The organism is Sphingopyxis sp. (genome assembly GCF_036261875.1).
Taxonomy (GTDB): Bacteria; Pseudomonadota; Alphaproteobacteria; order Sphingomonadales; family Sphingomonadaceae; genus Sphingopyxis.
The window spans coordinates 170550-223291 of record NZ_DATAJZ010000022.1 but is presented as its reverse complement, the minus strand read 5'-3'; the positions used below and the strand labels follow the sequence as shown (position 1 = coordinate 223291).

At 66.2% G+C, this 52742-nt stretch carries 46 protein-coding genes and 1 tRNA gene (1 of these 47 only partly in view); 21 read left to right on the top strand and 26 right to left on the bottom strand.

What is annotated here, in order from left to right; all coding sequences use genetic code 11:
• Positions 1–264 precede the first annotated feature (264 nt).
• Genes VHO04_RS10335 through VHO04_RS10320 form a run of 4 tightly spaced genes read right to left on the bottom strand, consistent with a single transcriptional unit; the run spans position 265 to position 6110 of the window.
• Positions 265–1113, bottom strand: a complete 849-nt coding sequence (locus VHO04_RS10335) for a PEP/pyruvate-binding domain-containing protein (RefSeq protein ID WP_329628252.1) — start codon at positions 1111–1113, stop codon at positions 265–267.
• Complete coding sequence (locus VHO04_RS10330; protein ID WP_329628251.1) at positions 1110–2726, bottom strand: PEP-utilizing enzyme; 1617 nt, start codon at positions 2724–2726, stop codon at positions 1110–1112. The genes VHO04_RS10335 and VHO04_RS10330 overlap by 4 nt, the downstream gene beginning before the upstream one ends.
• Positions 2726–3727, bottom strand: a complete 1002-nt coding sequence (locus VHO04_RS10325; protein WP_329628250.1) for a DUF7064 domain-containing protein — start codon at positions 3725–3727, stop codon at positions 2726–2728. Before VHO04_RS10325 ends, VHO04_RS10330 begins: the two co-directional genes overlap by 1 nt.
• A gap of 52 nt (positions 3728–3779) precedes the next feature.
• Positions 3780–6110 (bottom strand): TonB-dependent receptor, encoded by a 2331-nt coding sequence (locus tag VHO04_RS10320; RefSeq protein ID WP_329628249.1) that lies wholly within the window; start codon positions 6108–6110, stop codon positions 3780–3782.
• Positions 6111–6409: 299 nt separating this feature from the next.
• Between VHO04_RS10320 and VHO04_RS10315 the strand changes: the two genes are divergently transcribed.
• Complete coding sequence (locus tag VHO04_RS10315; RefSeq protein WP_329628248.1) at positions 6410–8179, top strand: N-acyl-D-amino-acid deacylase family protein; 1770 nt, start codon at positions 6410–6412, stop codon at positions 8177–8179.
• 68 nt (positions 8180–8247) lie between these two features.
• Here VHO04_RS10315 and VHO04_RS10310 read toward each other — a convergent pair whose 3' ends face one another.
• A complete protein-coding gene (locus tag VHO04_RS10310; RefSeq protein ID WP_329628247.1) occupies positions 8248–9207 on the bottom strand; it encodes an Lrp/AsnC family transcriptional regulator in 960 nt (319 codons plus the stop codon).
• A gap of 294 nt (positions 9208–9501) precedes the next feature.
• The gene (locus tag VHO04_RS10305; protein ID WP_329628246.1) at positions 9502–10539 is read right to left on the bottom strand and encodes a LacI family DNA-binding transcriptional regulator; all 1038 of its coding nucleotides are present in this window, start codon (positions 10537–10539) and stop codon (positions 9502–9504) included.
• A 137-nt stretch (positions 10540–10676) separates the two neighbouring features.
• On the opposite strand from VHO04_RS10305, the gene VHO04_RS10300 reads away from it, so the two are divergent.
• The 8 genes from VHO04_RS10300 to VHO04_RS10265 are packed head-to-tail and all read left to right on the top strand — an operon-like array spanning position 10677 to position 22820.
• Positions 10677–13166, top strand: coding sequence for a TonB-dependent receptor (locus tag VHO04_RS10300; protein WP_329628245.1), 2490 nt, complete (start codon positions 10677–10679; stop codon positions 13164–13166).
• A gap of 7 nt (positions 13167–13173) precedes the next feature.
• Complete coding sequence (locus VHO04_RS10295; RefSeq protein ID WP_329628244.1) at positions 13174–14496, top strand: family 1 glycosylhydrolase; 1323 nt, start codon at positions 13174–13176, stop codon at positions 14494–14496.
• A complete protein-coding gene (locus VHO04_RS10290) occupies positions 14493–15464 on the top strand; it encodes an alpha/beta hydrolase fold domain-containing protein (RefSeq protein ID WP_329628243.1) in 972 nt (323 codons plus the stop codon). Before VHO04_RS10295 ends, VHO04_RS10290 begins: the two co-directional genes overlap by 4 nt.
• Positions 15461–16492 carry an alpha/beta hydrolase gene (locus VHO04_RS10285; protein ID WP_329628242.1) on the top strand — a complete coding sequence of 344 codons (1032 nt, stop codon included), beginning with the start codon at positions 15461–15463 and terminating at the stop codon, positions 16490–16492. Before VHO04_RS10290 ends, VHO04_RS10285 begins: the two co-directional genes overlap by 4 nt.
• On the top strand, positions 16492–17709 hold the full coding sequence (locus VHO04_RS10280) for an MFS transporter (protein WP_329628241.1): 1218 nt from the start codon (positions 16492–16494) through the stop codon (positions 17707–17709). The genes VHO04_RS10285 and VHO04_RS10280 overlap by 1 nt, the downstream gene beginning before the upstream one ends.
• A complete protein-coding gene (treA, locus tag VHO04_RS10275; RefSeq protein WP_329628240.1) occupies positions 17706–19226 on the top strand; it encodes an alpha,alpha-trehalase TreA in 1521 nt (506 codons plus the stop codon). The genes VHO04_RS10280 and treA overlap by 4 nt, the downstream gene beginning before the upstream one ends.
• A complete protein-coding gene (locus VHO04_RS10270) occupies positions 19216–20589 on the top strand; it encodes an alpha/beta hydrolase (RefSeq protein WP_329628239.1) in 1374 nt (457 codons plus the stop codon). The genes treA and VHO04_RS10270 overlap by 11 nt, the downstream gene beginning before the upstream one ends.
• 17 nt (positions 20590–20606) lie before the next feature.
• Positions 20607–22820 (top strand): glycoside hydrolase family 3 N-terminal domain-containing protein, encoded by a 2214-nt coding sequence (locus VHO04_RS10265; protein ID WP_329628238.1) that lies wholly within the window; start codon positions 20607–20609, stop codon positions 22818–22820.
• 8 nt (positions 22821–22828) lie between these two features.
• Here the strand turns inward: VHO04_RS10265 and rodA are convergent, their stop codons facing one another.
• Genes rodA through VHO04_RS10240 form a run of 5 tightly spaced genes read right to left on the bottom strand, consistent with a single transcriptional unit; the run spans position 22829 to position 28339 of the window.
• Positions 22829–23935 carry a rod shape-determining protein RodA gene (gene rodA, locus VHO04_RS10260; RefSeq protein WP_329628237.1) on the bottom strand — a complete coding sequence of 369 codons (1107 nt, stop codon included), beginning with the start codon at positions 23933–23935 and terminating at the stop codon, positions 22829–22831.
• Positions 23932–25839, bottom strand: coding sequence for a penicillin-binding protein 2 (gene mrdA, locus VHO04_RS10255; protein WP_329628236.1), 1908 nt, complete (start codon positions 25837–25839; stop codon positions 23932–23934). Before mrdA ends, rodA begins: the two co-directional genes overlap by 4 nt.
• Before the next feature lie 9 nt (positions 25840–25848).
• Positions 25849–26370, bottom strand: a complete 522-nt coding sequence (gene mreD, locus VHO04_RS10250; RefSeq protein ID WP_329628235.1) for a rod shape-determining protein MreD — start codon at positions 26368–26370, stop codon at positions 25849–25851.
• Positions 26367–27275 carry a rod shape-determining protein MreC gene (gene mreC / locus VHO04_RS10245; RefSeq protein ID WP_329628234.1) on the bottom strand — a complete coding sequence of 303 codons (909 nt, stop codon included), beginning with the start codon at positions 27273–27275 and terminating at the stop codon, positions 26367–26369. Before mreC ends, mreD begins: the two co-directional genes overlap by 4 nt.
• A gap of 17 nt (positions 27276–27292) precedes the next feature.
• On the bottom strand, positions 27293–28339 hold the full coding sequence (locus tag VHO04_RS10240; protein ID WP_054725639.1) for a rod shape-determining protein: 1047 nt from the start codon (positions 28337–28339) through the stop codon (positions 27293–27295).
• Positions 28340–28532: 193 nt separating this feature from the next.
• Between VHO04_RS10240 and mutL the strand changes: the two genes are divergently transcribed.
• Together mutL and VHO04_RS10230 are read left to right on the top strand one after the other, a co-directional pair.
• Positions 28533–30350 (top strand): DNA mismatch repair endonuclease MutL, encoded by a 1818-nt coding sequence (gene mutL / locus VHO04_RS10235; RefSeq protein WP_329628233.1) that lies wholly within the window; start codon positions 28533–28535, stop codon positions 30348–30350.
• 1 nt (position 30351) lies between these two features.
• A complete protein-coding gene (locus tag VHO04_RS10230; protein ID WP_329628232.1) occupies positions 30352–30891 on the top strand; it encodes a hypothetical protein in 540 nt (179 codons plus the stop codon).
• A 100-nt stretch (positions 30892–30991) separates the two neighbouring features.
• Here VHO04_RS10230 and VHO04_RS10225 read toward each other — a convergent pair whose 3' ends face one another.
• From VHO04_RS10225 to VHO04_RS10210, 4 genes are read right to left on the bottom strand one after another with little or no spacing between them, the layout of a single operon-like run.
• On the bottom strand, positions 30992–31450 hold the full coding sequence (locus VHO04_RS10225) for a MaoC family dehydratase (protein ID WP_329628231.1): 459 nt from the start codon (positions 31448–31450) through the stop codon (positions 30992–30994).
• Positions 31451–31491: 41 nt separating this feature from the next.
• On the bottom strand, positions 31492–32688 hold the full coding sequence (locus tag VHO04_RS10220; RefSeq protein WP_329628230.1) for a nucleotide pyrophosphatase/phosphodiesterase family protein: 1197 nt from the start codon (positions 32686–32688) through the stop codon (positions 31492–31494).
• A 42-nt stretch (positions 32689–32730) separates the two neighbouring features.
• Positions 32731–34302, bottom strand: coding sequence for an alkaline phosphatase D family protein (locus tag VHO04_RS10215; protein WP_329628229.1), 1572 nt, complete (start codon positions 34300–34302; stop codon positions 32731–32733).
• Between the two features lie 55 nt (positions 34303–34357).
• Entirely contained in the window at positions 34358–35104 is a 747-nt protein-coding gene (locus tag VHO04_RS10210) for a MauE/DoxX family redox-associated membrane protein (RefSeq protein WP_414713100.1), read from the bottom strand.
• Positions 35105–35135: 31 nt separating this feature from the next.
• Here VHO04_RS10210 and VHO04_RS10205 point away from each other — a divergent pair, with 31 nt between their 5' ends.
• On the top strand, positions 35136–35537 hold the full coding sequence (locus VHO04_RS10205) for a MerR family transcriptional regulator (RefSeq protein WP_329628227.1): 402 nt from the start codon (positions 35136–35138) through the stop codon (positions 35535–35537).
• Positions 35538–35667: 130 nt separating this feature from the next.
• Here VHO04_RS10205 and VHO04_RS10200 read toward each other — a convergent pair whose 3' ends face one another.
• From VHO04_RS10200 to VHO04_RS10155, 10 genes are all read right to left on the bottom strand, one after another.
• Positions 35668–35979: a GIY-YIG nuclease family protein gene (locus VHO04_RS10200; RefSeq protein ID WP_329628226.1), complete on the bottom strand. Its 312-nt coding sequence runs from the start codon at positions 35977–35979 to the stop codon at positions 35668–35670.
• 61 nt (positions 35980–36040) lie between these two features.
• Positions 36041–37138, bottom strand: a complete 1098-nt coding sequence (ychF, locus tag VHO04_RS10195) for a redox-regulated ATPase YchF (RefSeq protein ID WP_329628225.1) — start codon at positions 37136–37138, stop codon at positions 36041–36043.
• Positions 37139–37141: 3 nt separating this feature from the next.
• A complete protein-coding gene (locus VHO04_RS10190) occupies positions 37142–37561 on the bottom strand; it encodes a GNAT family acetyltransferase (protein ID WP_329628224.1) in 420 nt (139 codons plus the stop codon).
• Complete coding sequence (locus VHO04_RS10185) at positions 37558–38079, bottom strand: AAA family ATPase (RefSeq protein WP_329628223.1); 522 nt, start codon at positions 38077–38079, stop codon at positions 37558–37560. Before VHO04_RS10185 ends, VHO04_RS10190 begins: the two co-directional genes overlap by 4 nt.
• 5 nt (positions 38080–38084) lie before the next feature.
• Positions 38085–38654, bottom strand: a complete 570-nt coding sequence (pth, locus tag VHO04_RS10180) for an aminoacyl-tRNA hydrolase (RefSeq protein WP_329628222.1) — start codon at positions 38652–38654, stop codon at positions 38085–38087.
• Between the two features lie 150 nt (positions 38655–38804).
• The gene (locus VHO04_RS10175) at positions 38805–39434 is read right to left on the bottom strand and encodes a 50S ribosomal protein L25/general stress protein Ctc (protein WP_329628221.1); all 630 of its coding nucleotides are present in this window, start codon (positions 39432–39434) and stop codon (positions 38805–38807) included.
• Between the two features lie 324 nt (positions 39435–39758).
• Entirely contained in the window at positions 39759–40589 is an 831-nt protein-coding gene (locus VHO04_RS10170; RefSeq protein WP_329628220.1) for a TraB/GumN family protein, read from the bottom strand.
• A 62-nt stretch (positions 40590–40651) separates the two neighbouring features.
• A complete protein-coding gene (locus VHO04_RS10165) occupies positions 40652–41590 on the bottom strand; it encodes a TraB/GumN family protein (protein ID WP_329628219.1) in 939 nt (312 codons plus the stop codon).
• 62 nt (positions 41591–41652) lie between these two features.
• Complete coding sequence (locus VHO04_RS10160) at positions 41653–42303, bottom strand: hypothetical protein (RefSeq protein WP_329628218.1); 651 nt, start codon at positions 42301–42303, stop codon at positions 41653–41655.
• The gene (locus VHO04_RS10155) at positions 42284–42484 is read right to left on the bottom strand and encodes a helix-turn-helix transcriptional regulator (protein ID WP_329628217.1); all 201 of its coding nucleotides are present in this window, start codon (positions 42482–42484) and stop codon (positions 42284–42286) included. Before VHO04_RS10155 ends, VHO04_RS10160 begins: the two co-directional genes overlap by 20 nt.
• A 256-nt stretch (positions 42485–42740) precedes the next feature.
• On the opposite strand from VHO04_RS10155, the gene VHO04_RS10150 reads away from it, so the two are divergent.
• The 5 genes from VHO04_RS10150 (at position 42741) to VHO04_RS10130 (ending at position 49425) form a co-directional block, all read left to right on the top strand.
• Positions 42741–43622: a glycine--tRNA ligase subunit alpha gene (locus tag VHO04_RS10150; RefSeq protein ID WP_329628256.1), complete on the top strand. Its 882-nt coding sequence runs from the start codon at positions 42741–42743 to the stop codon at positions 43620–43622.
• Entirely contained in the window at positions 43619–45700 is a 2082-nt protein-coding gene (gene glyS, locus VHO04_RS10145; protein ID WP_329628216.1) for a glycine--tRNA ligase subunit beta, read from the top strand. Before VHO04_RS10150 ends, glyS begins: the two co-directional genes overlap by 4 nt.
• Positions 45701–45812: 112 nt before the next feature.
• A complete protein-coding gene (gene ppdK, locus VHO04_RS10140) occupies positions 45813–48470 on the top strand; it encodes a pyruvate, phosphate dikinase (RefSeq protein WP_329628255.1) in 2658 nt (885 codons plus the stop codon).
• A gap of 54 nt (positions 48471–48524) precedes the next feature.
• Positions 48525–48601 (top strand) — tRNA-Arg (locus tag VHO04_RS10135).
• 107 nt (positions 48602–48708) lie between these two features.
• The gene (locus VHO04_RS10130) at positions 48709–49425 is read left to right on the top strand and encodes an RNA polymerase sigma factor (RefSeq protein WP_329628215.1); all 717 of its coding nucleotides are present in this window, start codon (positions 48709–48711) and stop codon (positions 49423–49425) included.
• Here VHO04_RS10130 and folE read toward each other — a convergent pair.
• Positions 49422–50069, bottom strand: coding sequence for a GTP cyclohydrolase I FolE (folE, locus tag VHO04_RS10125; RefSeq protein ID WP_329628214.1), 648 nt, complete (start codon positions 50067–50069; stop codon positions 49422–49424). The genes VHO04_RS10130 and folE overlap by 4 nt on opposite strands.
• Positions 50070–50220: 151 nt before the next feature.
• Here folE and VHO04_RS10120 point away from each other — a divergent pair, with 151 nt between their 5' ends.
• The 4 genes from VHO04_RS10120 to VHO04_RS10105 form a co-directional block, all read left to right on the top strand.
• Positions 50221–50808 (top strand): ferritin-like domain-containing protein, encoded by a 588-nt coding sequence (locus VHO04_RS10120; protein ID WP_329628213.1) that lies wholly within the window; start codon positions 50221–50223, stop codon positions 50806–50808.
• Between the two features lie 3 nt (positions 50809–50811).
• Complete coding sequence (locus VHO04_RS10115) at positions 50812–51186, top strand: c-type cytochrome (protein WP_329628212.1); 375 nt, start codon at positions 50812–50814, stop codon at positions 51184–51186.
• A gap of 195 nt (positions 51187–51381) precedes the next feature.
• Entirely contained in the window at positions 51382–52353 is a 972-nt protein-coding gene (locus VHO04_RS10110; protein WP_329628211.1) for a glucokinase, read from the top strand.
• A gap of 43 nt (positions 52354–52396) precedes the next feature.
• Positions 52397–52742 carry the 5' portion of a gamma-glutamyl-gamma-aminobutyrate hydrolase family protein gene (locus VHO04_RS10105; protein WP_329628210.1) on the top strand. Its footprint extends 395 nt past the window's final position, so the window shows 346 of its 741 coding nt (coding positions 1–346); the start codon lies at positions 52397–52399; its stop codon lies off the right edge, out of view.

Below are 52742 nucleotides of genomic sequence, written 5' to 3'. Positions count from 1 at the left end.
TGGATAAGCTCGTTCATCGTTCGACTCCTCAGGTAAAGGAGTCGAAAGGGTCTGCCTGTGGCCGCGGACGTTCAATCAGCCGCGGCGCTCGCTGGACCGCTCTACATCGCGGCTAGCACCAATCCGCGGAGCGGTTCGTGCTTCGGCCACTGAACCACCAACAAAGATGTTCCCGGGGTTCGCGGGCACATCATTGTTGTAATTCGCTGGAAGTCGCAGTTTGAGCTTCAAATATTGGGCGCGTAGCGCGGGATGGCGTCAAGCTCATCGTACGGCGGACATGCTCGTGATCGGGCGCGACTGGAGGAGCCAGAAACAGCCTTCGGCCTTGGCCCATTCGATATCCTGGCCGTAGCCGAAAACCGTCTCGCAGCGGGTCGCGAGATCGTCGAGCGCCGCGAAATCGCCGCCCGACAATGAAAGCTCCGCGGCGCAATTCGAGTGGATTTCGCGTTCTTCGATCCCGCCGCCTGCCTTTGGATGGAGCGAAAGCCGTTTCACGCCGGGCGTCGAGGAGAGCAGTACCCCGCCTCGGGCGATGCGGTAACTGTCGGGGCTGACCCGGCTTGAGACTACAGCGTCGCCGAGGCCCCATGCGGCTTCCGCGAGGCGCTCATCATCGCCGTTCAGCGGATTGACGGTGAACATTACGCCGGCGACTTCGGGGTCGAGCAGCTTCTGGATGGTCACGGCGACCTTCGGCTCCTCTGATACGCCGCTCGACTGGCGGTAGGTTCTCGCGGCCTCGGTCTCACCCGAGCGCTCGACCCGCACGACCGCTGAAACAAGGGCGTGCGCGCCGGAGACACCGAGGATCGTCAGATGCTGCCCGGCAAAGCTCGCGCCTTCGCCATCCTCGCCGATCGCCGACGACCGCACCGCGAGCAGGCCGGGAGCGGCATCGCCGATGCGCAGCAGTCGCTCGATGGCGCCGCGATGCCCTTTCGTCACCTGTTGCGCAAACTCCCACGAGAGCGCCCAACCGTTCGGAACGGGCAGGCCGGCGCGGATCATTTTGCTGAGATTGCGGCTCTTGGTGCCGAAATCATCAACGGCAAGCTCGTCTTCCAGCGATTGCACGCCGGTTTGCAGGGTCCGTTCGATGTCTGTCATTTCACGCCCTCGAAAATGGCGATCCGGCCGGTCGTTCCGTCGATCTCGATTTGCGCTCCATCCGGAATTCTGCGCGTTCCCCGGCGAGTGTTGACGATCGCCGGGATCCCCAGTTCGCGCGCAATGATCGCACCGTGCGAGAGGGCACCGCCGATGTCGGCGACAATACCGCCGGCAAGCGACATGATCGGCGTCCAGCTTGGGTCGGTGAAGCGGCAAACGAGAATGTCGCCGCGTTTGAAGGTGCCCGCCTCGAACGGACTAAGAACCACGCGTGCGGTGCCGCGGGCTACACCGGCCGAGGCCGGAATGCCTTCTAATTCTTCTCGCATGTCGCCGTCGTCTTCGCCGGATTCCATGCCATGGTCCGTGTCGAGAAAGATGACCTTGGGGTCGCCGGCGAAGCTGTTGGGGAGATCGAAGCTCTGCCGCCATTCGTAAAGCGCCTTGCGGTGCGCTGCGGTCCCGTCGAGATTCGATGCGTTCGCTTGCAGAAGCTCTTCAGTCGTAAGGTGGAAGGCGTCGGTTTCGTCGCGAAGCAATCCTTGCGATGCCAGTTCCCGGCCGATGGCGGCGCCCGCACAGCGCGCGACATCCATTCGTTGGAGCCAGATCGATCGACCGAGTTCGCGTGAATAGGCCAGCTTGTCCGAGAGATTCAGCAGCCAGCGGAGAATCGGGCGTTTCATCGGTGCGACACTCTTCGCAAGTCCGTCGATGAACTCCGCCCGCTGTCCCTGCGCGCGCTCGGCGGCCTCCCTGGGGGATATCGATCCTGCATAGGCGCCTTGCAGCGCATCGAGCATCTCTGGCCGAGCGCGGATCGAGGGCGAAGTCACGTCGCCACCCGATGCGCCGAAATATCCCCATTCCTCGATAACCGCGTCGCGCGAGATTTGCCCGTTCGCATAACTCCATGCCGCCGCTGCGAAGAGCATCTCAGGGAACATATGGCTGCTCGGGAGCTTGAGAAGCAGATTCCGCGGCCCGGCGGACAGCATCTCCGCCGCCATGCCGAAGATGGCCTGCTGACAGAAAGCAGCCGTCCCGTTGATCGAGGCGTCGCGCACCTGCTCCTGAACGATTGTTCCGAGCACCTCGCGGGCGGCCGGTGCGCCTTCGGATGCGATACGCCGGACCCAGTGCTTCCACCATGCCTTGACGGCCTTTGAATGGCGCGGGACGTCCCGGACGCTCCGATAAAGGGCGCCCGGCATACTCCTTGCGACCGCGAAGGAGCGTTTTTCGGCGCGCGCCTGCGGCGTCGTCGGTCGTGCGCCGAGCAGATGCTCCTCAAGCGCGTCACCCGCATCCCCGGGAAGGCGGTCCATGATATCGCGCAGAACATCGACATTCGCGAGAAGCCGGCCGTGACGCATGCCGATGGCCTGGCGGGCGCGGTCTTCGGGGAGGACCATGTCTGCTGCCCTCATCAAGCCCATGCCCCGGAAGCAGGCGCGCATCATCTCATCGCCCCGGCTCAGCTGAACCGACCAGGATAATGTCGGCACCTGGTCGGGATATTGTTCGCCGGCGTTGACTCGCGACCAGCGGATTGCCTTGTCGGCGCAGGGCTGATCGAGATGGTCGGCGATATAGGATGATGACGTCATCAGCGTACCCAGCCGGGATCGAATGGCCGTCGTGAAAGCCCGTCGTCGACATTGGCGAGCAACGTGTGCGAAACTTCCATTTCGCCGCGATGGGCATTGTCGATCATGTTGAAGTCGCAGACTCCGCCGACGAGATCGCCGCAGCGAGGGATCGAGATCGCCTCGATGCCCGCAGGTGACGAACCCGGACCACCGTTCACGAGATGGGTCGAGGTCACGATGCCATCGATGGTCTCGGCCTCGATCCGAAGCGTCTCGCCATTATCCAGCTCGACGACGGTCCAGCCGCCGATGACCGAATAGCCGTCGCTCAGCGTCATGCTCACCGTGTGGAGATCCTTGATCTTCTCCCGCTTGCCTTCGCGAACGAGCCAGCCGAATTTATAGGCGCTGCCGTCGCTCGCGACCGAGTATACGAGTGAATAGCTGAGCGCGGGGCCGAGCGTGCCGGCATGCCAGCGATTGGCGCGGAAGATATTGTGCTTGCGCGGGCCGAAACTGTGATCGCGGTATCCGAAGCCATCGGCTATATCGATCACGCGGTCGCCGATGCGGATGCGTCCTTCGATCCGGCCGCCGCTCTCGGGATGCCCCTGTCCGCCGCGCGAGACGATAGGTGCCTCGGCGCCGATCATCTCCCAGTCCTGCGACGGATGATAGTCGAACATGCGGATGTCGAGTTCGGCGTCCTTGTCGAAGCCCTGAAATCGGACGAAATCGGGGTTGATCGTATAGCGGGTGAAGTCGCCCGACTGGAAGCTGTTGCCGGTCAGGTGATGCGGCTCCCAGTCGACCTTCGCCCGATTGCGGCGGAAGCGGGAGCCGTCGGGGAGCGCCATGCCCCAGTGAACCTGCGAATATCCCTGGTTCACATACGCGCCGGTACGAAGGAAGCCGCAGATATTCGTCTTGGGATCGCGGAACACGAGAACGAAGGATTCCTGCCAATCCACGTCGTCGCTGGGCTGATGCGGATAGTCGACATCGGTATAAAGGGACATGTTTCGGTTTCTCCACTGGCGAGAGGAGGGCGGCCGCCCGGCCGCCCCGTCCCTAGAAGTCTGCAGATAGCTCGAGGCCGTAGGTCCGCGGCGCCGCGTAGGTGCCGAGATGCCCCTGGCCGGGATTTGCCACCACGCCCTGAAGGACTGCCCTGTCGTTCGCATTCTTGACCCATGCGCGCAGCGCCCAACGCTCGTCGGGAGTCCGGTAAGTGAGCGATGCGCCGAAGGTCACATAGCTCGGCTGGATCGCGCCGGGGTCGTTGAACTGGCGGAAAGAGAATTTATCCGTCGCGTAAAGATCGCCGCGGATCGTGAATGTTCCGAACCCGCCGCGCAGGTCGTATTGGGCTCCGGCGTTCAGTGTCCAATCCGGCGCCCGCATGAGCGGCACACCGGCGAGATCCTGAAGCCCCGCACCCGGATCGAGCGGGTCGGTGTCGCTGAGCCTCTTGAACCTGGCGTGCAGTAGCGAACCGCTGACATTCAGCGTGAAGTCCCTTGCCGGGTGAACCAGCAGTTCGGCATCAATGCCGTAAAGCTCGGACTTTGGCGCGTTGCTCGTGAAGAGCGAGGTGAAGATGATCTGCTCGAACTGCAGATTTTTGAAGTCGTAGTAAAAGGCCGAAAGATTGAGGTCGATCGCACCATCGGCGAGCCTGTTCTTGGAGCCGACCTCGAATGCGTTTATCGTCTCGGGCTTGAACGGATTGCCGCACTGCGACGGCGCGAACCCCCCGCTCTTGTAGCCGCGCGAATATTGGCCATAGATGTTGGCGTTGTCGCTGAACTCGTAGCGCGCACCGAAGCGGCCGGTCACGGCCGAGCGATCTTGCTTGGTGAAGCCGCCAGGGGTGGTCGGCGTGCAAAGGAACGCATTCCCGACCGGCGTTACCAGAAAAGCGGTCTGCTTGATGTCCTGATGCTCCATGAGGCCGCGCGCGCCTCCGAACAGGCTGAATGCGCCGGTGACCTTGTAGGTCAGGTCGGCGAATACCGAATAGCTGTTCACGCGCATGTTGCTGAAGCTGTTGGTCTCCAGAATGCCCAGCGCCGCGAAGCCGGGAGTCGCCGTCAGATTGTCCTGGCGGATGCGGTCGCGTAGATAATAGGCCCCGATTACCCAGTCGGCGCGCGAGCTCTCGCCGATGATGTTGAATTCCTGCGAAAAGCTCTTGGATGCGTCGATCCGGGTGACGTTGAACAGGTCGACCGCAGTACCGTCGCCGTCATAGACGTCGATGTTGAACTTATAGTCCATATAGTTCGACTGGCTGACCAGCGTGATCGCATCGCTCACCCGCGCCTCGAGGCGCAATGTGCCGCCGACCGCACGTTGGCGCGCTCCGTAAGGCGAATTGGCGACGATGCGGTAGGGATCGAGATCGAAGGTTCCCGGCGGGAACGGGAAGTTGGCGTCGATTGGATCGTAGGACGGACCCTTGAACCTGTTCCTGCGATAGAAGAACTTCAACTTCGCGGTGACATTGCCGACATCCGCGTCGAGCGCTGCGCGCATTCCCCAGCGGCGAGCATCGTCGATCCGTTCGCCATCGAAGCTGTTCAAGACATAGCCGTCGCGGTCCAGTCCGTCGCCGGAGAGGCGGAAGCGCACATCGTCCGAAATCGGGCCGCTCACATAAATGCTGGTCTCGCGAAGGTCATAATTGCCGATGCCGACACGGAAGCCAGCCTTGAATTGGTCCGTCGGCTCGGGGGTAATGATGTTGACGACGCCGCCGGTGGCGTTGCGTCCATAGAGAGTGCCCTGCGGACCGCGCAGGAATTCGATCCGGCTCACGTCGGTCTGGAATAGCCCGGCGGCGCTCGGGCGCGAGATATACATGCCGTCAACGTGGAATGCGACGCTGCTTTCGCCCGCGCCGGTCAGGAGCGCGAGGCCGATCCCGCGGGCACTGATCTGCGACGTCCCCGCCACCTCGCCGAAGTTGACCGACGGTACTTGCCGGGCGAGGTCCGCCAGATTGCGGATGCCCCGCGCCTCGAGATCGTCGGCGCCGAGTGCTGTGATCGCGACCGGTACTTCCTGGATGCTCTGCGCGCGCTTCTGCGCCGTCACGATGATTTCGGTGCCGTCCGTTTGGCCGGCGTTGACGGCAGCCGTTGCCGTGTCCGTTTCCTGCGCCCGTGCTGCCTGCGAAAATGTCGCGGCGGCAATCGCCATGCACGATGCCATAATAGTCTTCGTGCGCTGAGCGCACATGTGGCCCTTGATTCGCATTATACCATCCCAGATTTCTGATTTTATATTTTGCGTAAGAGAGCTGAAGGCCGCCGTTTTCCGGCATTCCTTCGCGCAGCGTTGCATCGGGCCACTGATGCCGAAGCCGCACTCCCGCTCTAACGCTAGGGAAACCGGCATATTTGGTCAAACAGATAAATTGACGGGGCAGGTGGTGCGGTGCAGCACCTCGCTCGCGGCGCTCTCGTCAGCGCACGGATGCGACCTGCGAGGTTCCTTTCCCACCTGCTCCTGTCGAATGTCCATTCTCACGTCCCCGGGTCGCGCCAGAACGCCATCGGGCAGGCCCATGGGGGCGCTTCCAAGGCTTCAGCGGAAATACGCATTATTTAATATTTGACATAGTGATATTAATTATGCGTATATCGCGCATCGGACGACCATGACCCCCATGGGTCGCCGTGGAGATGGACTGTCGCATGGCTGAATTCGATCTCATCATTGCCGGCGGCACGATCGTCGACGGCACGCGTATCCCTCGCTATTCGGGCGATATCGGCATCAAGGGCGGCAAGATCGCGGCGATCTCCACCCAGCTCGACGCCTCACGCGCTGCGCGCGTGATCGACGCGACGGGCCGCATCGTGGCGCCTGGCGTGATCGATCCTCACACCCATTATGACGCGCAGATTTTCTGGGATCCCTATTGCGCGGATTCGAGCTGGCACGGGAACACGACCTTCGTCGTCGGCAATTGCGGCTTTGGCTTCATGCCGTGCCGCCCCGAAGACCGCGAACGATATATGCTCATGATGGAAAATACCGAGCAGGTGCCGATGACCGCCATGCAGCAGGCCTTGCCCTGGACCTGGGAAAGCTTCCCCGAGTGGATGGAAACGCTCCGTGGCGTGGCGAAGGGCGTGAACATCGCCGCCTATATGCCGCTCAACTCGCTGATGATCTATGTCATGGGCATCGAGGCGGCGAAGTCGCGCGGGGCGACCGCCAAGGAACGCAGCGAAATGCGTCGCCTGCTTCATGAGGCGATGGACGCGGGCGCGGTCGGTTTCGGCTTCTCCTTCCTGCGTGACCAGAATAGCCACAAGGATATCGACGGATCGCCGATGCCGACCGACGGCATGAACATCGAGGATGCCTATTATCTGGCGGCCGTGCTGCGCGAACGCGGCGAAGGCGTGATTCAATGTCTATGCGAACTTCCTCCGGGAAAGGTTTCGAACCGTTTTGCGGTCGAAGAGATGGCGCGCATTTCGGGGCGCCCGGTCCTGCTCAACATCATCACCCCGATCGACGCGATGCCCGACTATCATGTCAGCCTGCTCAACTGGCTCGATGAGATGGAAGCCAAAGGCCTCAACATCTACGGTCAGGCGTTCGTCAATCGCTCGTGGAACCAGTTGCGTGCGACCGAATTCGACGTGTGGCAGGGCACGAGTCCGTCATTTCTCGCGTTCACCCTCGCTCGGACCGCGGACAGGATGTCGGCTCTTGCCGCCGACCCGGCCTTCGTTGCTCGAGCCGCCGAAGAATATGAACCGATGATGTGGATGGGGGCGGGCGGCCCGCTTGAGACCTTCAAGCTCGTCGATGCACGGGAGGCCTCGGCCTTTACCAAATATAACGGCAAGTTGCTGGGCGAAATCGCGGCGGCCGAGGACAGACACGTCGTCGAAATCTTCTTCGCGATCGTCGCCGGTTCGAAAGCCGTTGCGGATTTCCGCACCACGGTCGCCACCAGCACCAATCCCGATATGTCGGCGGAAATCCTCCTTCACAAGCGGGTGGTCTCGGGAACGTCCGATGGCGGCGCGCACGTGAAGTTCCACTGCGGCGGACAGTATGCGACCGACAACATCATGTGGCTCGTCCGCGAGGAAGGCCGGATCTCGCTCGAGGAAATGCACTACGGTCTGAGCTATCTGCCGGCGCGCATCTACAATTTCGCGAAGCGTGGGGCCTTGCTCGAGGGCTATGCCGCCGATCTCTACATCTACGACTATGCCAGGCTCGGCTACAATCGCGACCACTATGAGATGGCGCACTGCCTGCCCGGTGGCGACTGGCGCCGCGTCTGTCCCGCGCAGGGCATCGAATGGGTCATCGTGAATGGCGAACCCATTCTTCACGGCGGCAAAATCACCGGCGCCACGCCGGGCGCGATGATCGGCGTTCGCGGCGCCGAATTCGACCGGGATTATCTCGCCGGCCGGCAGATTGCGGCAGAATAGGCGAGATTCACCAAGGGCCACTGGGGACGGGGGCGCGAGTTGCTTCCGTCCCCTCTTTTTGCTCTGGTTCAGCCCTCTTGCGGTGGATGCGGTGCGCGCTCCCCGCCAATGTGGATATAGTCGAAACGATGTTTCACCGTCCTCAAGAGCGGACGGAATGCGATTGCGCCGATCCCTTCGATGGATCTCAGATCCTCGATGCAGAGCTGCGGCAGGGTGGTCGACTTGTCCGCGACGCACATCAACACCCCGTCATAGGCCCCCTGCGCCGTGGCGGCGAAATTGACTTCATCACGTCCGGTCAAGTTGGCGAGAGCCGTTTCGACCGCGGCGCGGCTTCCCTTGAAGAAGATGTAGGCGGCAGCGTCATAGCCGACACGGTCCGGCTCGCAAACGATGCCGAGCCGGATGACCCTGTCCGCGGTCAGCCGCTTCAGCCGCGCCCTGACGCTCCCTTCCGAGATGCCGACGCGGCGTCCGACTTCACGATTGCTAAGACGCCCGTCGTCTACCAGAAGCTCGATAATCGCCTCGTCGAGATCCTCCTGGCGACGGGCAGGCGAGAAGGGGCCGATTTCCGAAGCGAGATCGCCGGCGCCGGCGACGAACTTGTGAACCGTCTCGCAAATCGTCAATTGGCAGTCCGTAACTCCTTCGACGCCCCTGATGGCGGTTTCGATCAACGGAAGATCGTCAGCGCTGCGGACGTTCACATTTGCCAGAATCTCCGGTGAGCCGGGACAGATGGTGATGCTGAATATTTCGGTCATCGCGGCGAGTGATTTCGCTGTCGCCGCGATCGGCAAGGCGTCGACGCTGATGCCTGCGAAGGCAAGGATGGGATAGCCCGCCGCGACAAGATCGCGTTGCACCATGACACGCATGATCCTGCCATCGACCATGGCCTTGATCCGGCTCGCTACCGTCTGCTGGGTAACCCCGGCTTCCCTGGCGATCGCCCGGTTCGACATCTGAGGCTCGCGCTGGAGGCACTCTATGATCTGGCGATCGAGCTTCGAAATCGACATGATGCTTCCCCAAAAGCGCCGAGAGCTGCGAACCTATGACAGCTGCTCCTGCACGGCGTCGCCGGCTGCCGCCAAAAACGTGCGAAATCCGCAAAGGCGCGCTCTTCTGCGCGGCGGTCTGATGGCTAGACATCGACCGGCCCGGCGGCAAGCGTTGATCCGCCTGCCTAGCGTAATGCGATGCCCTCCGGCCGGGCTCGCTCCTGGCGCGGACCTCTCACATCGCCGGTCATGCAGGCTGTGCCAAGACGGGCGAGCATATGGCCCGCCGCGGGCCTTTCGGCCGGAGGGGCATCATGTCTGCCGGGCGACGAGCCGGGTCGGCAGCATGGCGGATCGCGGCCGCCCGCCATCCAGGGTCTGCATCAGCTTTTCGACCAGCAGCGCCCCCGCGACTCCGGTCTGCTGCGCGATCGTGGTGATCGACGGGGTGAAATGCGCGGCGGGCGGAATGTCGTTATAGCCGATGAGCGAATAGTCGCGCGGGGTCAGATGGCCTTCGGCGTTGAAGGCGCCGATGACCGCCATCGCGGCGGTGTCGGAAAAGGTGAAGACGGCATCGGGCCGTTCGGTACACGCCTTCAGATAGGCGTGGGCCTGGTCGTGAACCGCCGAAAAGGCCATGGATTCGATCGAAAGAACCTCGATCTCGATATTCTGGCCCGTCCGCGCGGCCGCTTGCAGCCCCTCGAAGCGCAGGCGGATTTCCTCGTGCTGGCGGTTGCCGACGAACAGCCAGCGGCGGCGTCCGAAGGACAGGAAGCGCTCGCCTGCCAACCGGCCGCCCAGGAAATTGTCGCTCCCGACCGCGCAATAGCCGCTCGCGTCGCTCACCGCGCCCCACACGACCATCGGAATGTCCTTGCGCGCGACCTTCCGCAGCAGCGCATCGCGCGCGCCCTGTCCCAGCACGATGAAACCGTCCGCACCGCGCGAGCGGTGGAGATCGACGAAACCCTCGACCGTATCGAGCCCCGACGGCGACAGCAGCAGATCGAGATCGCGCACCGACAGCGCTTCGGAAATGCCCGCAAGCAACTCGAAGATGAAGGGGTCGCCGATCGCGCCCTGGCGGTGCGATCCGAAGTCGAGCACGACGGCGATCGCATTGGCGCGTTCGCGCCGCAGCTTCTGCGCGTGGCGATTCAGCGCATAGCCCTGCTCGCGTGCGACCGCGAGCACGCGCTCGCGCGTCTCGGCGCTGACCAGCGGGCTGCCGCTGAGCACCCGCGAGACGGTCGGCTTTGAAACTTTTGCAATACGCGCGACGTCGTCCATCGTCGGGCGTGTCGTGCGCGGCATTGTGGTCGTATCGCTGTTCCGGGCCGCCATAAGCTGTTCATATGGCAGCGATGCCGTGCGCGCAATGCTCGATCGCAATGCTATGAAACTTGTTATTGAAATGCATTTCATAAAAATCTATCAGAATCGGCGAACGGGTGACACAGCCCGCCGAGGGAGGATGATCGATGGCAATCACGCGCAAATATTGGATGTCGCTTTGCTGGGGCGTGGCGCCGCTGGCGCTGGCGGCGGTTCCCGCGCCGGTGCTGGCGCAGGACACGCCGGAAACCGATTCGGCCGCGGGCGGTCTCGACGAAATCATCGTGACCGCGCGCCGCGTTGACGAGCGCGCGCAGCAGGTGCCGATCGCGATCACGGCCTTCAGCCAGGACAGTCTGCGCAAAAAGGGCGTGAACAACGGCACCGATCTTCAGAATTACACGCCGTCGCTGTCGGTCGTCGGCGACGTTGCGCGCAATCAGGAAACCTATTCGATCCGCGGCATGGGCGGCAGCAAGGGGCAGGGCACGGGCAGCGGTCCGGGCGTCGTCGGCTATTTCGCCGAAGTGCCGACCAGCGTCAGCGGGCCCGGCAGCTTTTTCGATCTTGCCTCGCTTCAGGTGCTGAAGGGCCCGCAGGGCACGCTGTTCGGACGCAACACCACCGGCGGCGCGGTGCTGCTTGAACCCATGCACCCGAAGATGGGCATTGTCGAAGGCTATGCCGACCTGACGCTCGGCAATTATGATCGGCGCAGCGGGCAGGGCGCGCTCAACATCCCGTTGGTCGGCGACAAGCTGGCGATCCGTCTCGCCGGCCAGTTCGACAAGCGCGACGGCTATGTCCGCGATGCCGTCACGGGCTTCGACTATCTCAACCGCAACAATTACAGCCTGCGCTTCGGCCTGCAGTTCAACCCCACCGACACGATCCGCAGCTATACGGCGGTCAGCTATGTCAATGTGAAGGAGCATGGCGGCGGCAGCATCCTGCTCGCGGTCAATCCCGATCGCCCCTATGCCGCTTTGCTCCAGCCCTATCTGGTGGAGCAGCAGGCGCGCGGCGTTCGCGAGACGGCGCTCAGTGTCCCGACGCGCGAGGTCGCGAAGAGCTTTCTCGCGCTCAACAATACCGAGATCGATCTGTTGGACACGCTGACGCTCAAAAATATCTTCAGCTATGCGCGCACCCGCTCGACGAGCGCGACCGACCGCGATTCCACGCCGCTGCCGATCGCCGACCTGCTCGGCGCCTATCCGGGCAGCTACAACAACAACCTGCGCACGATCACCGAGGAACTGCAGCTCCGTTATGACGACGGCACGCTGCGCATCCAGGCAGGCGGCTTTTTCCTCGACGACAAGACGCCGTCGCCGCTGACCTTCCAGACCGTCAATCCGATGCAGTTCGGCGGCATCCTCGGCGGCGGTCCGATCATCCTGCCGCCCGCGCTGCAGGCGGCGCTCGGCGTCGACGGGCCGCTGCTCCCCGCGCTCAGCCTTCAGCCGACCGCGCGCGTTAGCGCCCAGAGCAGGGCGATCTATGCGCAGGCGCAATATAAGCTGACGCCCGACCTCACCGCGACCGCGGGCTTCCGCTGGACCTGGGACCGCTTCGGCGGCGAGATCCAGGCCTATCAGGCGGCCGAAAGCTACGACGTCTTCAACCAACTCGCGGCGCTCGGCGTCATCACGCCGGCGCAGGCGGCGCAGGTGATTGGGCTCAACGCCGATCTTTGCACCTATGACGCCTTCAAGGCGGTGGCGGCGGGCGGGTTCCCGACCCTCTATTACCCCAATTGCACGACGCCGAGCTTCAACGGCAAGAGCAATGGGCCGACCTGGCAACTCGGGCTCGACTGGCAGGCGAATCCCGACACCTTGCTCTATGCCGTGTCGCGGCGCGGCTATAAGTCGGGCGCCACTAACCCGATCGTCTCGCTCTTCCTGGGCGAGGAACATCCGCTCTTCGCGGTGCGTCCCGAAAAGGTCACCGATCTCGAACTGGGCGTGAAGAAGGATTGGAACCTTGGCGGCGACGCCCGCGCACGCACCAACATCGCTGCATTCTATACTTGGTATAACGACATTCAGGTGATCCAGCGCGCGACGATCGCGGGGTCCGACATTCTGACCAACGCCAAGAAGGCGCGGGTGATGGGGCTGGAGTTCGAGGGGCAGCTCGTGCCGGTGCGCGGTCTGACGCTGAGCGCGGTCTATTCCTATAATTCGGCGAAATATCTCGAATATGATTCGATCGCGATTCCCGAAATCCCCTCGGCGCTGACCGCCGCGCAGCCAAGCCGCGACCTGTCGGGAACGCCTTTCTCCTTCGTGCCCAAGCACAAGTTCAGCCTCAACGGGCGGATCGACCTGCCGCCCGTCGAAGGGGTGGGGGAGATGGCGTTCAACGCGAACTGGACCTATCAGTCGAGCCAGCGCGTGACCCCCGAAGCGCAGCCGTTCGACACGATCGCGGGCTATGGCCTCGTCAATCTGCGGTTCGAGTGGAACAATATGTTCGGCGCGCCGGTCGACCTCGCGGTCTATGGCACCAACATCTTCGACAAGGCATATCGCGTCACCGCCAATCCCGGCTATAATAATTCGGGTTTCATCAACTCGATCTATGGGGAGCCGGCGCAATATGGCGTGCAGGCCCGCTATCGCTTCTGAGCCCGGCATGACGACCGGAACCCGGTTCGACCGGCGCGAAATGATCGGCCTCGGCGCTGCGGCGGTCGCCGCCGCCGCGGCCGGTTCGCTCCGCGCCGCTCCGGCCCCGCATCCCTTCCTCTGGGGCGCCGCGACCGCAGGGCATCAGGTCGAGGGCAACAACATCAATGCCGACATCTGGCTGCTCGAGCAAGTGAAGCCGACCATCTTCGCCGAGCCGTCGGGGGATGCGTGCGACAGCCTGCACCGCTGGCGCGAGGATGTCGCGATCGTCAAGGCGCTCGGGCTCAACTGCTATCGCTTCTCGGTCGAATGGTCGCGGATCGAGCCGGCGCCGGGGCAGTTCAGCCAGGCCTGGCTCGATCATTATGCGCGGATCGTCGATCATTGCCGCGAACAGGGGCTGGCGCCGGCCGTCACCTTCAACCATTTCACCACCCCGCGCTGGTTCGCGGCGGCGGGCGGGTGGGAGAATCCCGACGCGCCTGACCTGTTCGCGCGCTATTGCGACCGGGTCGCGCGCGCAATGGCGGCGGGGATCAGCCATGCGCTGACCTTCAACGAGCCCAATCTGGCGCTCGGCGGCAACTGGGCCATTCACCCGCTATCGCAGGCGATGCGCGATGCCGTCGCGGCCTGCTGCGCGGCGGCGGCGAAGGCGAGCGGATCGGATCGCTTCTCGTTGCTCAACGCGGGCGATCCGGCGCCGATGATCCCCGGCGTGGTTGCTGCGCATGTCGCGGCGCGCGCGGCGATCCGCGCGGCGCGCTCGGATTTGCCGATCGGGATGAGCCTTACCATCCCCGATAATGTCGCGGTCGGCGCGGACAGCGGGATCGAGCGCAAGCGCGCCGAAGTCTATGGCCCTTTCTTCGCGGTGATGGACAAGGATGATTTCATCGGCGTGCAGACCTATGGCCGCGCCTATGTCGGCGCCGACCGCGACGTCGATCCGCCCGCTGATGCGCCGAAGCGGCCGGGCGGCGGCGAATGGTTTCCCGCCGCGGTCGGCAATGTCGTGCGTTATGCCCACAAGGCGACAGGGCTGCCGGTGATGGTGACCGAGAATGGCATCGACGCCGCCGACGATAGCGAACGCGAGCGTTTCATTCCCGAAGCCGTCGCCTCGGTCGAGGCGGCGCGCCGTGATGGGGTGCCGGTGCTCGGCTATATCCATTGGTCGCTGCTCGACAATTTCGAATGGATGTCGGGCTATGGCCCGAAATTCGGGCTGGTGTCGGTCGACCGGCGAACCTTCAAGCGGACGGTCAAGCCGAGCGCGAAACGGCTCGGCGCGATCGCGCGGGCGGGCGGAGTTCGGGCAGGATGATCCGGTTTTCTCTGGTGCCCCTGCTCGCAGCGGCACTCGTATCCGCGACGGCTCAGGCGCAGGCAGTCAAGGCGCCGTGGCCCGACTTTCTGTCGCCCGAGGCGAAAGCGGGGCTCGCCGCCGACGCCGCGCGCTCGCCCGAACCCGCGGACATCGCGGGACGTCGCGCGCGCATCGACGCGATCCAGCAGGAAATCGGCGTGCCGCGCCTCGCGCGCTACGGCGTGACGATGAAGGAGGATGCGATCGCCGGGGTTCCGGTCCGCATCTTCGCGCCTGCCAAGGGCGCGGCGAAGGCGCCGGTCCTGCTCAACCTTCACGGCGGCGGCTTCATCGTCGATGCGGGGTCGATCAGCGAGAATGCCGCGGTCGCGGCACTCACCGGCTATCGCGTCGTCGCGGTGCGCTATCGCCTGGCCCCCGAACATGTCTTTCCGGCGGGGGTCGACGATGCACTCGCCGTCTATCGCGCCCTGCTGGCCGACCATGATCCGGCACGGATCGGCGTCTATGGCACCTCAGCGGGCGCGATCCTGTCGGCCGAGCTCGTCGCCCGGCTGCGCGCAGAGAAATTGCCGCAGCCCGCGGCGCTCGGCTTCTTCTCGGGCGCTGCCGACCTGTCGCGGGTCGGCGACAGCGCCGGGCTGTTCGCCGACGCATCGGGCGTCGATGCGCTGGCCGCGCTCTATGCGGGCGGACGGGCGGTGAGCGATCCGCTCGTCTCGCCGCAGCGCGGCGACCTGACCGGCTGGCCCGCGACGCTGTGTCTTGCCAGCACGCGCGATTTCCTGCTGAGCGGCACCGCCGATTTCTGTCGTGCGATCGATGCGGCGGGCGCCCCCGCGAAGCTGGTGGTGTTCGACGGACTGCCGCATGCCTTCTGGGCCTATATCGATGCGCCCGAAAGCGATGCCGCCTTCGCCGTGATGGCGCGCTTCTTCACCGAGCGGCTGGGAGAAAAACCATGAGGATATTGCTCGCCGCGGCCGCGCTCGCGGCCGCATCGCCCGCCGCGGTCCAGCTCGCGGTGCCGGCCTTCACCCTGCCGGTGTCGAACCAGCTCAGCGACGAGGCGCAGGCCGTGCTCCAGCGCATGGCCGCCGCGACCGCACCCCCCGACATCGCGACCGACGTCGCAAAGCAGCGCGCCTTTTACGACCGCTACAACGACGACCGCCTCGCCGAGATGCGGAAGCATTTCCAGACCCGCGAGCAGCGCACGGTGATCAGCGGCGTCACCGTCGATATCGTCGAACCCGCGGCCGGGATCGCCAAGGGCAATGCCGCGCGCGTGCTCCTCAACGTCCACGGCGGTGCCTTCATGTGGGGATCGGGCAGCGGCGCGCTGGTCGAGGCGATTCCGGTCGCCGCGACGATGGGCGTCAAGGTCGTGACCGTCGATTACCGCCTCGCGCCCGAGCATCACTATCCCGCGGCATCCGAGGACGTCACCGCGGTCTACAAGGCGCTGCTCAAAGATCATCGGCCGGAGAATATCGGCATCTACGGCTGCTCCGCGGGCGGCGTCATCACCGCGCAGGCGACCGCGTGGATACGCCGTCAGGGCTTGCCGCGCCCCGGCGCGATCGGCACCTTCTGCGGCACCGGCGCGCCCTATTCGGGGGACAGTCCCTATCTGGCCGGACCAATCACCGGCGGCGCGGCTCTGCCCGTGCCCGCGCTCCCCGACGTGCTGCCGCTCGCCTATATGCAGGATGTCCCGGCGAGCGATGCCGCCGCCTATCCGCTGGCTGCGCCGGACGAGATCAAGGCGATGCCGCCGACGCTGTTGCTCGCGGGCGGACGCGATTTCGCGGTCAGCGCGCTGACGCTCGCCGACCGGCGGCTGACGGCGGCCGGAGTGCCGAGCGAACTCCATCTGTTCGACGGCCTGCCGCACGCCTTTTTCGTCTGGCCCGACATGCCCGAATCGATGGAAGCGTATCGCCTGATCGCGTCCTTCTTCGACCGGCATCTGGGACGCAGCGCGCGTTGATGCGAACCCGCACCATCGTCTTGCTCGCGCTCACCTATGCGCTGCTCGGCCTGCTGATGAACAGCGTCGGGACCGTCATCCTGCAATCGATCGCCCAGTTCGGGATCAGCAAGCCGATGGGATCGACGCTCGAGGCGTGCAAGGATCTGTCGGTCGTCGCCGCCTCCTTCCTGCTCGTCGCCGCGGTGCCCGCCTTCGGCTATCGCCGCTCGCTGATCGCGGTGCTCGCGGCGATGGCGGCCGCCTGCCTGCTCGCCTCCTTCGCCACCGGCTTTGCGGCGATGCAGGCGCTGTTCGTGGCGACCGGGCTGGCGTTCGGCATCACCAAGATTGCAACCTATTCGGCGATCGGCCTCGTCGCGCGCGATCCCGCCGACCATGCGAGCATCACCGGCCTGATCGAGGGCGTGTTCATGGGCGGCGTGCTCGCGGGTGCGTGGATCTTCGGCTGGTTCATCGACGCGGGCGACTGGCTACGCGTCTATTGGTTGCTCGCGGCGGTCTGCGCGCTCGCGGCCATCCTCTGGCTCGGCGTCCGGCTCGACGAGCGAGTGGTTCCGGCCGACGGGGCAGAGGCTTCGGTGACGGCGGGTTGGAAGGCGATGCTTGCGCTCGCTGCGCTTCCCGCGACCGCCGCGGTGCTTGCCGCACTGTTCCTCTATGTGCTGGTCGAGCAGGGGGTCGGCACCTGGCTGCCGACCTTCAACCGCGAGATATTGCATCTGCCCGCCGCGATGAGCGTCCAGATGTCGAGCCTCTTCGTCGCCTCGCTCGCGCTCGGGCGGCTGGCGTCGGGCATCCTGCTTCGCCGCATCGACTGGCTGCCGGTGTTGCTCGCCTGCCTTGCGGCGCTGGCGCTGCTTGTCGTCGCGGCGCTGCCGCTGGCCGAAGGGGTACAGCCGCGCGCCGGGATCGGCTGGGCCAGCGCGCCCGCCGCCGCCTGGCTCTTTCCGCTGATCGGCTTTTTCCTCGCGCCCATCTACCCGACCGTCTGTTCGGTCGCCTTGAGCGCGCTGCCGCAGCAGCGCCACGCGGCGATGATCGGGCTGATCGTGATCTTCTCCGCGCTCGGCGGCACGATCGGCTCCTTCCTCGTCGGGCTCTTGTTCCAGACGCTGCCGGGGACGACCGCTTTCTATCTCCTGCTCCTCCCGATCGCGCTGGTCGCGCTTGCGCTGCCGCTGGTGCGGCGGCGCGTCGCGGGAGCGGCCGCATGATCGCCGTCGATACCCCCGCCGGATTGTTCGGGCCGCTGTTCGCGGCGGTGCAGGAATGCGGGCTGTTCCCCGATTCCAAGACTTTCGCTGACGCGCGCCCGCGCCGTGCGCCCGCCGCGATCCTCGCCGACTGGCAGGCCGAGCGACCCGAAGGCGGGGAGGGGCTGCGCCGCTTCGTCCTCGCCAATTTCGACCTGCCGCAGGACTGGGCCGACCCGCCGCTCGATCAGCGCCCACTCGCCGCGCATATAGAGGCGCTGTGGCCGCTGCTGACCCGCGCCGCGAACGAACCCGCGCCGGGATCGTCCGAACTCTGGCTCCCGCATTCCTATGTCGTTCCCGGCGGCCGCTTTCGCGAGCTTTATTATTGGGACAGCTATTTCACCATGCTCGGCCTCGCGCGTTCGGGGCAGCAGCAACTCGTCGAGAATATGATCGCCAATTTCGGCAGCCTGCTCGACCGAATTGGCCATATCCCGAACGGCACGCGCAGCTATTATGTCAGCCGCTCGCACCCGCCCTTCTTCCACCTGATGGCGGCGCTGTCGCGCGACGCCAGCGGCGAAGGCCGCCGCCGCCGGCTCGGCTGGATGGTGCGCGAGCATGACTATTGGATGGACGGCGCCGCCGGCCTCGCGCCCGGGGCCGCGGCGCGGCGCGTCGTGCGGCTGGCCGACGGCGCGCTGCTCAACCGCTATTGGGACGACAGCGATCGCCCGCGCGACGAAAGCTGGCGCGAGGATGTCGCGCTCGCCGCCGAAGCCGAGGCGCGCGATGCGGGGACGCTGTGGCGCGACCTGCGCGCTGCCGCCGAAAGCGGCTGGGATTTCAGTTCGCGCTGGCTCGCCGACGGACACAGCCTCGGCTCGATCCGCACGACGCGGCTGGTTCCGGTCGATCTCAACGCGCTCCTCTTCGGGCTTGAACAGGCGATCGCGGCCGAAGCCGAGGGGCTGGGCGACCGCACCATGGCCGCCGATTATGCCGCCCGCGCCGACGCCCGCGCGCGTGCCATCGCCGATCATCTGTGGCACGAAGCGGGCGGCCACTATGCCGATTTCGATCTCGACAGCGGCGCACCGTCGGACCGCCTGACCGCGGCGGCGGCGTTTCCGCTCTTCGCCGGGCTCGCGACCGGCGAGCGCGCATCGCGGAGCGCGGCGGCGTTGCGGCGCCTGCTGCGGCGCGGCGGTCTGATGACGACGCTGTGCGACAGCGGGCAGCAATGGGACGCGCCGAACGGCTGGGCGCCGCTGCAATGGATCGCGATCACGGGCCTGCGCCGCTATGGCGAGACGGTGCTTGCCGATGCGATCGCCGATCGCTGGATCGCGATGGTCGAGGCGCATTATGCCGCGACCGGCCAGCTTCTCGAAAAATATGACGTCGTCGCCTGTTCGGCGGGCTCGGGCGGCGAATATGGCACCGAAACGGGGTTTGGCTGGACCAACGGCGTGACGCTGGAATTGCTGGCGATCCGGGATAGCGAAGCAGGGAGAAGTGGAGATGATGCGTAAAGGGATGGGACTATCGTTCGCGATGCGGCTGGCGCCCGCGCTGTTGGCCTTCTCCGCGCCTATGGCGCTTCATGCGGAGGAGACCCCGGCGGTCACGCTGACATCGGCGCAATCGGCGCTGGTCGCGAAGGCGGCGAAGCTCGGCGCCACCGACCTCAAGACGCTTCCCGCGCCGGACGGCGGCTTCGTCCTCGCGGGCAAGCTCGCAGGCGACCAGTTCTCGGTCGCTTTCCCGGTAGGCTGGAAGGGCAGCGCCCTGCTTTTCGCGCATGGCTATTCGGCGCCGGGGTCGCCGGTCGCGGTGGCCGAGGATCCGCTCTCGCCTGGTGTGGGGACCAACGGCATGATGCTGAAAGTCTATCAGGACGGCTATGCTGCGGGCCACAGCGCCTATGACAAGGCGGGCATGGGGGTCGAGACGGCGACCGAGAACACGCTCCGCCTGCGCGATTTCCTGACCCGGCTCGGTGCGAAGCGCGTGCTCGTCGCGGGCGGATCGATGGGCGGCAATATCGTCATGTCGCTGATCGAACAGCATCCGAAGGCTTTTGCCGGCGCGATTTCGGCGTGCGGCGTCACCGACGGCTGGGAAAGCCTGTTCGCGCAGCTCATCGACATGCGCGCCGCCTATAATGTGCTGACCGAAGGCACGCCCTATGCCTTGCCCGGCGAGCACGACCTGCTCAAATCGGCCTTCCCGATGGACACGCCCGCGGGTGAGGCGGCGAGCAGCGACGCCTTTCGCAACGGGCGCATCGTGCAGATCGCCATGCCGGTGCTGATGCTGGCGCAGGCGGCCGCGGCGAATCCCGACGGGCGCGAGGCACACATCCTGAAACAGGTTGCCTCGATCGGCGGCTTCGAGCCCGAAGTGGCCTCGATCGCCTTTCCGCTCGTCACCGTGACGCTGGGCATGGATGATCTCGATGCGACACTCGGCGGCAACATCTACGGCAACGTCGGCAAAGTTTATGCAAGCCCCGAGATGACGGCCGAGGAGGCCGCCGCCTTCAACGCCAGGGTCCAGCGCATTTCGGCGGACCCGGCGGCGGTCGCCAACGCGCGCCGCTGGCATCAGGCGACCGGCCGGTTCGACGTGCCGCTGGTCACGATCCACAACCGCATCGACTCGCTCGTCCCCTATGCCCAGTCGGAGGCGCTGGGGCGCATCGTCGCGGCGGCGGGCAACGAAAAGCGGCTCGTCCAATATACGGTGCCGGGGACGAAGGCGGCGCTGCCGGTCGGCGGGGTCGAGGGTTATACCCACTGCGGCTTCTCCCCCGAACAGATGACCGCGACCTGGGAAGCGCTAAAGGGCTGGGTCGAGACGGGCAAGCGCCCCGCCGCCGACGCCGTCCGATAGGGCGCGAGGGGCAGGGCGTGTCCGACCCCTCCGGCCTCAACCGCCGCGAGTTTCTTGGCGCCGGCACGCTCGCCGCCGCCGTCCTCGCGAGCGCCGGGGCGAAGGCGGCGGAGCGCATCGCCGCGGCGGACATCGACGCGCTGCTCGCGCGGATGACGCTCGCCGAAAAGCTCGGCCAGCTCGCACAGGCGCGTGGGCAGCGCAACGACACCGGTCCCTATGTCCCTGCGGGCAGCGAGGCTGACGTGCGCGCGGGCCGCATCGGCTCCTTCCTCAGCGTCTATGGCGCCGACACCACCCGGCGGCTCCAGCGTATCGCGGTCGAGGAAACGCGGCTCGGCATTCCTTTGCTCTTCGCCGACGATGTGATCCACGGCTTCCGCACCATCTTCCCGGTCCCGCTCGGGGAGGCGGCGAGCTTCGATCCGGCGGCGGCTGAGAAAGCGGCGCGGATCGCGGCGGTCGAGGCGACCGCCAACGGCCTCCACTGGACCTATGCCCCGATGGTCGACATGGCGCGCGATCCGCGCTGGGGCCGCGTCGTCGAGGGCGCGGGCGAGGATGTCGAACTGGCCTGCCGCTTCGCCGAAGCGCGCGTGCGCGGCTTTCAGGGCGGCAAGCTGTCGGACCCCGACGCGATGATGGCGACCGCCAAGCATTTCGTCGCCTATGGTGCGGCCGAGGGCGGGCGCGACTATGACGTCGCCGATGTGTCGCCGCGGCGCCTCGCCGAATATTATTACCCCCCTTTTCAGGCCGCGATCGCCGCGGGCGCGGCGAGCGTGATGGCCGCGTTCAACGAGGTCAACGGCGTCCCGATGCACGCCAACCGCGAGCTGTTGCGCGGCGTGCTGCGCGGGGCGTGGAAATTCGACGGCCTGATCGTCAGCGACTATACCGGCATCCGCGAACTCGTCGCGCACGGCGTAGCCGCCGACGATGCCGAAGCCGGGCGGCTCGCGATGGAGGCCGGGATCGACATCGATATGGTCAGCGGCATCTATGCTGACCTGCTGCCCGCCGAAGGGAAGGCGGGCAGGCTCGACATCGCGTTTGTCGATGCGGCGGCGCGTCGGCTGCTCAAGGCGAAGGCGGCGCTGGGCCTGTTCGCCGACCCCTATCGCAACTGCGACCCCGCGCGCGCGAAGCGCGACACGCTGCGCCGCGAGCATCGCACCGCCGCCCGCGACCTGGCGCGCAAGAGCACGGTGCTGCTGCGGAACGAAGGACAGGTGCTGCCGCTGTCCAAGGCCGTGCGCAGCGTCGCGGTCATCGGCCCGCTCGCCGACGACCGCCGCTCGATGCTGGGAAGCTGGGCGCCGACCGGCGTCGCCGCCGATGCGATCACCCCGCGCGAAGGGATCGCCGCGGCGCTCGGCTCCGCCACGCGGGTGCTGCATGCCGCGGGCGGCGAGGCGGCGCTGGCGGCGGCGCGCGACGCCGATGCGGTCATCCTCTGCCTCGGCGAGGATTGGGACATGAGCGGCGAGGCACGCAGCCGCGTCGCGCTCGACCTCGCGCCCGATCAGCAGGCGCTTGCCGACGCGGTCCTCGCGCTCGGCAAGCCGGTGGCGACAGTGATCTTCGCGGGCCGTCCGTTGACGATCGGCGCGCTCGCCAACCGCGCGCCGGCGATCCTCTGGGCTTGGCATCCGGGGGTCGAGGCGGGGGCCGCGCTTGCCGATCTGCTCTTCGGCGACGTCAGCCCGTCGGGCCGCCTGCCGATCAGCTTTCCGCGCCACGTGGGGCAGATCCCGATCCACTACGACCACCGCAGCACCGGCCGTCCGGCGAGCGAGAGCGAACGCAACAGCGCCAAATATGTCGACGCCCCCTGGACCCCGCTCTATCCCTTCGGCCACGGCCTGACATATGCGTCCGTCCGTTACGAGGCGTTGACCCTGTCGTCCGAACGGGTCGCGCCCGGCGCCGCGCTCGACGTTGCTTTCTGGATCGCGAACGAAGGCCGGTTCGCGGTCGAGGAGGTCGTTCAGCTCTATCTGCACGACGAGGTCGCGAGCACGACCCGCCCGGTCAAGGCGCTCAAGCGCTTTGCCCGCATCGCGCTCGCGCCCGGCGAGCGCAAACGGGCCCGCTTCACGCTCACGGCCGCCGATTTCGCGCTGCTCGACGCCGATCTTGCGCCCGTGGTCGAACCGGGCGGCTTCTCGCTGTTCGTCGGCGGCAGTTCGGAAACGGCGCTGGAGGCGCGTTTCACCGTCGAGGGCTGAGCCGCGCCTCAGTGAAAGCGGCGGTTGCCGGTCTTGCTGTCGTTCTCGACCGCCAGGATGATGCCGACGCAGGTCATGATCGTCAGCATCGACGAACCGCCATAGGAAAAGAGCGGCAGCGGAATGCCGACGACCGGCGCCATGCCCATCACCATCGACAGGTTGATCGCGATATAGAAGAAGATCGTCATCGTCAGGCCGGCGGCGGTCAATTGGCCGAAGCGCGTGCGGGCGCGCAACGCGACGCGCGTCCCCCAGCGGATCAGCAGGAAGAAGGCAAAGAGCAGACCGAGCCCGCCGATCAGCCCCCATTCCTCCGCCATCGTCGCGAAGATGAAGTCGGTATGCCCCTCGGGCAGATAGTCGAGGTGGCTCTGCGACCCGTTGAGGAAGCCCTTGCCGCCGATCCCGCCCGATCCGATCGCGATCTTCGACTGGCTGATATGATAGCCGGCGCCGAGCGGGTCGCTTTCGGGATCGAGGAAGATCAGGATGCGCTTCTGCTGATAGTCGTGAAGCATCGAGAACAGCACCGGAAGCGCCGCGGCGCCCGCGCCGGCAGCGCTGCCGAACCACCAGAAGGGCAGGCCGGCGACGAACATCACCACGACCCCGCCGATGCTGATCGCAAGCGCGGTGCCGAGATCGGGTTGCAGCATGACGAGCGCCGCGGGAACGCCGATCGCGGCGAGCGCGGGCCAGAGCGCGGTGAAGGTGCGCGTGCTGCCGGGCGGGAGCTGCGCATAGAAGCGCGCGAGCGCGAGGACGATCGCGACCTTCATCAACTCGGACGGCTGGAGGTTCATGAAGCCGAGGTTGAGCCATCGCTGGCTGCCGCCGCCGACGAAACCGAGCAGTTCCACCGCGACGAGCAACAGCAGCACGCCAAGATAGCCGAGGTAGGAGAAATCCTCGAAGATCCGGAGCGGCATCCGGCTGATGCCGAGCATGACGCCCAGGAAGATCAGGAACCGCACACCCTGCTGCCAAGCCCAGGGCGACCAGCTTCCGCCCGCTGCCGAATAGAGGACGAGCAGGTCGAAGGCGACGATCGCGCCGAGCAGCGCGATCAGCTTCCACGGAATGCGCTGGATGGCGGGCGGGACGGGGATCATTGCGCGAGCCCCGGATCGGGCGCGGCGATGCCGGCCTTCCAGGCCGCATAATTGCGGTCCATGCGCTCCTTGATCGTGCCGCCCCAGCCGGCCTCGAACGCATCGAGCGCTTCCATCGCCTTTTCGCGATCGTAGAGGAAGGTGAGGATGTCCTTGGCAACGGGGGCGGCGGCGCGGCTGCCGCCCATGCCGTGCTCGATGATCACCGATATGGCGTAGCGGGGATCGGCGACCGGCGCGAAGCCGATGAACAGGCCGTGGTCGCGGAACTTCCACGTTCCGCCCTTGCCGTTGCCGGTGTTGAGCCCGCGCACCTGCGCGGTGCCGGTCTTGCCCGCCATGGTGATCCCGTCGAGCGGCAGGCGGCTGCGCCCGGCGGTGCCGCCGGGCCCGTTGACGACCAGGTCCATGCCCAGGCGCGCGGTTCCGAGCGCTTCGGCCGAGAAGGGCAGGGGGTCGTTCTTGAACTGCCGGTTGACGAGGCGCGGATAGAGGCTGCGGCCCGAGGCGATGCGCGAGGCCATGACCGCGAGCTGGAGCGGGTTCACGCTGACATAGCCCTGACCGATCACCGCGTTCAGCGAATCCGATGCCGACCAGGGCTGGCCGTATTTCTTCATCTTCCACGCGCTGTCGGGGATGGTGCCGAACCGCTGATTGCTGCCCGCGAGCTGGAATTCCTCGCCAAGCCCCATCAGGCGCGCGGTCGGGGCGATCGCGTCATAGCCCAGCCGGTCGGCGACCCAGTAGAAATAGCTGTTGCAGCTTTTCATGATCGCGTGCGGCATATCGAGGCTGCCGTGGGTGCCGAGGCAGCGGAAGAAGCGGTTGCCGAGGCGGTAGCCGCCGATGCAGGTGTGGCGCTCGCTGGGGTCCATGCCATGCCCGATCGCCGCGATTGCCGCCATCGGCTTCAGCGTCGATCCGGGCGGATAGAGGCCGCGCGTTGCCTTGTTGATCAGCGGCTGATGGTCGTCGCCGCGCAGCCAGCTATATTCCGACGTGCTGATCCCGTCTGAAAAGCTGTTCGGATCGAAGCTGGGCATCGAGACGAAGGCGAGGATGTCGCCGGTCAGCGTGTCGATGACGACCGCCGCGCCCGATTCGGGGCCCATGCGCCGCGCGGCATAGTCCTGCAGGTCGGCGTCAATCGTCAGGTGGACGGTCTTGCCCTGCGTGTCGGGCTGGGTCGAAAGCTCGCGCACCACCTTGCCGCGCGCGGTGACCTCGACGCGCTTGGCGCCGGGCTTGCCGCGCAGCATGTCCTGGAAATATTTTTCGAGCCCGTCCTTGCCGGTCTTGTAGCCGGGGGTGATGTAGAGCGGGTCCTTGACCTTCTCATACTCCTCGGCGGTCGGCGCGCCGACATAGCCGATCAGATGGCCAACCGCCGCGCCGGTCGGATAGTTGCGCGCAAAGCCGCGTTGCGGCGCGATGCCGGGAAGCTCGGGCAGGTGGACGAGAATCGAGCTATATTCCTGCTCGGTCATGTCCTCGGCGACCGCGACCGGCTGGAATCCCGACGCGGCTTTCAGGTCGCGCTCGATCCGCTCCATCGCGTCGCCGTCGAGCCGCAGCAGCGTCTTGAGCTGTCCTAGCACCAGATCCTTGTCGTGGAGCCGGTCGGGGATGATGTCGACGCGCAGGCTGACGCGGTTGTTCGCCAGCGCCTTGCCGTGCCGGTCGACGATCCAGCCGCGGCGCGGCGGCACGAGCGTCAGATTGACGCGATTGCTTTCCGATTGCAGGACATAGCGTTCGTTGTCGACGACCGAGATATAGGCCATGCGCGCCGCGAGCGCGCCGAACAGGGCCGCCTGCGCCCCGCCGACGACGATCGCGCGGCGGGTGAAGGTGATGCCCCTCCAGGCTTCGGTGATGGGCGGGCTCTTCTTGCCGAACATTGGGCGGATTTATCTGCGCTTCAGGCGGAAATTGTCAAACTTCCCCGTGAGGCGAAGGAAGAGCGGAACCAGGAGGACCGAGACGACGATCTGCGGCGCGACGAGCCCCAGAACACGTCCCGTTGCGGCGTGCGGGTGCGTGAGCAGCGCCGCGAGAGCCTGGATGATCGCGACAAGTAAAGCGCCAATCGCCCAGTCGTGAAAAAAACCCCGCCAATAGATGCGCTGTGAGAGATAGGCGATCGCGATGCTGGCCGCGGTCCACAGAAAGACCGCGGTGCCGATCGGCGCCCCGCTGAACAGATCGTCCCACAGACCGAGCGGCAGACCTATCCACACCGGCCACATCTCGGTTCTGAGGAGCTGCCACGACAGGAAGAAAAGCAGCCCGAGCGGCGGCAGCACCGGCGAGCTCGCGACGAGCGGCAGCATCAGCGGCAGCGCGGAGGCGAACATCACGCTCGCGACCGGAACGACGATCATCCGCCAGCGCGAGGCCGGCTCGCCGAGGCGGGGGCCTTTCGGGTTCATGGCGCCTTCGGGACTTCGGGGATGGCGCCCGGCGCGGACCTCAACAACTGCGCTTCGGCATCTTCGGGCGTGTAGGGACGCAGCACCGATACCGCATCGACCTTTGCGGGATCGGCGAGCGGGCGCGCGAGCGCGCCGTCATTCTGGCGGCGCGCGACGATCGCGACCGGGATATTGGGCGGATAGAGGCCGCCGGTGCCCGAGGTGAGGAGGATGTCGCCGGGCTTGAACGGATTGTTCGCGATGTTGAGCGTGCGGACGTCGAGGTCGCCGTTGCCGCGGCCATAGGCGAGCGCGGGCAAGCCATCGCGCGCCCGGCGGACGGGAACGATCGTGTCGATATCGGTGATCAGCAGCACCTGCGACACCGACGGTCCCGACCCCAGCACGCGCCCGATCAGCCCGTCGGCGCCGCGCACCGGCTGTCCGGCCTCGACTCCCAGATTGCGGCCGATGCTGAGCAGCGCGATGCGCTTGCTGCTGGTCGAGGTCGAGGTGAGGAGATAGCCGTTGGCGATCGCGCTCTTGTCGGTTTCCTGCAGCTTGAGCAGCGCCTTCAATTGGCGGTTCTCTTCCTGCAGCGAACTCGTCGCGACGAGCTGGCGCCGCGTTTCGGCGAGTTCCTTGCGCAGCCGCCGGTTCTGCGACCCCGCGCCGACATAGGCCGAGACAGCATCGTCGATGCCGGAGATCGAGCCGATCGCCGAGCGCGTGGCGCGGGCCACCGGCGCCGTCACCTCGTGGCTCGCGATGCGAAGCTGGGCGAAACCGACGGGATCGACGACCGACAGCACGGCCAGCAGTAGGCCCGCCACCGCCCCGGTCACCGCAATGACATAGGCAGCGAACAGGCTGTACTGGGCCTTTCGGGATTGCCCCGGACGCCGATGTGCCGGGCGGACCATGATGCGAGCCTAGACGATCAGGCTTGCTGCAGCACGCCGCGGAAGGCCGGATCCTCCATCGCGCGGCCGGTGCCGATCGCGACGCAGGTCAGCGGGTCCTCGGCGACCGTGACCGGCAGCCCGGTCGCGTCGCGCAGCAACTCGTCGAGTTCGGAGATCAGCGCGCCGCCGCCGGTCAGGACGATACCCTGGTCGACGATATCGGCGGCGAGTTCGGGCGCCGTGTTCTCGAGCGCGATGCGCACGCCCTCGACGATCGTGCCGATCGGTTCGGACAGCGCTTCGGCGATCTGCGCCTGGTTGATCGAGATTTCCTTCGGCACCCCGTTGACGAGGTCGCGGCCCTTAATGTGGATCGTCATGCCGACGCCGTCGGCGGGAATGCGCGCGATGCCGAAATCCTTCTTGATCCGCTCGGCGGTCGCTTCGCCGATCAACAAGTTGTGGTGGCGGCGGACATAGGAGACGATCGCCTCGTCCATCTTGTCGCCGCCTGCGCGGACCGAGGTGGTGTAGGCAAGGCCGCGGAGCGAAAGCACCGCGACTTCGGTCGTGCCGCCGCCGATGTCGACGACCATCGACCCGATCGGTTCGGTGACCGGCATGTCGGCGCCGATCGCGGCCGCCATCGGCTCCTCGATCAGCCACACTTCGCTCGCGCCCGCGTTCGAGGCGGCGTCGCGGATCGCGCGGCGCTCGACGCTGGTCGAGCCCGAGGGGACGCAGATCACGATCTCGGGGCTGCGGAACGCGTTGGGCTTGCCGCCATGCACCTTGGTGATGAAGTGCTTGATCATCTGCTCGGCGACATCGATGTCGGCGATGACGCCGTCGCGTAAGGGGCGGATCGCTTCGATGCTGTCGGGGGTCTTGCCCATCATCAGCTTGGCGTCGTCGCCGACCGCCTTCACGCGCTTGATGCCGTTCAGCGTCTCGACCGCGACGACCGAGGGTTCGTTGAGCACGATGCCCTTGCCGCGCACATAGACGACCGTGTTCGCGGTGCCGAGGTCGATCGCCATGTCCTGGGAGTTGAATTTGAGCCAGCGGGAAAAGAAGGACATCTATACTGCTTCCTGTCATCGAAGCTGCGTCCCTGACGGACACGCCCCTATCGTGATTCCATCCGCGCGCCCGGCCGGCGACAGCTACAATCAGGGGGAGATTCCGGCTCGTCCACAAGGGGCTGGCTGGACAAAATGATCAGGCTGTGCGGATGGGTCGCGATTTGCGTCCGACTGCGCTACGAGAGGCCCCATGTCAATACGTCGCCTGCCGGAAAAGCTCGTAAATCGGATCGCGGCCGGTGAAGTGGTCGAAAGACCCGCCGCAGCGCTCAAAGAGCTGGTTGAAAACGCCATCGACGCCGGTGCGACTCGCATTTCGGTGCGAATCGCCGAGGGCGGAATCCTGTGGCTGGAGGTCGAGGACGACGGCTGCGGCATGACCGCCGCCGACATGGCGCTCGCGCTCGAACGTCATGCGACGTCGAAGTTGCCCGACGATGCGATCGAGGATGTGACGACATTGGGTTTTCGCGGCGAGGCGCTGCCCTCGATCGCCAGCGTTGCGCGGCTGACGCTCGACAGCCGGGTGGTGGGCGGCGACGGCTGGCGGCGCGTCGTCGACAATGGCGCGCTCGCGGCCGAGGGGCCGGCGGCGCGGGCGAAGGGCACCCGCGTCCTCGTCGAGCATCTGTTCGCGCGCGTCCCCGCGCGGCGCAAGTTTCTGCGCAGCGGCCGCAGCGAATATGCCGCCTGCCTCGACGTCGTGAGGCGGCTCGCGATGGCGCGCCCCGACATTGCGTTCGTCGTCGAGCATGACGGCCGCCGTGTGCTCGACGTCCAGGGCGGACAGGACCGGCTCGCGCGCGTCGCGGCGCTGACCCAGCGCGAGCTGGCCGCGAACAGCATCGGCGTCGATCTCGACCGCGGCGAGGTGCATCTGGGCGGCGTGATCAGCCTGCCGACCTACAATCGCGGCATCGCCGATCATCAATATCTGTTCGTCAACGGCCGCCCGGTGAAGGACCGGCTGCTCGTTGGCGCCTTGCGCGGCGCCTATGCCGACCTGCTCGCGCGCGACCGCCATCCGGTCGTCGCGCTGTTCCTCGACGTGCCGACGAGCGAGGTTGACGTCAACGTCCACCCTGCCAAGACCGAGGTGCGCTTCCGCGATCCGCAGCTTATCCGCGGCATGATCGTCGGGGGCTTGCGCCGCGCACTCGACGAGCATGGTTTCCGCAGCGTCCAGCGCCCCGCCGAGGCAGCGCTGGCGGCTTGGCGGCAGGAACCGGTGCCGCCGCCCGAGCCCGCAAGCGGCTTTCTCTTCGGCCGCCGCACCGAGCCCGCCGTGCATCTCTTCGGCACCGACATGCCGCCGGCGAACGAGGCGGTCGCGCGCGTCTATGACCGGCTCACCCCCTTCGCGAGCGCACCCGCACCGCTTGCGGGCCGCGCCGAGGTCGCCGAACTGGCGCCTCCGCAAGTCGATGAACATCCGCTCGGCATCGCGCGCGGCCAGATCGCGAAAACCTATATCGTCGCCGAGGCCGAAGATGGCCTCGTCATCGTCGACCAGCACGCCGCGCACGAACGGCTCGTGCTCGAACAATTGCGGCGCGGGATGAGCGGGCAGGCAGTGCCGTCGCAGGGCCTGCTGCTGCCCGAGGTCGTCGAACTCGACGAGCCCGCGTGCGACCGGCTCGAGGCCGCGGCGCCGCAGCTTGCCGCGCTCGGTGTCGAACTCGAACGCTTCGGCCCCGCCGCGGTGATGGTGCGCGCGACCCCAGCGATGCTGGGGGCGATCGACTGCCACAAGCTCGTCACCGACATCGCCGACGACCTCGCGGGCTACGACGCTGCGCTCGGCCTGTCGGAGAGGCTCGAACTCGTCGCCGCGACGATGGCGTGCCACGGCTCGGTGCGCGCGGGGCGGACGCTGAATGTTGCCGAGATGAACGCATTGCTCCGCCAGATGGAGGTCACGCCGCACTCGGGCCAGTGCAACCACGGGCGGCCGACGTGGGTGAAGCTGGCGATGGACGATGTCGAAAAATTGTTCGGGAGGAAATAGGATGAAGCGTCATATTGCGGCGGCTTTGCTGACCACGGCCCTGATCGGCGCCCCGACGATTGCCGCCAAGCCGGCGAAGCCCGCCCCCGCCTGCGCAGCGGGCGCCGTCCTTCCGCCCGAGCTTTCCGACTGGTCGCGCGCGGCGGCGAGCAAGACCATCTATGCCTATGGCGAATCGCGCGAGGCCAGTTGGCCGTCGCTCGGGGCGGCGCGAACGGCGCTGGGGCTCCATCGCTTTGAAAGCCTGCGCTTCGAGATCGCGCCCGAACGCAAGCCCGATCCCTTCAAATATGGCGGCATGGTGCCGATCGAGGTCAAGACGCCCGGCCGGCTGGTCGTCGCGCTCGGCGCGGGGGCGTGGATCGACCTCGTTCGCGACGGCAAATTCCTGAAATCGGCCGCGCACGGCCACGGCCCGGACTGCTCGGGCATCCGCAAGATGGTCGAATATGACGTCGAACCGGGCCGCTATCTGCTCCAGATATCGAGCGCCCCCGCCGCGTCGATCGACGCGATGGCGATCCTGCGCGACTCTCTCTGATCGTCATTGCGAGCGGCGAAGCCGCGCGGCAATCCAGAGCGGCTGTAAACCGCCCTGGATTGCTTCGCTGCGCTCGCAATGACGATTTTCCAATTGAAAATCAGTCCGCGCCGCCCACGTCCCGCACGCGGATCAGACCCGCCGAGCGCATCGTCATCACCGGTTCGTCATGCTGGTTGAACACGGTCATCCGCGACTGGATGATCCCCATTTCCGGCCGGCTTCCCGACCGCCGCTTTTCGAGTATTTCGCTCTCGCAGCGCAGCGTGTCGCCCGGATAGACGGGCTTCAGCCAGCGCAGATCTTCGATCCCAGGCGAACCGAGCCCGGCCTGTTCGTGCTGCTTCATGTCGTCGACCATCATCCGCATCATCATCGCGCCGGTATGCCAGCCGCTCGCCGACAGCCGCCCGAAATAGGTCTGCGCCGCCGCCGCGTCGTCGAGGTGAAAGGGCTGCGGGTCATATTTGGACGCGAAGTCGATCACTTCCTCGCGCACCACCTCTTTGCGGCCGAACCGCCGGACGACGCCGACCTCTATATCTTCATAGTAAAGCATGGCCCGCCTATGACGCGATCGGCGCCCCTCGCGCAAGCCGTCTATTTTGTCAGCCGTTTCGCCAGGACCCCGCTCGCGTCGCTCGGCAGCGGCGCGACGCCGAGCAGGCGCATCAGCAGCGGATAGACTTCGATATTGTCGACGATGCCGATGTCGCCCGACAGGCCGGTGCCGCTCGCGACGAACAAGGCGAGCATCTCGGGGTCCTGATTGTCATAGCCGTGCGCGCCGCCCTTGACCGGATATGCGGGCGGTCCGGCCAGGATCGTCCAGCCCGGCTCGGCGATGCAGATAATGGCGGCGACGCGGGGATTGCGGCCATAGTGGAGCCGCTCGGGCAGCGCCTCGCGGCGGCTGCATGCCATATGGTCGTGCGGTTTCAACAGCGCCGCATAAACCCGGTCGTCGGTTCCCGCCGCCGGCTCGATCGCGGCATAGGGGCCGGTTTCGACGGCGATGATGCTCGGCAGGTCGATCAGGTCGGCAAGCTGGATCACGCGTGCGTCGTCGGTGGCGTGCATTCCGTGATCGGCCACGATCAGCAGCCGCACCGGCTGGCCCAGCGCGCCCAGTCCCGCGACGAGGTCGCCGATGCGGGCGTCGACCTCGGCGATCGCAGCGTTCACCTCGGCGCTGTCGGGACCGAATCTGTGGCCTGCCGTATCCACCGTGTCGAAATAGAGAGTGACGAAGGCGGGGCGTATCGCTGCCGGGCGCCGCATCCAGTCGAGCACGGTCTCGATCCGCTGGGCATTGCCGATATGCTCGTCGTAGCGCAGCCAGTCGGGCGGGCGAACCCCATGGATCGCGACCTCGCTGCCCGGCCAGAACATCGTCGCGGTGCGCACGCCCGCCTTGCCCGCGGTGACCCACGCCGGTTCGGCCTCGTCCCACCAGAAGGGATCGAGCGCCTGTTTCGCATCGCCCAGGCTGAATTTCACATCGGGACGGCGCGGGTCGATCATATTGTTGCCGGTGATGCCGTTGGTGTCGGGGCGCTTGCCGGTGACGATCGCGTAATGATTGGGGAATGTCTTGGTCGGAAAGGATGGACGCAGCTTGCCATGGGCGCCCTCGGCCGCGAGCCGCGACAGGTTCGGCGTGAGGCCGCGATCGAGATAGTCGGCGCGGAAACCGTCGATCGAAACCAGCACCGTGACCGGCGTCCGCGCGTCCTCGTCGGCGTGCGCCGGCGCCGCCGCGAAGAACAGGAGCAGGATGGCGATCAGGCGTTTCATAGGCGTTTCCTGCAATCGGTTCGTTATGCGATCATGACAGGATCAGGCCGACATCTTGATGCCCGCGACGCCGTTCTCGACGACCCCCGTCGCGCGCTTCGACAGCGTGTTCACCGGCGTCGTCACCTTGTCGACGGTCATGAAATGCGTCTGCCACGCCTCGCGGCCGACTTCGCAGACCATATAGCCGCGCAGATCGTTGGCGAATTTGAGCTCGGGATTGCGCTTCAGGAAGACGTCGGTGCCCTTGCGCAGGTCGCTGCCGTCGCCGCCGCTGGTGATCGAAGTGCCGACGAACTCCGCGCCGACCACCTTGTCCTTGAGGATCAGGTTGCCGCAGAAATTCTGATGCTCGTCGCCGGTGATGACCACCGCGTTCTTCAACCCCGCGAGGCGCGAGAGCATCCGCTCGCGCGGCGCTTCATACCCCGCCCAGCTGTCAAGGTTCAGGATCTTCTCCGGATCGCGGTCGTCGCGCTGGCGGTCGAGCGACATCATCGTCACCTGCTGGGCGATGCCGTTCCAGGTCGCGCCGCCTTTCGCCAGATTCTTCGCGAGCCAATCGTCCTGCGCCTTGCCCAATACCTCGGCATTTTTGGCGAAGACGTCGGGGCAGGCGGGCTTGAAGCCGTCGCCGCACGGCTGGTTGTCGCGATATTGGCGCGTGTCGAGGATCTGCATCGACAAAAGGTCGCCATAGCGCAGCTCGCGGTTTGCGGCGATGAAACCGCCCTTGGGGAGCAGCGCCTTGCGCACGGGCATATGCTCGTACCACGCCTGGAACGCCGCCTGCCGCCGCAGCATGAAGATGTCGGGCGGCGGCGCGTCGGGATCGTTGACGTCGAGCCCCATCTTCCAGTCGTCATAGACCGAGACCCAGTCGTTGCGGATTTCGTGATCGTCGAAGCTGGAGATGAAGGCGTGGACCGATCGCGCCGCCTGCATGTCGATGTCGAGCAGGGTCTGGGTGTAGGAGGTGCGGAAATCGGTGAGGTCCTGCAACCCGCGCAGCGCATATTTGCGCACCGGCCGCACCGGCAGGCCGTCGGGGAAGAGATAGTCCTGCTGATATTCATAGATGAAATCGCCGTAGTGATAGACGAAGGCGAGATCTTCGCGTGCGAGGTGGCGATAGGCGCCGTAGAAGCCCGATTCATAATGCTGGCAGCCGCACACACCGAATTTCAGCGCGTCGGTGCGGGCACCGACCATGGGGAGCGTGCGCGCGCGTCCGCGCAGGCTGCGCTCGCCGCCCGCGGTGAAGCGGTAATAATAGGGGCGGTCGGGTTTCAGTCCCGCGACCTCGACATGGACGCTGTGGCCGAGCTCGGGCCGCGCGAGCTCGGTGCCCTTGGCCGCAATGGTGCGAAAGCCGCCGTCTTCGGCGACTTCCCACTCGACCGGCACATTGACCAGCGGCATCCCGCCGTGCCGCTCCATCGGGTCGGGCGCGAGCCGCGTCCAGATTACGAAACCATCGCTCGCCGGATCGCCCGCCGCGACGCCCAGGCTGAACGGAAAATCGCGGAAGAAGCCCGCTTCCGCGCGCAGGATCGCGGGGGCGGACAGGCCCGCGAGCGTGGCGGTGGCGAGGAAATGGCGGCGGTTCAGCATGGGCACTCCACAGGCAAGGGCGACTCAATGCCAGCGGCATAGCCCAGCTATCCGATCAGAACCACATTAGCGCCATCCACAGCGCCATCGCGATCATCATGACATTCTCGGTCAGCGAGACGAAGCCGAGCGGCACCTTGCTGCTGCCGCCGACGCAGGCGCATTTGATGTCGCGCTTGTCGATGTAGACCGCCTTGAACACCGACACTGCGCCGATGCCGCCGATGAACAGCGCGACCGGGATCGACAGCCAGGGCAGGGCGTGCGCGGTCATCAGCACCCCCGCCAGCCCCTCGGCGAACGGATAGATGCTCGCATAAGGCACCCAGCGCCGCGCGAGCAGGTCGTAATTCAGGAACATCGTCGCGAACTTGTCGACGTCCTGCAATTTCAGCAGCGCGAGGACGATCATGCTGAACGAGATGAACCATTCGGCGGCGCGCAGCGTGAACGGCGTGCCGTCGACGGCAAAGCCCGCCGCGAGCGCCATCAGCGCGGTCATCGCGAACAGTGCGATCACCGGCGTGTAGCTCGTGGCGTCGGGGTCGGCGACCTTCAACCCGAAATGGCGGCGCAGGTCGTCATAGCCGCCGATGCGGACGCCATCGATGAAGGTCTGCGGGGTCGTCTTCACGCCATGCTCGGCCTTGAACGCGTCGGTCTCCTCGCGCGTCGTCAGCCAGCGGTCGTCGACTGCGAAGCCGCGGCTTTTCAGAAGATGTTTTGCCTTGATGCCATAGGGGCAGATATGCCCCGGCATGACCATGCGATGGAGGATTGCCTGTTTCGTCATACGCCCCATATAGGGTCCGTACCATGGTACGGAGTCAAGCATGTCCTTCACGATCGGAAAATTGGCCGCCGCGTGCGGGGTCGGGGTCGAAACGGTGCGCTATTATCAGCGCCGCGGCCTGCTCTGCACGCCGGTGCGCAGCGGCGGCGACGGTTGGGGCGGCGGCGTCCGCCGCTATGGCGAGGACGATGTGCGGCGGCTGAAATTCATCCGCGCGGCGCAGGCGTCGGGCTTCACGCTCGAGGAGATTTCCGAACTGCTCGCGCTCGAGGAAAGCGACGACCGCATCCGCGTGCGGGCGCTGGCGCGCCAGCGGATCGACGCGCTCGACGAAAAGATCGCGCAAATGACCGAAGCCCGCGCGGCGCTTGCGCGCCTCGCCGATCAGTGCGCGGCAAGCGATGTGGGGCCATGCCCGATACTGACGGCGTTCGAGCCGTAACACCGTGTCATTGCGAGGAGCGCAGCGACGAAGCAATCTCCAGCTATCGGGCTTTGCGCAAGGCCGATGGCTGGAGATTGCTTCGCTTCGCTCGCAATGACGAAAGGGACCGATCCAAAACCATCCGGCTTCAGCGGCCTGCCTGTTTTCCAGTCAACTCGGAAAACAGATCGCGCCATTCCGGGTTTCCGGCTTCAATCAGTGCGACTTTCCTGGCTCGCGATCCTGCCTTGATCTGTTTTTCGCGGCTGATGGCGGAATACATATCGCCATGCATTTCGAACCAGACGAGCTTGTCGCATCGATAACGCGCCGAAAAGCCGCTCGTCTTCTGCCGATGCTGCCATGCGCGACCGATCAGGTCGGAAGTGACGCCCGTGTATAATACGCCGCTCTTCCGATTGGTCATGATGTAGACTGCGGGCTGAGCGTCCGGGCGCATAGCTGGAGATTGCTTCGTCGCTGCGCTCCTCGCAATGACGAAGTTTCAGAGCGCCGCCCGATCAGCTATGTAAAAAGTGCATCACATCCCCGTCCTGCACGACATAGCCCTTGCCCTCGGCGCGCAGTTTGCCCGCTTCGCGCGCCTTGGCCTCACCGCTCAGCGTGACATAATCGTCGAAAGCGATCGTCTCGGCGCGGATGAAGCCCTTCTGGAAATCGCTGTGAATCTCGCCCGCTGCTTCGGGCGCGCTCGCGCCCTTGTGGACGGTCCAGGCGCGCGCTTCTTTCGGCCCGACGGTGAAGAAAGTCAGAAGATGGAGCAATTCATAGCCGGCACGGATTACGCGCGCGAGGCCGGTTTCGTGGAGGCCCATCTCCTCGAGGAACATCATCCGCTCGTCGGCGTCCATGCCGACCAATTCGCTCTCGATCGCCGCCGAGACGATCACCGCCTGCGCGCCTTCGGCCTTCGCGCGCGCGAAGACGGCTTCGCTGTGGGCGTTGCCGGTCGCGGCGTTACCCTCTTCGACATTGCAGACATAGAGGACGGGCTTGGTGGTCAGAAGCTGCGCTTGGCGGAGGATGCGCTCCTCCTCGACGTCCTTCGGCTCGGTCAGCCGCGCGGGCTTGCCGGCGCGCAGCAGGTCAAGCGCCTGCCCCAGCACCGACGCCGCCGCCTTGGCTTCCTTGTCGCCGCCCGTCGCTTTCTTGGCGAAGGCGGGAACGCGCTTTTCCAGGCTTTCGAGGTCGGAAAGCAGCAGCTCGGTCTCGACCGTTTCGGCATCGGCGACCGGATCGACCTTGTTCTCGACATGCTGGATGTCGTCATCCTCGAAACAGCGCAGGACGTGGACGATCGCGTCGACCTCGCGGATGTTGCCGAGGAACTGGTTGCCGAGCCCTTCGCCCTTCGACGCCCCGCGCACCAGCCCCGCGATATCGACGAAGGCGAGCTGGGTCGGGATGATCTTCTGGCTTCCCGCGATCGCGGCGAGCTTGTCGAGCCGCGCGTCGGGCACCGCGACATTGCCGATGTTCGGCTCGATCGTGCAGAAGGGATAATTCGCTGCCTGCGCCGCCTGCGTCTCGGTCAGCGCGTTGAACAGGGTGGACTTGCCGACATTGGGCAGCCCGACGATCCCGCATTTGAAACCCATTTTCTAACCCTTTTGACCAAGCCAGCGCGCAAAGACGCGCACCGGCTGATATTCCCAATCGAGGCGCTCATAGAGCCCCGCGGCGGGATTGCCATCCCGAACCATCAATTCGACCTTCGGACAGCCGCGCGCGGCAAGCCAGTCGCAGCCGCCGTCGAGCAGCCTGCGCGCGATCCCGCCCCCGCGCCGGTCGGGCCGCACGCCCAGATAATAGACCCAGCCGCGATGCCCGTCGAACCCCACCATGACCGTCCCGACGATCGCGCGCGCCGCTTCGGCGAGCAGAATCGTCGAGGCGTCGTGGCCCAGCGCGCGGTCGAAATCGGCGCCGGGGTCGTTCCACGGCCGGGTGAGGTCGCAGCTTTGCCACAGGGCGACCACGGCGTCGCGATCGGCGTCGGTTGCCATGCGCACGGTGGTCATGACGATATGCCTGCCTTTGCCGGAAGCGCGGCGAGCCAGCGCCGCAGCGCCCGCGGATTCCTCAGGCGCACGATCGTGCCTTCATAATGGCTCAACCTGCTCTCGGTCCGCCGCCGCGGGCCGCGATTCCAGGTCAACACATAGAGAAAGAATGCGAGGTCGAAGCGTTCGACGCATCCTTCTGTCATGTCGGGCCGCGTCCGCCCGCGATAGGTCCAGATGCGCCCGAGCAGCCGGCGAAGGCAGAGGCGGATCGGATAGTCGAGATAGACGACGGTGTCGGCGCGCGCGAGCCGCTCGGCCAGCGTTGCGCCGTAATTGCCGTCGATCAGCCAGCGCTCGCTCGCCACGATCGCGTCGAGCTTCGCATGGAGTTCGGCGTCGCTGCCCTCGACCCAGCCGGGCTGCCAGTGGAGCTGGTCGATATGATGGACCGACAGGGCGAGCCGTCGCCCCAGCTCGGTCGCGAGGGTCGATTTCCCGGCACCGCTTGGGCCGATGACAAGCACCCGCTCCACGGCGCTCAGCCGTTCAGCCGAAGCGCGAGATCGTTCTGAAAGCGCACGTCGTCGCCGTCGGCGAGCCAGCCTGCTTCGGCGGCGATCGCGCCGAGCAGGTCGGTCAGCGGCTCGATCTCGCTCTTGTGATAATTGCCGAGGACGTGACCGGTGACGCGGTCCTTGTGCCCCGGGTGGCCGATGCCGATGCGCACGCGGCGGAAATCGTCGCCGATATGGGCGATCATGCTGCGGATGCCATTATGCCCCGCCGCGCCGCCGCCGCGCTTCACCTTCACCTTCATCGGCGCGAGGTCGAGCTCGTCGTAAAAGGCGGTGACGTCCTGCGGCGTCAGCTTGTAGAAATCCATCGCGGCGCGCACGCTGCGGCCGCTTTCGTTCATGAAGGTGCCGGGTTTCAGGAGCAGGACACGCTCGCGGCCGATGCGGCCGTCCTGGATCCAGCCCTGGAATTTTTTCGCCGGGGCGGAAAAGCCGTGCGTGTCGGCGATGACGTCGGCGGCCATGAAGCCGACATTGTGGCGATGCATCGCATATTGAGACCCGGGATTGCCGAGGCCGACCCAAAGCTGCATCCTTACGTCTCCCCTCCTCTTTAGGGGAGGGGCAGCGAGACTTGGCAGCTTGCTGCCTAGTCGCAGCGGGGTGGGGCCATTGGCCGGACGCTACCCCGCGGAACCCCAACCCAACCCCTCCCCCGAAGGGGAGGAGCTGAAGTATCGGTATCAGGCTTCGCCTTCGGCGGCTTCGCCCTCGTCCTTCGTCGTGTCGCCGTCGCTCGACTTGAGCGCCGACGGGGCGACGATGGTCGCGATGGTGAAGTCACGGTCGGTGATCGCGCTTTCGCTGCCCTTGGGCAGCGTCACATTGCTGATGTGGATCGAATCGCCGACATCGAAACCGGTGACGTCGATCGTGATCTCGTCGGGGATCTTGTCCGCTTCGCAGACCAGTTCCAGCTCGTGGCGAACGATGTTCAGCACGCCGCCGCGCTTCAGGCCGGGCGAGGCTTCTTCGTTCGCGAACACGACCGGCACCGCGACCTGGACCTTGGCGTCCTTCGAAATGCGCAGGAAGTCGGCGTGGATCGGACGGTCCTTGACCGGATGGAAAGCGACGTCCTTCGGCAGCGTGCGAATGCTCTTGCCGTCGACGTCGATCATCACGACCGAGTTCATGAAGTGACCCGTCATCAGCTGCTTCATCAGCAGCTTTTCCTCGACGTGGATCATCAGGGGTTCTTCCTTGCCGCCATAGACAACGGCGGGGACGCGGCCATTACGACGCAGCTCGCGCGAGGCTCCCTTGCCTCCGCGTTCGCGCGTCTCGGCCGTCAGCGTCAGCTGATCGCTCATAGTTATTCTCCGAGTTCGGTTACACAGTTCCGCCACGCCTCCAGGGATGACCATGACGGAAGCGCGGGCGCATAGCGAGGAAGCGGCGGAAATGCAAGCGGGGAGGGGATGGTCGCTTCTCGACCGGGAGCGGACAGGTATCCTCCCCGGCACGGGGAGGGGGACCATGCGAAGCATGGTGGAGGGGCACCCTCGGTTTACGCTTCGATCCAGAAAAGGCGCGCCATGACGCACCTGCCCCTCCACCACCTTCGGTGGTCCCCCTCCCCATCCCGGGGAGGATCGTCAACGTCCGCTCCCCCCAAAGCCGACATCACCGTCCACTCACTGCACCCGCACCACCTGATACCCCGCCGCCGCCAGCATCGTGGGCACGCCGTCATCGCCCACCAGATGCCCCGCGCCGACCGCCATCAGCACCGTGCCCGGCCGGTTCAGGCGCTGCTCGACCCAAGCGGTCCAGCGGCGGTTGCGGTCGGTGAGGAGCGCCTTGCGTGCCGCGGGAACCTCGTCGACGTCCTCGTTGACGATCTTCGCCAGCGCATCGACGTCGCCGCGTGACCAGGCAGCCGCCATCGCGATCACGTCCCGTTCGGCGCGATCGGCGTTCGCGGCCGCACGGACAAGCAGCGCGCGCTGGGTGGCGGGGTCGAGCGTCTCGAACAGCATCAATTGCGCCTTCGCGCTTTCGAGCCCGCGAACCGGCTTGTCCGCGTGCCGAAAGGCGGCGGTCAGCCCCGCCTCGACCCCGTCGGCGGGTGACAGCTCGGCGCGCGCCGCGACGCGCTGTCCCATCAAGACCAGCACCGCCCAATCGTCGAGGCCGTCGCCGCCGAGCGGGTCGTCGCCTTCGATCGCGCGATAGCCCGCGAACGCCTTGGCGGGCAGGCGCGCGCGCATCGCCAGCGGTGCGGCGCGCGGCGCGAGCTCCCGAAATACCGCGCCGGCTTCCGCGAGTTGCTCCGGCGACAGTTCGAGCATCAATTCGTCGGCTTTGCCGATCGCTGCGGCGACCTGGCCCTCGTCCCAATCGGTCCCGGCGGGCAGCGCGTGCATCGTGCCGAACATATAGATGCGCGTGTCGTCATCGGCGACCAGCCACATCGCGGGCCGCGCTTCGACCGTCGGCTCCGCCTGGCATGCGGTCAGCAGCAACGGCAAAAGGGCCGCCGCAAGGCGGCGACCCCTTCCTATCGGGATATCGGTCCCGATCCGCGTCACTGAACGCGCGTCGCTTTCAGTCCGCGTTCCTTCAGATAGTCCTGAACGCTCTTCTGTCCCGCAAGGTGGCCCGCGCCGACCGCGACGAAGACCGTGCCGGGCTTGTCCATCCGCGCCTTGATCTGGTCGGCCCAGCGGGCATTGCGGTCCCACAGCAGGATCTTGGTCAACTCAGGCGTCGCGGCCATGCTTTCGTTCATCGTCGCGGCCAGCTTATCGGTCTCGCCCTTGCTCCACTGTCCGACCATCGTGTCGAGCGTGGGGGCGAGCTTGTCGATATCCTTCACCGTCGCGTTGAGGAAAGCGATCTGCCCGTCCTCGGGGATCGAATCGAAGAAACCGAGCTGTTCCTGGAGCGTTTCGAAGCCGGAAATTGGCTTGGTCGCCGTCTTGGCGGCCGCGGTGAGCTGCATTTCGGCACCCTGCGTCGGATCATAGCCGAGCTTGGTCAGCGGCAGGACCGACAACGTAACGGCTGCGAACCACGGCTTGAACGCATCGAAGGCGGCGACCGGCACGCCGAGGCCTGTCAGCGCGGCCTGATAGGCCTTGAGCGCGTCGGGATCGAGCTTGGCCGACAGCGCCGTGCCGCTCTGGTCCATCGCCAGCGGCATGGTGACTTTCGCCGCCTCGGCCTGGTCCTCGGGCAGCACCATTTCGAGGACGAGCTCGTCCGATTTGTCGAACGCCTGCTTCACGGCGCCGTCGAACCAGCCGAGGCCGGGCTTCAGCACATGCACGGTGCCGAACAGATAGATGGTCGTGTCGGCGTCCTTGACCGCCCACAGGCCCGGTTTGGCGGCGACCGTCGCGGCTGCCGGGGCCGGGGCGACGGCGGCTTCTTGGGCAAAGGCGACGTTGCCAGGAGTCAGCGCGCAGGCGGCAAAGGGAACCACCGCGCAGCTTGCAACGAACGTCTTGAACCAGCTTTTCATCAAAAACACCTTTCAGTCATGGCCTTGTGGCCGGATGGAAATAGGGGAGGGGAAAGCGAAAGTCAGCGGAATTTGAGCCAGAGATAGACGATGGCGTTCGCGACCATCGACAGCAGGAACAACAGCATCGCATCGGCTGGCGGAGCAAGGCCGGCGCGGTGGAGCACCCACCAGACGGGGGCCGGAAAGATGAAGGCATACCAGCCCGCAAGCCCCGCCCACAGCCAGGCACGCTCCTCATGATCGTCGATCGAGCGGTGATAGATGACCATCGACACGAGCAGCCCGATCACCCACAGGATCGACGCGCCGATCGCGAACTTCGCGCTGAGCGCCCCGGTGAACGCCATCTCGATCGCGCCGCGATTGGTCGGCTGATCGAACGAGGCCCAGACGCCGACGATTCCGCCGATCACCGCGGCGAGGCCGAGCGCCGTCCAATAGCGGCGGCGGCGGCGCGACAAGGCGTGGAACCAGTCCGCGTGACGGCGGAAATAGAAGAAAAGGCCCGCTATGCCGAGCGTGGCGGCGATCAACGGTCCGGCCCAGGGGGCGAGCGTCGCCTTGCCTGCTTCGGCAGCGGCCTTGCTGAAGCCCGCTAAAATGCCGGCGAGGAAAATCGCGCCGAAGCAGATGGCGGCGGGCCAGACGAATCCCGGCGCGCGCGGTTCCTGGGGTTCGGTGACCATCATCCTATCTTTCGAAGCCATCATCGAAAATCTCCTCGATCGGCATGTCGAACAGTCGGGCCAGCTTGAAGGCGAGCGGCAGCGACGGGTCGTATTTGCCCGTTTCGATCGCGTTCACCGCCTGCCGCGACACGTCGAGCCGGTCGGCAAGTTCCGCCTGGCTCCAGTTGCGCATCGCGCGCAGCACCTTCAACTTGTTGTTCACACGCCGTATCCGTCATGCGTCCCTGACCGAATGTCAGGTATTATTGACTAAATGACATGATTCGCTGACCATGTCAACAAGACCTGACATCGGCGGTCGGGAACCATACGCCCCGCGGCACTTTCGCCAACTTCCACCGCCCTCCCTTGACCCTGCGCCGCCGCTGCGCCAAGGGCGGCGAGGATTGTTGCACCTGCGAAAGGCGGAAAATCGGGTGGCCGACGCGGCGGAAAAGAAACTGCTCAGCTTTCAGGACATGATCCTGACGCTCCACGCCTATTGGGCGGCGCGCGGCTGCGCGATTCTTCAGCCTTATGACATGCGCGTCGGGGCGGGGACCTTTCACCCCGCGACGACGCTGCGCAGCCTTGGTCCCGAGCCGTGGAACGTCGCCTATGTCCAGCCGAGCCGTCGCCCGACCGATGGCCGCTATGGCGAAAATCCGAACCGCCTCCAGCATTATTACCAGTATCAGGTGATCCTGAAACCGTCGCCCGCCGACCTGCAGGAGCAATATCTGGGCTCGCTGGCCGCGATCGGAATCGACCCGCTGCTCCACGACATCCGCTTCGTCGAGGATGATTGGGAATCGCCGACGCTCGGCGCGTGGGGGCTGGGCTGGGAGGTCTGGTGCGACGGGATGGAGGTGACCCAGTTCACCTATTTCCAGCAGATGGGCGGCTACGACTGCAAGCCGGTCGCGGGCGAACTCACCTACGGGCTCGAACGCCTCGCCATGTATATCCAGAATGTCGACAATGTGTACGACCTGCGTTTCTCCGACGCGGTCGGCGACGTCGCGGCGGTCAGCTATGGCGACGTCTTCCTCGAGAATGAGCGGCAATTCTCGAAATGGAATTTCGAGGTCGCCGACACCGAGACTTTGTTCGCGGGTTTCAAGGCGGCCGAGGCCGAATGCCAGCGCGCGATCGCCGCGAACGTCCCGCTCGCCGCCTATGATCAGGCGATCGAGGCAAGCCACCTCTTCAACCTCTTGCAGGCGCGCGGCGTGATCAGCGTGCAGGAACGCGCCAATTACATGGCGCGCGTCCGCGACCTCGCGAAGGGAAGCTGCAAGGCGTGGATCGACAGCCAGTCCGAGCGCTGGACCGCCAACTATCCGGGGTGGACGCTGTGACCGATTTCCTTCTCGAACTGCGCAGCGAGGAAATTCCGGCGCGGATGCAGGCCGGCGCGCGCGCCGAGCTTGAAAAGCTGTTCCGCGCCCAGCTTGGCGCCGCGGGCCTCGAAGCGGGTGACACCATCGTCTGGTCGACCCCGCGCCGCCTCGCGCTGATCGCGAAGGGGCTGCCCGACGCGACCGCCGCGGTCAGCGAGGAACTCAAGGGCCCGCGCACCAGCGCGCCGCCGCAGGCGCTCGAAGGTTTTCTCCGCAAGACCGGCCTGACGCAGGATCAACTCGAAGACCGCGACGGCGTCTGGTTCGCCGTGATCGACAAGCCCGGACGCGCGACCGCCGACGTCCTCGCCGAAGCGATCCCCGCGATCGTCCGCGGCTTCTCGTGGCCCAAGTCGATGCGCTGGGGCAAGGCAAGCGCGAGCAGCGAAAGCCTGCGCTGGGTGCGCCCGCTGTCGGGCATCGTCGCGATCTTCGGCGAAGCGCTGATTGCGTGTGAAGTTGGCGGGATTTCCGCCGGTTTCGCAACGCGCGGCCACCGCTTTCATTGCCCAGGCGAGATCACGATCGGCTCGGCCGCCGATTATGCCGATAAGCTGCGCGCCTGCCACGTCATCGTCGACCATGAAGAGCGCCAGACGATCATCCGCGGCGGCGCCGCCAAGGCCGCCGCCGACGCCGGGCTGACGCTCGTCGAAGACGAGGGGCTGGTGATCGAGAATGCGGGGCTCACCGAATGGCCGGTGCCTTTGCTCGGCCGCTTCGACGAGGCGTTTCTGGAGGTGCCGCCCGAGGTCATCCAGCTAACGGCGCGCGTGAACCAGAAATATTTCGTCGTGAACGGCGCCGACGGCAAGCTCGCCAACGGCTTCGTCTGCACCGCGAACATCGACGCGGTCGACGGAGGCGCGGAGATCGTCGCGGGCAACCGCAAGGTCCTCGCCGCGCGCCTCTCCGACGCGCGCTTCTTCTGGGAACAGGACCAGAAGAAGACGCTCGCCGAGCACGCCGAAAAGCTCGCGAACATCACCTTCCACGAAAAGCTCGGCACCGTCGCCGACAAGGTCGAGCGCGTCGCGAAGCTCGCCGAATGGCTGGCGAGCGAAGGCATCGTCCCGAACTGCGACCCCGCGCTCGCGCGGCAGGCGGCCGAATTGGCAAAGGCCGATCTCGTGACCGAAATGGTCGGCGAGTTCCCCGAATTGCAGGGCCTGATGGGCGGCTATTACGCCCGCGCCGAAGGTCTGCCCGATGCCGTCGCCGACGCGATCCGCGATCATTACAAGCCGGTCGGGCAGGGCGACGACGTGCCGGCCGCGCCTGTGACGGTGGCTGTGGCGCTGGCGGACAAGCTAGATACGCTATTTGGATTTTTCCGCGAGGATATGTTTCCGACTGGATCGAAAGATCCGTTCGCTTTGAGACGGGCGGGCATTTCTTCGCTACGGCTAATTCTACAGAATGATTTGAAGCTGTCGACAGATGCTGCCGCGGCTCAGTGGCTTGGTCAAAGCGACCCGTCGGTCACGCTGAGCGAGAGCCAGATTGCCGATCGCAAAATCTTGACGTCTATTCCTGACTTTTTGACAGAGCGTTTGGCCGTTCAACTGCGAGAGGCCGGTGTGTCGGCGGACGTGGTTCAGGCCTCGCGCGAATGGAATAGCCGCGTTGATACGCGGCTTGATCGTACCGAGGCCCGTGCGCGGGACTTGCAAGCTTTTCTAGCGACCGAAGACGGCACCAACCTGCTTGCGGGCTACAAACGCGCAGCGAATATCCTGAAGCAGGCGGGCGAGGTAAGCGGCACCGCCGCCGCGACGCCGCCGACCGAGGCCGATGCCGCACTGCTCGCCGCGCTCGACGCCGCCGAGCCCGCGGCCTCCGCCGCGGTCGCCGACGAACGCTTCACCGACGCGATGGCCGCGCTCGCCAGCCTTCGCGCGCCGATCGACGCCTTTTTCGACGGCGTGATGGTCAACGATCCCGACGAAGCGGTCCGCGCCTGGCGCCTCGGTCTGCTCGCGCGATTTACCGGCGCGGTGCATGGCGTAGCGGATTTCTCGAAGATCGAAGGCTGACGCTACGGTTATGCGCCAGAGCTTATAACGAACGAAGTAAAACTGAATCGACCAACCCGGATTGCATACCTATCCAGCCGCAACCTCCTCCCCGGGGCAGCAGGAGCATATGATGACGAAGATGGTGCATTTGTTCGGCGGCGCGGCCACGACGGCCGAGCGCTCGAAGGAATTGCTGGGCGGCAAGGGATCGAACCTTGCCGAAATGGCCTCGATCGGCCTGCCGGTTCCGCCGGGCTTTACGATCACCACCGACGTCTGCACCGCTTATTATGCCAATGGCGAGCAATTCCCCGCCGGATTGGTCGAGGATGTCGCCGCGGGTATCGCGCATATCGAGGGCATCACCGGCAAGACATTCGGCGACGCCGCCGATCCGCTGCTCGTCTCGGTCCGCTCGGGCGCGCGGGTGTCGATGCCGGGGATGATGGACACCGTCCTCAACCTCGGGCTCAACGACCGCACCGTCGTCGGCCTGTCCGAAGCGTCGGGCGACCCGCGCTTCGCGTGGGACAGCTATCGCCGCTTCATCCAGATGTACGCCGACGTCGTCATGGGACTCGACCATGCGGCGTTCGAGGAAGCGCTGGAAATCGCGAAGGAAGACAAGGGCTTCTATCTCGACACCGAAATGTCCGCCGAAGACTGGCAGGCGTTGGTCAAGGAATATCAGGCGATCGTTGCGCGCGAAACCGGCGCGCCTTTCCCGCAGGAGCCCAAAGATCAGCTCTGGGGTGCGATCGGCGCCGTCTTCGCGAGCTGGGAAAGCGACCGCGCGAAGGTCTATCGCCGTCTGAATTCGATCCCCGGCGAATGGGGCACTGCGGTCAATGTGCAGGCGATGGTGTTCGGCAATATGGGCGACACCTCGGCGACCGGCGTCGCCTTCACGCGCGACCCCGCGACCGGCGAGCGCGCCTGGTACGGCGAATGGCTGATCAACGCGCAGGGCGAGGACGTCGTCGCCGGCATCCGCACGCCGCAATATCTGACCAAGATCGCGCGCGAAAAGGCAGGCGCCAAGCCGCTCAGCATGGAAGAGGCGATGCCCGAGACTTTCGGCGAGCTCGGCCGCGTCTTCGACACGCTCGAAAATCATTATCGCGACATGCAGGATATCGAGTTCACTGTCGAACGCGGGACGCTGTGGATGCTGCAAACCCGTTCGGGCAAGCGCACCGCCAAGGCGGCGCTGCGCATCGCGGTCGAAATGGCGGCCGAGGGACTGATCAGCGAAGAGGAAGCCGTCGGCCGCGTCGATCCCGGCGCGCTCGACCAGCTTCTCCACCCGACGCTCGATCCCAAGGCGCCGCGCGACGTGCTCACCAAGGGGCTCCCGGCGAGCCCCGGGGCGGCATCGGGCAAGATCATGTTCGACGCCGACAGCGCAGAGAAAGCTGCGGGCATGGGCGAGGCGGTGATCCTCGTCCGCGTCGAGACCTCGCCGGAAGACATCCACGGTATGCACGCCGCCAAGGGCATCCTGACCGCGCGCGGCGGGATGACCAGTCACGCAGCGGTCGTCGCGCGCGGTATGGGGCGTCCCTGCGTCTCGGGCGCGGGCGGGCTCGCCATCGACGGCAATGCGCGCGTGCTGCGCGTCGCCGGGCGCGAACTGCGCGAAGGCGACATCCTGACCCTCGACGGCTCGACCGGCGAGGTGATGGCGGGCGAGGTTCCGACGCTTTTGCCCGAATTGGTCGGCGATTTCGGCACCCTGATGGGCTGGGCCGACAAGGTGCGCCGGATGAAGGTGCGCACCAACGCCGAAACCCCCGCCGATGCGCAGGTTGCGCGCGATTTCGGCGCTGAGGGCATCGGCCTCTGCCGTACCGAGCATATGTTCTTCGACGCCGCGCGCATCACCGCGGTGCGCGAGATGATCCTGGCGGACAGCGAGGACGGCCGCCGCGCCGCGCTCGCCAAGCTGCTCCCCGAACAGCGCGGCGACTTTGCCGCGATCTTCGGCGTGATGGCGGGGCTGCCCGTGACCATCCGCCTGCTCGACCCGCCGCTGCACGAATTCCTGCCGACGCGCGAGGAGGATTTCGCCGAGGTCGCCGCTGCCGCAGGGGTGGGCATCGAGGCGCTGAAGGCGCGCGCGAACGAACTCCATGAATTCAACCCGATGCTCGGCCACCGCGGCTGCCGCCTTGGCGTGACCTATCCCGAAATCTACGAGATGCAGGCACGCGCGATCTTCGAGGCGGCGTGCGACGTCGCCGCCGAAACCGGCGCGGCGCCGATCCCCGAGGTGATGATCCCGCTGGTCGCGACGCGCCGCGAGTTCGACCTGATGAAGGCGGTCGTCGATACGGCGGCGAAGGCGGTGTTCGCCGAAAAGGGGCGCGAGATCGCCTATCTCGTCGGCACGATGATCGAACTGCCGCGCGCCGCGCTGATGGCGGGCGAGATCGCTGAGACGGCCGAATTCTTCAGCTTCGGCACCAACGACCTGACGCAGACAACGATCGGCATCAGCCGCGACGACGCGGGCCGCTTCCTGACCCAATATGTCGACAAGGGCATCTTCGTCACCGACCCCTTCGTCAGCCTCGATGTCGAGGGCGTCGGCCAGCTTATCGAGCTTGCCGCCGACCGTGGCCGGGGCGCCCGCGCGGGGATCAAGCTCGGCATCTGCGGCGAGCATGGCGGCGATGCGCCGAGCATCCATTTCTGCGAAAAGACCGGGCTCGATTACGTCAGCGCCTCGCCCTATCGCGTGCCGATCGCACGGCTCGCGGCGGCGCAGGCGGCCTTGCGAAAATAATCGCTGAAAGGGGGTTGCGCGATTCCGCGCTGCCCCCTAAAGGCACCGCTCCACGCACCCGTAGCTCAGCTGGATAGAGCACCAGACTACGAATCTGGGGGTCGGACGTTCGAATCGTTCCGGGTGCGCCATTCCCTTCCATCGATCGATATTCCCGCCTAAACGGGGCCGCGGCCGGCGACGTCGTGGGAACATTTTCGCGCGTGCCGCATCCAATCGCCTTTGGCGGGAGGTAGGAATGGCCGATTCATCGGTGGCGGCGGCAGGCGGGTTCGAGGCCATGGCCGATGCCGGGCTCGTCGAGCAGGTGCGGCGCGGCGAGCCGCTGGCCTTCTGTGCGGTGATGCGGCGTTACAACCAGCCGCTGTTCCGCGTTGCGCGCGCGATCATGGCCGACGATGCCGAGGCCGAGGATGTCGTGCAGGAAAGCTATGCGCGGGCCTTTGCGGCGATCGACGGCTTTCGCGGCGAGGCGGGGCTGGGAACCTGGCTGACGCGGATCGTGATCAACGAAAGCCGCGGCCGCCTGCGCCGCCGGCGGCCGCTGGTCGATCTCGATCAGGTCGAGCGGAGCCAGGCGGCGGGCGCGCTGATTCTCGGCTTTCCGGGCGGCAAGATCATCGACGATCCCGAAGCCGAGGCGGCGCGCGCCGAAGTGCGGCGGCTGCTCGAGCGCGCGGTCGATGACCTGCCCGAACCCTTCCGCCTCGTCTTCATCCTGCGCGATATCGAGGGCCGCTCGGTCGAGGAGGTCGCGGGTCTGCTCGATATCCGGGCCGAGACCGTTCGCACGCGGCTGCACCGTGCGCGGCGCCAGCTTCGCGCGGCGCTGGACGCGACGCTTGCCGACGCGCTGCGCGGCAGCTTTCCCTTCCTCGGCACGCGGTGCGACCAGCTGGTCGAGGCCGTGATGCGGCGGCTCCGCGCCGAACGCGGCTGGCCCGGGCCGGACTAACGATCGAGCCCGAAAGCGATCGATGCGAGCAGGTCGCGGCGCAGGTCGGGGTCGTCCCGAAAATCGCCGAGCCACGCCTTGGTCACCATCGCGACATCGGGCTGGTTGACGCCGCGCGTCGTCATGCAGCCGTGCCGCGCTTCGACGATCACCGCGACGCCGCTGGGCTTCAGGACGGAAAACAGCGTGTCGGCGATTTGCTGGGTCAACCGTTCCTGCAACTGCAACCGGCGGCCAAAGGCGTCCACCAGCCGCGACAGCTTCGATATGCCGACCACCCGGCCGCGCGGACGATAGGCGACGTGGACGCGTCCGGTGATCGGCGCCAGATGATGCTCGCAGGTCGAAACGAGCGGAATGTCGCGGAGCAGGACCGTATCCTCATACCCGTTCGCCTCGTCGAAGACGCGGGCCAGATAGGCGGCGGGATCGACCGCATAGCCCGAAAACCATTCGGCATAGGCGCGTGCGACGCGCGCGGGCGTGTCGCGCAGCCCCTCGCGCGCCGGATCGTCGCCCGCCGCCGCGATCAGGGTGCGGACAGCGGCCTCGACTGCCGCGCGTCCGGGGCGCGGCACGACCGCCGTTTCGGGTGTTTCGCTGTCGTCGGCGTCAACGGAGGCAGAAGGCTGTAGCCAATCCATGATGTCATCCTTGGTTGTTCGAAGGCCATTGGATGGCGCGGCGCGGCGAATGTTCCGGAATCTTTTTCGGGAACGCCGGGATCGCAGCCGCATCGAATGCTTGCCAGCGCGCGGCGCATTCCCGCCGCGCCGGCAGTTAAGGAGGCTTTCGATGATCGAACAATTTAGCTCGCGCCGCGGACTGCTGCGCGCGACCGGAACCGCGGCGCTTTCCGCCGTCGCGATCGGCTTGTTGGGCGACGCGCCGGCGCTGGCCCGCGCGGCCGGAAAGGAACCGGGAGGCGCCGCCAACGCCGGCGACATCGATATATTGAACGTCGCGCTCGGGCTCGAGCATGAAGCGATCGAGGCGTATCAGATCGGTGCCGAAAGCGGCCTGCTGCAAAAGCCGGTGCTCGACCTCGCCTTGCTCTTTCAGGGACAGCACAAGGGGCATCGCGACGCGCTCGCCGGCACGATCGGCCAGCTCGGCGGCAAGGCGGTGCAGCCCAAATCGCGCGCCGATTACATGACCAGCCTCAACATCGCGGCGATCAAGACGCAGGCCGACATCTTACGCCTGGCGCAAGCGCACGAACTCGGTGCGGCTAATGCCTATATCGGCGTCATGCCGTCGCTCGGCGGCAAGGAGCTCGCGCAGGTCTGCGCGAAGATCGCCGCCGACGAGGCAGCGCATTGGTCGCTGCTGACCTCGGCGCTCGGCGAAGCGCTGCCCAAGCCTGCCTTCATGTTCGGTTGAGCCATGCGGTGGGCACTTGAAACGGCTGCGGCGGTCTGGCTGGCCGTTGCGGCCACCGCGATGGCGATGGCGCCGAGCGGCGATCCCGTGCGCGGCGGCAAACTCTATGCCGCCAACTGCGGGAGTTGCCACTCGCTCGACGCCAACCGCGTCGGCCCGGCGCATCGCGGCGTCTATGGGCGCAAGGCGGGAACCGCGCGCGGCTATGCCTATTCGCCCGCGATGCGCGGCGCGCGGATCGTCTGGAACGAGGCGACGCTCGACCGCTTCCTCCAAAATCCGCGGGCGATGGTGCCGGGAACGCGGATGGGTTTTCGCCTGACCGACCCCGTCCGCCGCGCCGATGTGATCGCCTATCTGCGCCAGCAGAGCCGCTGAGCGCAGGCGAACAAGGGCCGGCCGTCGCCGCGGGCGGGCAAAGATTCGCGGGCGACACCTTGGCCGATCCGGGCGGCGAGCCTCGATCCACCCCCTGCATCGAGGTCTCGTCGCCGATCGCCCGCGCATAGCTATGGCGGTTGCGCCGGCCGATGCGATGCGACATGCCCTCCCGAACAAGAGCAAGGGAGAGTCATGAGCGAAGCCATCGTCACGGTCGACATCGGCGGCACCCATGCGCGCTTCGCGATCGCCGAGGTCGAAGGCGGCCGCGTCGTCGCGCTCGGGTCCGAAACCACATTGCATACCAAGGATCATGCCAGCTTCCAGACCGCATGGCAGGATTTCGAACGCCGCCAGGGCGGTTCGCTACCGCGCGCGGTGGCGATCGCGATCGCCGGGCCGACGCGCGGCGAGATCATCCGCTTCACCAACAATCCCTGGATCATCCGCCCGGCGCTGATCGGCGAGAAATTGAACGTAGACCGCTATGCGCTCGTCAATGATTTCGAGGCGGTGGGACACGCGGTCGCGCAAGCGGACGGCGCCTATTTCGAGCGGCTGACGGGCCCCGACGAGCCGCTGCCCGCCATGGGCACCATCAGCATCATCGGCCCCGGCACCGGGCTCGGCGTTGCGCATGTGTGGCGTGAGGGCGCCGATTATCGCGTCCAGGCGACCGAGGGCGGGCATATCGACTTCGCGCCGCTCGACAGCATCGAGGACGCCATTCTCGCGCGGCTGCGGATGCGCCATCGCCGCGTGTCGATCGAGCGCGTCGTCTCTGGCCCGGGCATCGTGGACATCTACGAGACGCTGGCCAGCATGGAAGGACGCGCGATCACCCCGCAGGGCGACCGCACCATCTGGACGCGCGCGATGAGCGGCGAGGATGCGCTCGCCGCCGCCGCGGCCGACCGTTTCTGCCTGTCGCTCGGCAGCGTCGCGGGCGACCTCGCGCTCGCGCAGGGGGCGAGCGGGGTCGTGATCGCAGGCGGCCTTGGCCTTCGCATCCGCGATCAGCTCGTCCGCTCGGGCTTTCCCGAGCGCTTCGTCGCCAAGGGACGGTTCGAGAATTTCATGGCGGCGCTGCCCGTCAAGCTGATTACCCATCCGCAGCCCGGCCTGTTCGGCGCCGCCGCAGCGTTCGCACGCCGCTACGCCTGAAATTCCGCTGGCGCCGCGCGCCGAAACGCGGCAGCTAGGGGGCATGTCCGCACGTCCCGTCCTCGGCATCATCGCCTGCAACCGCGCGGTCGGGAACGAGGTCGCGCAGGTGGTGATCAACCGCTATGCGACCGCGGCGATGCGCCACGCCGATTGCGCCGCGCTGATCATTCCGTCGCTGCCCGACTATATGAAGGCGGGCGAGGTCGCCGGCCGGCTCGACGGGGTGCTGCTCACCGGCACGCCCTCCAACGTCGAGCCGGCGCGCTATGGCGACCCGGCGGTGGGCGAGGGGCCGTTCGATCCCGACCGCGACCGCATGATGCTGGACCTCGTCGAAGCGGTGATCGCGGCACAGCGGCCCCTGTTCGGCATCTGTCGCGGCTTTC

Coding starts and splice junctions, on each gene's coding strand:
- VHO04_RS10285 (WP_329628242.1), top strand. CDS start 15,461: ATGAGGATATTGCTCGCCGCGGCCGCGCTCGCGGCCGCATCGCCCGCC.
- VHO04_RS10230 (WP_329628232.1), top strand. CDS start 30,352: ATGAAGCGTCATATTGCGGCGGCTTTGCTGACCACGGCCCTGATCGGC.
- pth (WP_329628222.1), bottom strand. CDS start 38,654: ATGCAGCTTTGGGTCGGCCTCGGCAATCCCGGGTCTCAATATGCGATG.
- VHO04_RS10120 (WP_329628213.1), top strand. CDS start 50,221: ATGATCGAACAATTTAGCTCGCGCCGCGGACTGCTGCGCGCGACCGGA.
- VHO04_RS10150 (WP_329628256.1), top strand. CDS start 42,741: ATGATCCTGACGCTCCACGCCTATTGGGCGGCGCGCGGCTGCGCGATT.
- mutL (WP_329628233.1), top strand. CDS start 28,533: ATGTCAATACGTCGCCTGCCGGAAAAGCTCGTAAATCGGATCGCGGCC.
- VHO04_RS10335 (WP_329628252.1), bottom strand. CDS start 1,113: ATGACAGACATCGAACGGACCCTGCAAACCGGCGTGCAATCGCTGGAA.
- ychF (WP_329628225.1), bottom strand. CDS start 37,138: ATGGGTTTCAAATGCGGGATCGTCGGGCTGCCCAATGTCGGCAAGTCC.
- VHO04_RS10300 (WP_329628245.1), top strand. CDS start 10,677: ATGGCAATCACGCGCAAATATTGGATGTCGCTTTGCTGGGGCGTGGCG.
- VHO04_RS10295 (WP_329628244.1), top strand. CDS start 13,174: ATGACGACCGGAACCCGGTTCGACCGGCGCGAAATGATCGGCCTCGGC.
- VHO04_RS10115 (WP_329628212.1), top strand. CDS start 50,812: ATGCGGTGGGCACTTGAAACGGCTGCGGCGGTCTGGCTGGCCGTTGCG.
- VHO04_RS10290 (WP_329628243.1), top strand. CDS start 14,493: ATGATCCGGTTTTCTCTGGTGCCCCTGCTCGCAGCGGCACTCGTATCC.
- VHO04_RS10240 (WP_054725639.1), bottom strand. CDS start 28,339: ATGTCCTTCTTTTCCCGCTGGCTCAAATTCAACTCCCAGGACATGGCG.
- VHO04_RS10160 (WP_329628218.1), bottom strand. CDS start 42,303: ATGATGGCTTCGAAAGATAGGATGATGGTCACCGAACCCCAGGAACCG.
- VHO04_RS10315 (WP_329628248.1), top strand. CDS start 6,410: ATGGCTGAATTCGATCTCATCATTGCCGGCGGCACGATCGTCGACGGC.
- VHO04_RS10110 (WP_329628211.1), top strand. CDS start 51,382: ATGAGCGAAGCCATCGTCACGGTCGACATCGGCGGCACCCATGCGCGC.
- rodA (WP_329628237.1), bottom strand. CDS start 23,935: ATGATCCCCGTCCCGCCCGCCATCCAGCGCATTCCGTGGAAGCTGATC.
- VHO04_RS10210 (WP_414713100.1), bottom strand. CDS start 35,104: ATGGGGCGTATGACGAAACAGGCAATCCTCCATCGCATGGTCATGCCG.
- treA (WP_329628240.1), top strand. CDS start 17,706: ATGATCGCCGTCGATACCCCCGCCGGATTGTTCGGGCCGCTGTTCGCG.
- VHO04_RS10310 (WP_329628247.1), bottom strand. CDS start 9,207: ATGTCGATTTCGAAGCTCGATCGCCAGATCATAGAGTGCCTCCAGCGC.
- mreD (WP_329628235.1), bottom strand. CDS start 26,370: ATGAACCCGAAAGGCCCCCGCCTCGGCGAGCCGGCCTCGCGCTGGCGG.
- VHO04_RS10200 (WP_329628226.1), bottom strand. CDS start 35,979: ATGCGCCCGGACGCTCAGCCCGCAGTCTACATCATGACCAATCGGAAG.
- VHO04_RS10175 (WP_329628221.1), bottom strand. CDS start 39,434: ATGAGCGATCAGCTGACGCTGACGGCCGAGACGCGCGAACGCGGAGGC.
- folE (WP_329628214.1), bottom strand. CDS start 50,069: ATGGATTGGCTACAGCCTTCTGCCTCCGTTGACGCCGACGACAGCGAA.
- VHO04_RS10130 (WP_329628215.1), top strand. CDS start 48,709: ATGGCCGATTCATCGGTGGCGGCGGCAGGCGGGTTCGAGGCCATGGCC.
- ppdK (WP_329628255.1), top strand. CDS start 45,813: ATGACGAAGATGGTGCATTTGTTCGGCGGCGCGGCCACGACGGCCGAG.
- VHO04_RS10330 (WP_329628251.1), bottom strand. CDS start 2,726: ATGACGTCATCATCCTATATCGCCGACCATCTCGATCAGCCCTGCGCC.
- VHO04_RS10190 (WP_329628224.1), bottom strand. CDS start 37,561: ATGACCACCGTGCGCATGGCAACCGACGCCGATCGCGACGCCGTGGTC.
- VHO04_RS10220 (WP_329628230.1), bottom strand. CDS start 32,688: ATGAAACGCCTGATCGCCATCCTGCTCCTGTTCTTCGCGGCGGCGCCG.
- VHO04_RS10320 (WP_329628249.1), bottom strand. CDS start 6,110: ATGCCGGTTTCCCTAGCGTTAGAGCGGGAGTGCGGCTTCGGCATCAGT.
- VHO04_RS10215 (WP_329628229.1), bottom strand. CDS start 34,302: ATGCTGAACCGCCGCCATTTCCTCGCCACCGCCACGCTCGCGGGCCTG.
- VHO04_RS10165 (WP_329628219.1), bottom strand. CDS start 41,590: ATGAAAAGCTGGTTCAAGACGTTCGTTGCAAGCTGCGCGGTGGTTCCC.
- VHO04_RS10225 (WP_329628231.1), bottom strand. CDS start 31,450: ATGCTTTACTATGAAGATATAGAGGTCGGCGTCGTCCGGCGGTTCGGC.
- VHO04_RS10205 (WP_329628227.1), top strand. CDS start 35,136: ATGTCCTTCACGATCGGAAAATTGGCCGCCGCGTGCGGGGTCGGGGTC.
- VHO04_RS10305 (WP_329628246.1), bottom strand. CDS start 10,539: ATGGCGGCCCGGAACAGCGATACGACCACAATGCCGCGCACGACACGC.
- mrdA (WP_329628236.1), bottom strand. CDS start 25,839: ATGTTCGGCAAGAAGAGCCCGCCCATCACCGAAGCCTGGAGGGGCATC.
- VHO04_RS10270 (WP_329628239.1), top strand. CDS start 19,216: ATGATGCGTAAAGGGATGGGACTATCGTTCGCGATGCGGCTGGCGCCC.
- VHO04_RS10325 (WP_329628250.1), bottom strand. CDS start 3,727: ATGTCCCTTTATACCGATGTCGACTATCCGCATCAGCCCAGCGACGAC.
- mreC (WP_329628234.1), bottom strand. CDS start 27,275: ATGGTCCGCCCGGCACATCGGCGTCCGGGGCAATCCCGAAAGGCCCAG.
- VHO04_RS10280 (WP_329628241.1), top strand. CDS start 16,492: ATGCGAACCCGCACCATCGTCTTGCTCGCGCTCACCTATGCGCTGCTC.